Origin of the sequence: Streptomyces sp. NPDC096311 (assembly GCF_044763085.1) — a bacterium.
Classification (GTDB): Bacteria; Actinomycetota; Actinomycetes; order Streptomycetales; family Streptomycetaceae; genus Streptomyces.
Genome location: NZ_JBIWFN010000021.1, coordinates 115,344 through 173,014, shown reverse-complemented (window position 1 = coordinate 173,014; position 57,671 = coordinate 115,344). Strand labels below are relative to the sequence as shown.

At 70.3% G+C, this 57,671-nt stretch carries 48 protein-coding genes (2 of these 48 cut by a window edge); 27 read left to right on the top strand and 21 right to left on the bottom strand.

Going from position 1 to position 57,671, the window contains the following annotated elements; all coding sequences use genetic code 11:
• The 5 genes from ACIRA5_RS41120 to ACIRA5_RS41100 form a co-directional block, all read right to left on the bottom strand.
• On the bottom strand, positions 1–765 hold the start of the coding sequence (locus tag ACIRA5_RS41120; RefSeq protein ID WP_403699963.1) for an FAD-dependent monooxygenase. It extends 1,083 nt beyond the left edge of the window; only the first 765 of its 1,848 coding nucleotides appear in the window; its start codon is at positions 763–765; its stop codon lies off the left edge, out of view.
• Positions 766–941: 176 nt separating this feature from the next.
• Entirely contained in the window at positions 942–1,838 is an 897-nt protein-coding gene (locus ACIRA5_RS41115; RefSeq protein ID WP_403699960.1) for an amino acid ABC transporter permease, read from the bottom strand.
• Positions 1,835–2,500 carry an amino acid ABC transporter permease gene (locus tag ACIRA5_RS41110; RefSeq protein ID WP_403699957.1) on the bottom strand — a complete coding sequence of 222 codons (666 nt, stop codon included), beginning with the start codon at positions 2,498–2,500 and terminating at the stop codon, positions 1,835–1,837. The genes ACIRA5_RS41115 and ACIRA5_RS41110 overlap by 4 nt, the downstream gene beginning before the upstream one ends.
• A 73-nt stretch (positions 2,501–2,573) precedes the next feature.
• Entirely contained in the window at positions 2,574–3,410 is an 837-nt protein-coding gene (locus tag ACIRA5_RS41105) for a glutamate ABC transporter substrate-binding protein (protein WP_403699954.1), read from the bottom strand.
• A gap of 157 nt (positions 3,411–3,567) precedes the next feature.
• Positions 3,568–4,344, bottom strand: a complete 777-nt coding sequence (locus tag ACIRA5_RS41100) for an amino acid ABC transporter ATP-binding protein (protein WP_054229851.1) — start codon at positions 4,342–4,344, stop codon at positions 3,568–3,570.
• Positions 4,345–4,641: 297 nt separating this feature from the next.
• On the opposite strand from ACIRA5_RS41100, the gene ACIRA5_RS41095 reads away from it, so the two are divergent.
• Both ACIRA5_RS41095 and ACIRA5_RS41090 read left to right on the top strand, forming a co-directional pair.
• Entirely contained in the window at positions 4,642–5,328 is a 687-nt protein-coding gene (locus ACIRA5_RS41095) for a response regulator transcription factor (RefSeq protein WP_067375179.1), read from the top strand.
• Positions 5,329–5,337: 9 nt separating this feature from the next.
• A complete protein-coding gene (locus tag ACIRA5_RS41090) occupies positions 5,338–6,747 on the top strand; it encodes an ATP-binding protein (protein ID WP_403699950.1) in 1,410 nt (469 codons plus the stop codon).
• A 42-nt stretch (positions 6,748–6,789) separates the two neighbouring features.
• On the opposite strand, the gene ACIRA5_RS41085 is transcribed toward ACIRA5_RS41090, so the two are convergent.
• A complete protein-coding gene (locus ACIRA5_RS41085; protein WP_403699947.1) occupies positions 6,790–7,788 on the bottom strand; it encodes a TAXI family TRAP transporter solute-binding subunit in 999 nt (332 codons plus the stop codon).
• Positions 7,789–8,022: 234 nt separating this feature from the next.
• Between ACIRA5_RS41085 and ACIRA5_RS41080 the strand changes: the two genes are divergently transcribed.
• Positions 8,023–8,514 carry a MazG nucleotide pyrophosphohydrolase domain-containing protein gene (locus ACIRA5_RS41080; RefSeq protein ID WP_403699944.1) on the top strand — a complete coding sequence of 164 codons (492 nt, stop codon included), beginning with the start codon at positions 8,023–8,025 and terminating at the stop codon, positions 8,512–8,514.
• Between the two features lie 24 nt (positions 8,515–8,538).
• Here the strand turns inward: ACIRA5_RS41080 and ACIRA5_RS41075 are convergent, their stop codons facing one another.
• Both ACIRA5_RS41075 and ACIRA5_RS41070 read right to left on the bottom strand, forming a co-directional pair.
• Entirely contained in the window at positions 8,539–9,798 is a 1,260-nt protein-coding gene (locus tag ACIRA5_RS41075; RefSeq protein ID WP_403699941.1) for a cation:proton antiporter, read from the bottom strand.
• A gap of 4 nt (positions 9,799–9,802) precedes the next feature.
• Positions 9,803–10,288 (bottom strand): cation:proton antiporter regulatory subunit, encoded by a 486-nt coding sequence (locus ACIRA5_RS41070; RefSeq protein ID WP_168496318.1) that lies wholly within the window; start codon positions 10,286–10,288, stop codon positions 9,803–9,805.
• Between the two features lie 227 nt (positions 10,289–10,515).
• Between ACIRA5_RS41070 and ACIRA5_RS41065 the strand changes: the two genes are divergently transcribed.
• Positions 10,516–11,607 (top strand): HAMP domain-containing sensor histidine kinase, encoded by a 1,092-nt coding sequence (locus tag ACIRA5_RS41065; protein WP_403699938.1) that lies wholly within the window; start codon positions 10,516–10,518, stop codon positions 11,605–11,607.
• A gap of 32 nt (positions 11,608–11,639) precedes the next feature.
• Entirely contained in the window at positions 11,640–12,332 is a 693-nt protein-coding gene (locus tag ACIRA5_RS41060; protein ID WP_403700023.1) for a response regulator, read from the top strand.
• Between the two features lie 92 nt (positions 12,333–12,424).
• On the opposite strand, the gene ACIRA5_RS41055 is transcribed toward ACIRA5_RS41060, so the two are convergent.
• The 3 genes from ACIRA5_RS41055 to ACIRA5_RS41045 form a co-directional block, all read right to left on the bottom strand.
• Positions 12,425–12,925 carry a hypothetical protein gene (locus ACIRA5_RS41055; protein ID WP_403699935.1) on the bottom strand — a complete coding sequence of 167 codons (501 nt, stop codon included), beginning with the start codon at positions 12,923–12,925 and terminating at the stop codon, positions 12,425–12,427.
• 238 nt (positions 12,926–13,163) lie between these two features.
• Positions 13,164–14,183 (bottom strand): MBL fold metallo-hydrolase, encoded by a 1,020-nt coding sequence (locus ACIRA5_RS41050; RefSeq protein WP_403699932.1) that lies wholly within the window; start codon positions 14,181–14,183, stop codon positions 13,164–13,166.
• Positions 14,184–14,266: 83 nt separating this feature from the next.
• Positions 14,267–15,166: a serine hydrolase gene (locus tag ACIRA5_RS41045; protein WP_403699929.1), complete on the bottom strand. Its 900-nt coding sequence runs from the start codon at positions 15,164–15,166 to the stop codon at positions 14,267–14,269.
• A gap of 44 nt (positions 15,167–15,210) precedes the next feature.
• On the opposite strand from ACIRA5_RS41045, the gene ACIRA5_RS41040 reads away from it, so the two are divergent.
• A complete protein-coding gene (locus tag ACIRA5_RS41040) occupies positions 15,211–16,251 on the top strand; it encodes a LysR family transcriptional regulator (protein ID WP_403700020.1) in 1,041 nt (346 codons plus the stop codon).
• 149 nt (positions 16,252–16,400) lie between these two features.
• On the opposite strand, the gene ACIRA5_RS41035 is transcribed toward ACIRA5_RS41040, so the two are convergent.
• Both ACIRA5_RS41035 and ACIRA5_RS41030 read right to left on the bottom strand, forming a co-directional pair.
• On the bottom strand, positions 16,401–18,260 hold the full coding sequence (locus tag ACIRA5_RS41035; protein WP_403699926.1) for a M1 family aminopeptidase: 1,860 nt from the start codon (positions 18,258–18,260) through the stop codon (positions 16,401–16,403).
• Between the two features lie 318 nt (positions 18,261–18,578).
• The gene (locus ACIRA5_RS41030) at positions 18,579–19,184 is read right to left on the bottom strand and encodes a DUF6817 domain-containing protein (protein ID WP_403700017.1); all 606 of its coding nucleotides are present in this window, start codon (positions 19,182–19,184) and stop codon (positions 18,579–18,581) included.
• 67 nt (positions 19,185–19,251) lie between these two features.
• Here ACIRA5_RS41030 and ACIRA5_RS41025 point away from each other — a divergent pair, with 67 nt between their 5' ends.
• Positions 19,252–19,752: a GNAT family N-acetyltransferase gene (locus ACIRA5_RS41025; protein WP_403699923.1), complete on the top strand. Its 501-nt coding sequence runs from the start codon at positions 19,252–19,254 to the stop codon at positions 19,750–19,752.
• Positions 19,753–19,819: 67 nt separating this feature from the next.
• Here the strand turns inward: ACIRA5_RS41025 and ACIRA5_RS41020 are convergent, their stop codons facing one another.
• A complete protein-coding gene (locus tag ACIRA5_RS41020) occupies positions 19,820–21,757 on the bottom strand; it encodes a protein kinase (RefSeq protein WP_403699920.1) in 1,938 nt (645 codons plus the stop codon).
• Between the two features lie 156 nt (positions 21,758–21,913).
• On the opposite strand from ACIRA5_RS41020, the gene miaB reads away from it, so the two are divergent.
• Together miaB and ACIRA5_RS41010 are read left to right on the top strand one after the other, a co-directional pair.
• Positions 21,914–23,443, top strand: a complete 1,530-nt coding sequence (gene miaB / locus ACIRA5_RS41015; RefSeq protein ID WP_403699916.1) for a tRNA (N6-isopentenyl adenosine(37)-C2)-methylthiotransferase MiaB — start codon at positions 21,914–21,916, stop codon at positions 23,441–23,443.
• Between the two features lie 72 nt (positions 23,444–23,515).
• A complete protein-coding gene (locus ACIRA5_RS41010) occupies positions 23,516–24,235 on the top strand; it encodes a class III extradiol dioxygenase subunit B-like domain-containing protein (RefSeq protein ID WP_403699913.1) in 720 nt (239 codons plus the stop codon).
• Positions 24,236–24,471: 236 nt separating this feature from the next.
• On the opposite strand, the gene ACIRA5_RS41005 is transcribed toward ACIRA5_RS41010, so the two are convergent.
• The gene (locus ACIRA5_RS41005) at positions 24,472–24,735 is read right to left on the bottom strand and encodes an antitoxin (protein ID WP_355309410.1); all 264 of its coding nucleotides are present in this window, start codon (positions 24,733–24,735) and stop codon (positions 24,472–24,474) included.
• 24 nt (positions 24,736–24,759) lie between these two features.
• Positions 24,760–24,990, bottom strand: a complete 231-nt coding sequence (locus ACIRA5_RS41000) for a gliding motility protein (protein ID WP_403699910.1) — start codon at positions 24,988–24,990, stop codon at positions 24,760–24,762.
• Between the two features lie 246 nt (positions 24,991–25,236).
• Here ACIRA5_RS41000 and miaA point away from each other — a divergent pair, with 246 nt between their 5' ends.
• The 6 genes from miaA (at position 25,237) to hflX (ending at position 33,627) form a co-directional block, all read left to right on the top strand.
• Positions 25,237–26,175, top strand: a complete 939-nt coding sequence (gene miaA / locus ACIRA5_RS40995) for a tRNA (adenosine(37)-N6)-dimethylallyltransferase MiaA (RefSeq protein WP_403699907.1) — start codon at positions 25,237–25,239, stop codon at positions 26,173–26,175.
• A gap of 108 nt (positions 26,176–26,283) precedes the next feature.
• Positions 26,284–26,877 (top strand): hypothetical protein, encoded by a 594-nt coding sequence (locus ACIRA5_RS40990; protein WP_403700014.1) that lies wholly within the window; start codon positions 26,284–26,286, stop codon positions 26,875–26,877.
• Positions 26,878–26,942: 65 nt separating this feature from the next.
• Positions 26,943–27,812, top strand: a complete 870-nt coding sequence (gene dapF / locus ACIRA5_RS40985) for a diaminopimelate epimerase (protein ID WP_352051049.1) — start codon at positions 26,943–26,945, stop codon at positions 27,810–27,812.
• A 251-nt stretch (positions 27,813–28,063) separates the two neighbouring features.
• Positions 28,064–30,367 carry a RelA/SpoT family protein gene (locus ACIRA5_RS40980; RefSeq protein WP_403699903.1) on the top strand — a complete coding sequence of 768 codons (2,304 nt, stop codon included), beginning with the start codon at positions 28,064–28,066 and terminating at the stop codon, positions 30,365–30,367.
• A gap of 67 nt (positions 30,368–30,434) precedes the next feature.
• Positions 30,435–31,916: a M1 family metallopeptidase gene (locus ACIRA5_RS40975; protein ID WP_403699899.1), complete on the top strand. Its 1,482-nt coding sequence runs from the start codon at positions 30,435–30,437 to the stop codon at positions 31,914–31,916.
• A 214-nt stretch (positions 31,917–32,130) separates the two neighbouring features.
• Positions 32,131–33,627 (top strand): GTPase HflX, encoded by a 1,497-nt coding sequence (gene hflX, locus ACIRA5_RS40970; protein WP_403699896.1) that lies wholly within the window; start codon positions 32,131–32,133, stop codon positions 33,625–33,627.
• 86 nt (positions 33,628–33,713) lie between these two features.
• On the opposite strand, the gene ACIRA5_RS40965 is transcribed toward hflX, so the two are convergent.
• The gene (locus ACIRA5_RS40965) at positions 33,714–34,892 is read right to left on the bottom strand and encodes a trypsin-like serine peptidase (RefSeq protein WP_403699893.1); all 1,179 of its coding nucleotides are present in this window, start codon (positions 34,890–34,892) and stop codon (positions 33,714–33,716) included.
• Between the two features lie 240 nt (positions 34,893–35,132).
• The gene (locus ACIRA5_RS40960; RefSeq protein WP_403699890.1) at positions 35,133–36,362 is read right to left on the bottom strand and encodes a trypsin-like serine peptidase; all 1,230 of its coding nucleotides are present in this window, start codon (positions 36,360–36,362) and stop codon (positions 35,133–35,135) included.
• Between the two features lie 284 nt (positions 36,363–36,646).
• Here ACIRA5_RS40960 and ACIRA5_RS40955 point away from each other — a divergent pair, with 284 nt between their 5' ends.
• The 5 genes from ACIRA5_RS40955 (at position 36,647) to ACIRA5_RS40935 (ending at position 45,402) form a co-directional block, all read left to right on the top strand.
• Positions 36,647–38,107 carry a diaminobutyrate--2-oxoglutarate transaminase family protein gene (locus tag ACIRA5_RS40955; RefSeq protein ID WP_403699887.1) on the top strand — a complete coding sequence of 487 codons (1,461 nt, stop codon included), beginning with the start codon at positions 36,647–36,649 and terminating at the stop codon, positions 38,105–38,107.
• Between the two features lie 281 nt (positions 38,108–38,388).
• Positions 38,389–40,353, top strand: coding sequence for an IucA/IucC family protein (locus ACIRA5_RS40950; protein WP_403699884.1), 1,965 nt, complete (start codon positions 38,389–38,391; stop codon positions 40,351–40,353).
• A gap of 144 nt (positions 40,354–40,497) precedes the next feature.
• Positions 40,498–41,235 carry a GNAT family N-acetyltransferase gene (locus tag ACIRA5_RS40945; RefSeq protein ID WP_351312230.1) on the top strand — a complete coding sequence of 246 codons (738 nt, stop codon included), beginning with the start codon at positions 40,498–40,500 and terminating at the stop codon, positions 41,233–41,235.
• 56 nt (positions 41,236–41,291) lie between these two features.
• Positions 41,292–43,358, top strand: a complete 2,067-nt coding sequence (locus tag ACIRA5_RS40940) for an IucA/IucC family protein (RefSeq protein WP_403699880.1) — start codon at positions 41,292–41,294, stop codon at positions 43,356–43,358.
• 40 nt (positions 43,359–43,398) lie between these two features.
• Positions 43,399–45,402, top strand: a complete 2,004-nt coding sequence (locus tag ACIRA5_RS40935; protein ID WP_403699877.1) for an ATP-dependent DNA helicase — start codon at positions 43,399–43,401, stop codon at positions 45,400–45,402.
• Positions 45,403–46,283: 881 nt separating this feature from the next.
• Here ACIRA5_RS40935 and lexA read toward each other — a convergent pair.
• A complete protein-coding gene (gene lexA / locus ACIRA5_RS40930; protein ID WP_054229877.1) occupies positions 46,284–47,060 on the bottom strand; it encodes a transcriptional repressor LexA in 777 nt (258 codons plus the stop codon).
• 517 nt (positions 47,061–47,577) lie between these two features.
• On the opposite strand from lexA, the gene nrdR reads away from it, so the two are divergent.
• Both nrdR and ACIRA5_RS40920 read left to right on the top strand, forming a co-directional pair.
• Positions 47,578–48,162 carry a transcriptional regulator NrdR gene (gene nrdR / locus ACIRA5_RS40925; protein WP_403699874.1) on the top strand — a complete coding sequence of 195 codons (585 nt, stop codon included), beginning with the start codon at positions 47,578–47,580 and terminating at the stop codon, positions 48,160–48,162.
• A gap of 151 nt (positions 48,163–48,313) precedes the next feature.
• Positions 48,314–51,211 carry a vitamin B12-dependent ribonucleotide reductase gene (locus tag ACIRA5_RS40920; protein ID WP_403699871.1) on the top strand — a complete coding sequence of 966 codons (2,898 nt, stop codon included), beginning with the start codon at positions 48,314–48,316 and terminating at the stop codon, positions 51,209–51,211.
• A 106-nt stretch (positions 51,212–51,317) separates the two neighbouring features.
• On the opposite strand, the gene ACIRA5_RS40915 is transcribed toward ACIRA5_RS40920, so the two are convergent.
• Positions 51,318–51,851 (bottom strand): TerD family protein, encoded by a 534-nt coding sequence (locus ACIRA5_RS40915; RefSeq protein WP_099920298.1) that lies wholly within the window; start codon positions 51,849–51,851, stop codon positions 51,318–51,320.
• Between the two features lie 156 nt (positions 51,852–52,007).
• Here ACIRA5_RS40915 and ACIRA5_RS40910 point away from each other — a divergent pair, with 156 nt between their 5' ends.
• The 3 genes from ACIRA5_RS40910 (at position 52,008) to ACIRA5_RS40900 (ending at position 54,298) form a co-directional block, all read left to right on the top strand.
• Positions 52,008–52,613, top strand: a complete 606-nt coding sequence (locus tag ACIRA5_RS40910; protein WP_099920297.1) for a YdbC family protein — start codon at positions 52,008–52,010, stop codon at positions 52,611–52,613.
• Between the two features lie 106 nt (positions 52,614–52,719).
• Positions 52,720–53,403, top strand: a complete 684-nt coding sequence (locus tag ACIRA5_RS40905; RefSeq protein WP_099943680.1) for a histidine phosphatase family protein — start codon at positions 52,720–52,722, stop codon at positions 53,401–53,403.
• Complete coding sequence (locus ACIRA5_RS40900) at positions 53,393–54,298, top strand: ADP-ribosylglycohydrolase family protein (protein WP_403699866.1); 906 nt, start codon at positions 53,393–53,395, stop codon at positions 54,296–54,298. Before ACIRA5_RS40905 ends, ACIRA5_RS40900 begins: the two co-directional genes overlap by 11 nt.
• A 304-nt stretch (positions 54,299–54,602) precedes the next feature.
• Here the strand turns inward: ACIRA5_RS40900 and ACIRA5_RS40895 are convergent, their stop codons facing one another.
• Positions 54,603–56,135, bottom strand: a complete 1,533-nt coding sequence (locus tag ACIRA5_RS40895; RefSeq protein ID WP_403699862.1) for an MFS transporter — start codon at positions 56,133–56,135, stop codon at positions 54,603–54,605.
• Positions 56,136–56,331: 196 nt separating this feature from the next.
• On the opposite strand from ACIRA5_RS40895, the gene ACIRA5_RS40890 reads away from it, so the two are divergent.
• Both ACIRA5_RS40890 and ACIRA5_RS40885 read left to right on the top strand, forming a co-directional pair.
• On the top strand, positions 56,332–56,976 hold the full coding sequence (locus tag ACIRA5_RS40890) for a TetR/AcrR family transcriptional regulator (protein ID WP_403699859.1): 645 nt from the start codon (positions 56,332–56,334) through the stop codon (positions 56,974–56,976).
• Positions 56,977–57,210: 234 nt separating this feature from the next.
• Positions 57,211–57,671, top strand: partial view of a ribonuclease HII gene (locus tag ACIRA5_RS40885; RefSeq protein WP_352051106.1) — the 5' portion only. 241 nt of this gene lie beyond the right edge of the window; the window shows 461 of its 702 coding nt (coding positions 1–461); it begins with the start codon at positions 57,211–57,213; the stop codon falls past the right edge of the window.

Genomic DNA, 57,671 nt, shown 5'->3' with positions numbered 1-57,671 from the left:
GGCGTATCGTTCGACGGCTGTACGTCCGGGGAAGCGGATGTCCTGGAGCTTGCGCACGGTCGAGCGCGGTCCGTCGCAGCCGACCAGGTAACTGCCGCGCCACCATGTGCCGTTGGGACCGCGGGTGTGCGCCGTGACGCCCGAGGACTCCTGCTCGATCGAGTCGAGGCGGCTGCCCACGGCGACCTTGATCAGCCGCTCGTGGATGATGGCCTCGCGCAGGGCGCCGGTCAGCGCGTGCTGGGCGAGGTGCAGCGGGGCGGGCACGTCGGCGCCCTCGGAGTCCTGCGCGTCCGCGGTCGGGCCGAGCCCAGCGCTTTTCAGGCTCTGCGCGCTCCCCTTCGGGTCCCGTGCGCTCCCCCCGGAGCGCTGAGCGCCACTCCTCGAGCCGTGCGCGCCGCCCCCAAAGGCCTGCGTGCCGCTTACCGCGCCGTGCGCCTCGCCCCCGGGGCCGTGCGCATCGGCTTCGAAGTCCGGCGAGTCCGTGTCGGACGCCCGGGCAGCGAAGTCGATCTCGCGCATCACCTGCTTGCGCCGCATCGACCGCCATCCGGCCCAACGGAAGCCGGCATCGGTGAGGGGCAGGCCCGTCAGGCGCTCGACGAGCGCGGCCGTGTCCTCGCGCAGCACCACCGTCCGCGCGAGCCGTTGTTCGTCCTTGTCCGGCCCCTCGTCGAGGACCACGCAGGGGACCTCCTGGCGGGCCAGCGCAAGGGCCAGCGTGAGGCCCACGGGCCCCGCGCCGACGATGATCACCGGGTCCACGGCGCGCGGCCCCCTGCCCGGAGCGGTGTCCTGAGGAACGGTCGGGAACAGGCAGTTGGAACGGGGTGCACGATCACAGAACGTATGCAACCCATTGCCGGTGCTTGCGTCAAGTGACGGGGGCAGTGGCGATCATGCCACTGCCCCCGTTGACACCGATGAAGGGTGAGGATCCGTCAGATGCTGCCGCCCGCGCCGCCCGCGCCGGTCGACTCCGTGCCCCCGACCGCGGCCGGCGCAAGCACCACGCCCGTCGACTTCTTGCCGCGCCGCAGTCGTCCCTCGAGCCAGCTCGCGATGCTCGTGAGGCTGAAGTTGAGCGCGATGTAGATCAGGGCCACGACGGTGAAGCTGGCGATGGTGTTCGCGCCGTAGTACGCGCTCATCGGGCCGACGGAGGCGAGTAGCTCGGGGAAGGTGAGGATCGCGCCGCCGATCGCGGTGTCCTTCACGATCACGACGAGCTGGCTGACGATCGCCGGGAGCATCGCGGTGACCGCCTGCGGCAGCAGGATGAACCGCATGACCTGGTTCTTGCGCAGACCGACGGCCATGGCCGCCTCGGACTGCCCCTTGGGCAGCGACAGGATGCCCGCGCGGACGATCTCCGCGAGGACCGAGGAGTTGTAGAGCACCAGTCCCGTGAAAACCGCGTAGAACGGACGGTCGTCCGAGCTGATGTTCGTGTACTCGGAGTACGCGGCGACGGCGAAGATCATCAGGACCAGCACCGGGATGGCGCGGAAGAACTCCACGACCGCGGCCGCGGGTATCCGTATCCAGGCGTGGTCGGAGAGCCGGGCGATGCCGAAGACGGCGCCGAGCGGCAGGGAGATGACCATGGCGAGGGCCGCGGCCTTCAGGGTGTTCAGCAGTCCAGGCCAGAGGTACGTGCTCCAGGCCTCCCCATGGACGAAGGGCTTCCACTTCTCCCAGGCGAGCTGTTCCTTGTCGTTGAGGCTGGTGATCACCCACCACAACAGGGCCGCGAAGGCGACCAGGAACAGCGCCGAGTAGAGGATGTTGCGCCGCTTGGCGCGGGGGCCCTGGGCGTCGTACAGGACGGACGTCATCGCTTCACCGCCACCTTCTTGCCCACCCAGCCGAGGAGGAGGCCGGTCGGCAGCGTCAGACACATGAACCCGAAGGCGAAGACGGCGGAGATCGCGATGAGTTGGGCCTCGTTCTCGATCATGGACTTCATCAGGGTGGCCGCTTCGGCGACACCGATCGCGGCCGCCACCGTGGTGTTCTTCGTCAGGGCGATCAGCACGTTCGTCAGCGGACCGACGACCGAACGGAACGCCTGGGGAAGCACGATCAGGGTGAGGACCTGGGTGAAGTTCAGACCGATGGCGCGGGCCGCCTCCGCCTGCCCGACGGGCACGGTGTTGATGCCGGAGCGCAGCGCCTCGCAGACGAAGGCCGAGGTGTAGGCGATCAGACCGAGCACGGCCAGCCGGAAGTTGATCGTCTCGAACTTGTCCGCGCCGAGACTCACCCCCAGGGTCTGGTTCAGGCCCAGCGAGGTGAACAGGATGATCACGGTGAGCGGGATGTTCCGCACGATGTTCACGTAGGCGGTGCCGAAACCGCGCATGAGAGGCACTGGACCGACCCGCATGCCGGCCAGCAGGGTTCCCCATATCAGGGAGCCGACGGCTGAGAGGACGGTGAGCTTCACCGTCACCCAGAACGCTCCCAGCAGGTCGTAACCTTGAAGAAAGTCGAACACGATTTCCCGCGCTTCCGCGTGTGGTGATGCCCGGGTGCGCCCCCCCGAGGGCGGCGCACCGGCGGGCCCTACATCAGCTGACGATGTTGCCGATCTTCGGAGCGGGCTCGTTCTTGTAGTTCGCCGGACCGAAGTTCTTGTCCACGGCCTTCTTCCAGGAACCGTCGGAGACCATCGCCTCGAGAGCCGTGTTGATCTTGGCCTTGAGGTCGCTGCCCTTCTTGACGCCGATGCCGTAGTTCTCGTTGGTCATCTTGAAGCCGCCGAGCTTGAACTTGCCCTTGAAGGCGGCCTGCGAGGCGTAGCCGGCGAGGATCGAGTCGTCCGTCGTCAGGGCGTCGATCGCCTTGTTCTGCAGACCCGTCAGGCAGGCCGAGTACGTCGGGTACTGCTGGAGCTGGGCCTTGGGCGCCAGCTTGTCGTGCACGTTCTGCGCCGAGGTCGAACCGGTCACGGAACACAGCTTCTTGCTGTTGAGGTCCGACGGCGACTTGATGGCGGTGTCGTCGCTGCGGATCAGCACGTCCTGGTGGGCGAGCAGGTAGGGGCCGGCGAAGTCGACCTTCGTCTGGCGCTCGGGGGTGATCGAGTAGGAGGCGGCGATGAAGTCGACGTCACCGCGCGAGAGCGCGTTCTCGCGGTCGGCGCTCTTCGTCTCCTTCCACTGGATCTGGTCGGGCTTGTAGCCGAGCTTTCCGGCGACGTACGTGGCGACGTCGACGTCGAAGCCCGCGTAGCCCTGCGGGGTCTTCTGGCCGATGCCCGGCTGGTCGAACTTGATGCCGACGGTGATCTTCTTGTTGCCGCCGGAGGAGTCGCTGTCCTTCTTGTCGTCCGAACCGCACGCCGTGGCGGTCACGGCGAGCGCGAGCACGACGGCCGAGGCGGCGGTGACCTTGCGGAGCTTCATGGTGAACATCCTTTGGGTGGTGAGGAGATGCAGGTCTTCAGGCATGGGCTTCAGCGATGAACGCAAGCGATGAACGCAAGCAATGAACGCAAGCGATGAACGTCAGCGATGAACGTCGGTTCAGGGACGAACCTCAGTGATGAAGAAGCGCAGGCTGTCAGTGGTGAAGGATCTTCGACAGGAAGTCCTTGGCGCGGTCGCTGCGGGGATTGCTGAAGAACTGGTCCGGCACGGCCTCTTCGACGATGCGACCGTCGGCCATGAAGACCACCCGGTTGGCGGCCGAACGGGCGAAGCCCATCTCATGGGTGACGACGATCATCGTCATGCCGTCGCTCGCGAGCTGCTGCATGACCTCCAGGACCTCGTTGATCATCTCGGGGTCGAGTGCCGAGGTCGGCTCGTCGAAGAGCATGACCTTGGGGTCCATCGCCAGCGCCCGCGCGATCGCGACCCGCTGCTGCTGACCGCCCGACAACTGCGCGGGGTACTTGTCCGCCTGGGTGCCCACACCCACCCGGTCCAGCAGTCCGCGGGCCTTCTCCTCGGCCGCCTTCTTGTCGGCCTTGCGGACCTTGATCTGACCCAGCATCACGTTTTCGAGCACCGTCTTGTGCGCGAAGAGGTTGAAGGACTGGAAGACCATGCCCACGTCGGCCCGCAGCCGGGCCAGTGCCTTGCCCTCGTCGGGCAGCGGCTTGCCGTCGATGGTGATGTCGCCCGAATCGATCGTCTCCAGGCGGTTGATGGTGCGGCACAGGGTGGACTTCCCGGACCCGGAGGGCCCGATGACCACGACGACCTCGCCGCGCGCGATCGTCAGGTCGATGTCCTGGAGCACGTGCAACGCGCCGAAGTGCTTGTTGACGCTCTTCAGGACGACCAGGTCCTCGGTCGCGGCCACGGCATCCTTGGCCACCGATACTTCGGTCATCGCTCTGGGGCTCCGTCCTCCTCGGTTTCGGTGGACAGTAGTGACCCCGTGCGACCAGCGTCATTACATCTGAGGGGAACTTGAGCATCACGATCCGGTAGCAATCGGACACGTGTCGTAGCAGCTGTTGCGCGGCCGCGCGTCGGCCGCGTACCGGCTGGGTAACGGAAGCCCTCCGCGACCCGAACCCTCTTGACGCGGTCGTGATCCATCGGCGTGACTTCCTTGGTGCACACGCGTGTGCGCCGTGATCCAACAGGATCGGACCGTACGACCGATGAACCGGAGGGGGCCGGAATGAGACTGCTGCTCGTCGAGGACGACAACCACGTCGCGGCGGCCCTGTCCGCGGTGCTGGCGCGACACGGCTTCGACGTCACGCACGCCCGCAGCGGCGAGGAGGCCCTGCAGGCACTGGTTCCGGAGAGCGACGGCTTCGGTGTGGTCCTGCTCGACCTGGGCCTGCCCGACCAGGACGGCTACGAGGTCTGCGGCAAGATCCGCAAACGCACCAGCACTCCGGTGATCATGGTCACCGCCCGCTCCGACGTACGGTCCCGGATCCACGGCCTCAACCTCGGCGCCGACGACTACGTGGTGAAGCCCTACGACACCGGGGAACTGCTCGCCCGTATCCACGCCGTCAGCAGGCGCAGCGTCCCCGACGACGCCGCCGGCTCCGGGGACACCGCGCTGCGGCTCGGGCCGGTCCGTATCGAACTGCCCACCCGCCAGGTCAGCGTCGACGGTTCGGTGGTCCAACTGACCCGCAAGGAGTTCGACCTGCTCGCGCTGCTCGCCCAGCGGCCCGGGGTGGTCTTCCGCCGGGAACAGATCATCAGCGAGGTGTGGCGCACCAGTTGGGAGGGGACCGGGCGCACCCTGGAGGTGCATGTCGCGTCCCTGCGTTCCAAGCTGCGCATGCCGGCGCTGATCGAGACCGTGCGCGGCGTGGGGTACCGGCTCGTCGCTCCCACGGCGTAGCGTGCACCGGTGCGCACCCGCCTCCTTCCGCTGCTCATCGTCCTGATGGCAGCCGTGCTGCTCGCGCTCGGCATCCCGCTCGCCGTGAGTGTCGCGGCCGCCGAGCAACAGCGTGTGGTCGTCGACCGCATCGACGACACGGCACGCTTCGCCGCCCTCGCGCAGTTCGTCACCGACGAGCCGGCCGGCGGCTCCCGGGTGGGCACGACGGACGAGCGCGGGGAGACCCTGCGCAAGGAACTCGTCGCGTACTACGAGGTGTACGGCATCCGTGTCGGCGTCTTCTACCGCGACCTCGCGCCCATGGCCAACGCGCCCGAGAACTGGTACCTGGCCGCGAAGGGCGAGGGGCGCGAGGCCTTCAACGAGGCGCTCCTGGGCCGCCGCAGCCACGACCCGAAGCAGGTCTGGCCGTGGCAGCGCGACCGGCTCGTCGTCGCGTCCCCGGTCATCCGGGACGGTGACGTCATCGCGGTCGTGGTCACCGACTCGCCCACCGGACAGATGCGTTCGAAGATCCTGCACGGCTGGGTGATCATCGGTGCGGGCGAGGTCGCCGCGATGCTCCTCGCCCTCGGCGCGGCGCTGCGGCTGACCGGCTGGGTGCTCAGGCCCGTACGCGTCCTCGACGCCACCACCCACGACATCGCGACCGGGCGGCTGAAGTCGCGGGTCGCGGTCGCGGGTGGTCCGCCGGAACTCAGGCGCCTGGCCCGGTCGTTCAACGAGATGGCGGACAACGTCGAAGACGTCCTGGAACAGCAGCGCGCCTTCGTCGCCGACGCCTCGCACCAGTTGCGCAACCCGCTCTCGGCGCTGCTGCTGCGCATCGAACTGCTCGCGCTCGAACTGCCGGAGGACAACGAGGAGATCGCGTCGGTCCGCACCGAGGGCAAGCGCCTCGCCGAGGTCCTGGACGACCTGCTCGACCTGGCGCTCGCCGAGCACGCCGAGGCGGACCTGCGGCTGACCGACATCGGTGAGCTGGCGGCCGAGCGCGTCGCGTCCTGGTCACCACTGGCCGACAGCAGGGGAGTACGCCTGACCGGCACGTGCCCGGCCACCACCGCCTGGGCCGATCCGGTCACCCTGTCCAGCGCTCTGGACGCGGTGATCGACAACGCGCTGAAGTTCACGCCCGAGGGCGAGGACGTCGAGGTGGCGGTCGCGTCGAACGGCGAGGTCTCGACCGTGGTCGTCACCGACCGCGGTCCGGGCCTCAGCGACGAGGAACTGGCCCGCATCGGCGACCGTTTCTGGCGCAGCGCGGGGCACCAGAACATCAAGGGCTCGGGCCTCGGCCTGTCCATCTCGCGGGTGCTGCTCTCGGCGGGCGGCGGCTCCATCGCGTACGCCCGTCACGAGCCGCACGGCCTCAAGGTGACGGTGACGGTGCCGAGGTCGCGGCCCGAGTCGTGAGCGGGGCGGCCAGGGCCCCCAGGGCGGACGTGGTGGTCGGCGCTACGGCTTGACCGAGCGGTAGTAGCGCCGGGCGCCCTCGTGCAGGGGCAGCGGGTCGGTGTAGATGGCCGTGCGCAGGTCCACCAACTGGGCCGCGTGCACCTGACGGCCGATGCCGTCGCGACTGTTGATCACCGTACGAGTGAGTTCCTCGGTGAGCCGGGCGTCCGAGTCCTCCCGGGTGATCAGGAAGTTCGCCACCGCCAGCGTCTGCACGGACGAGCCCTGCTGGGCCTCGGGGTAGGCGTCGGCGGGCATCACCGCGGACCGGTAGTAGCGGGCCGCGCCGCCCTGCTCGTGCAGCTTCGCGACGAGGTCGCCGGTGATCGGCACCAGCCTGACCGCGAAGTGCTTCGAGAGCTGCTGCACCGCGCTCGTCGGCAGGCCGCCCGACCAGAAGAAGGCGTCGATCCTGTGCTGTTCGAGCAGGTCCGGCATGGTGCCGATGCCGTCCGGAAACGGCTTGATGTCCTTCGCGGAGTCGAGCCCGGCCGCCTGGAGAACATGCTCCGCTATCAGCCGTACCCCGGAACCGTCCGGTCCCACGGCGACCCTCTTGCCCCGCAGGTCCGCCACCGACTGCACGGACGAGGAGCGCGGGACGACCAGGTGCACATAGTCGTCGTACAGCCGGGCGCAGCCGCGCAGTTGGCCCGACCCCGGCTTGTTCTCCAGGATGTACGTCTCCACCGCGTCGGCCGCCGCGATGGTGAAGTCGGCCTGGCCCGTGGCCACCCGGCGGACGTTCTCCTGCGAGCCGTCGCTGTTCTTCAGCCGGACGTCCAGGCGCGGCATGTCCTTGGCGATCGCGGTCTGCAGGAGTGTGCCGTACTTCTGGTACACCCCGGTCGGGGTGCCCGTGCTGAACGTGATCCGGCCGCCCGGCGACTCCTCGCCCAGCGGCAGCAGCCACCACAACAGCAGCCCGAACACCACGAGCGCGGCGGCAGAGCCGAACAGCGCGCGGCGCCGGTCGATACGGGGGAGTGGCAGGAACATGCGCGCGATCCTGCCAGTCGGGGGGCCGTCCTGACCAGGGCGGGGCGGAGAGAGGGCGAGAGAGGCCGTGAGGGGGGCGGGGGAGGTGCGACAACGGGTCGGCGGGGGCGGGGAACTGAGCTCGGCATGGTCGGAGGGGGGCGGGAAACCGGGCTCGGAAGAGTCGGCGGCGGCGGGAAACCGGGCTCGGAAGGGTCGGCGGGGGCGGGGAATCGGGCTCGGTATGGTCGGCGGATGCAGACCTCGCCCGACTCCCCGGTCACTTCTCCCGGGTCTCCCGATCTCTCCCCCGCAACTCCTTCCCCCGCAGCTCCTTCCCCCGCATCTCCTTCCCCCGCTTCCCTGGTCCGTGAGTTCCACCTCGCCTTCGGGCTCGACGCGCGCAGCACGCCGACGGAGGTCTCCCCGGCGCTCGCCGCCCACCGTGGTGAACTGCTCGCCGAGGAGGCCGCCGAAGTCGCCGAGGTCTCGGTCTCGGGCCCGCTGGACCGGCTGGCGCACGAGCTGGCCGACGTCGTGTACGTGGCGTACGGCACCGCGCTCGTCCACGGCATCGACCTCGACGCGGTGATCGCCGAGGTCCACCGCTCCAACATGACGAAGCTGGGCCCCGACGGCCGCGTCGCCCGCCGGGCCGACGGCAAGGTCCTCAAGGGGGAGCACTACCGGGCGCCGGACGTGTCGCAGGTGCTGCGGGGGCAGGGGTGGACAGGCGCGGACGCGTAGGCCCCTCTGCTCGATCGGCCTGGCTCAGTCCCCGACGGCGGTCTGCTGGCGTGCCTCACCCTCCGCCTCGGGCTGTTCCGTTTCCGCCCCCTCGGGCTGTGCCGCGGGGCCCCGGCGCTCGGGGAGACCGAACCGGGCCGTGAGCCGTGCGGCCAGCGGCTGGGTGTAGCGGGCGGTGAGCGGGCCGAGTACGACCAGGATCAGCACGTACGCCGTGGCCAGCGGGCCGAGCGAGGGTTCGATGCCGGCCGTGACCGCGAGCCCGGCGATGACGATGGAGAACTCGCCGCGCGCGACCAGCGCGCCGCCCGCTCGCCACCGGCCACCCACGGAGATACCGGCCCGGCGCGCCGCCCAGTACCCGGTGGCGATCTTCGTCAGAGCCGTGACGACGGCCAGCGCGAGCGCGGGCAGCAGCACCGGCGGGATGCTCGCCGGGTCGGTGTGCAGCCCGAAGAAGACGAAGAAGATCGCCGCGAAGAGGTCCCGCAACGGGCTGAGCAGCGTGTGCGCGCCCTCCGCGACCTCCCCGGACAGGGCGATGCCGACCAGGAACGCCCCGACGGCCGCGGAGACCTGGAGCTGCTGTGCGATGCCCGCGACGAGGATCGTCAGGCCCAGCACGACGAGCAGCAGCTTCTCGGGGTCGTCGCTGGAGACGAAGCGGGAGATGACACGGCCGTAGCGGACGGCCACGAACAGGACGAGTCCGGCGGCTCCCAGGGCGATCGCGAGCGTCACACTGCCCGCGGCCAGCCCGACCCCGGCCACCAGCGCGGTGACGATGGGCAGGTAGACCGCCATCGCCAGGTCCTCCAGGACGAGGATGCTGAGGATCACCGGTGTCTCCCGGTTGCCCACCCGCCCCAGGTCGCCCAGCACCTTGGCGATGACGCCGGACGAGGAGATCCAGGTGACGCCCGCCAGGACCACGGCGGCCACCGGACCCCAGCCGAGCAGCAGCGCGGCGGCCGCGCCGGGCAGGGCGTTGAGGGCGCAGTCGACCAGGCCCGAGGGGTAGTGGGCCTTGAGGTTGGAGACCAGATCGCTGGCCGTGTACTCCAGGCCGAGCATCAGCAGGAGCAGGATGACGCCGATCTCGGCGCCGGTGGCGACGAACTCCTCGCTCGCGCCGAGCGGGAGCAGGCCTCCCTCGCCGAAGGCGAGACCGGCCAGCAGATACAGCGGGATGGGGGAGAACCGCAGCCGGGCGGCGGCCCGCCCCAGCAGCCCGAGACACAGGATGATGGCGCCGAACTCGATCAGCAGAACAGCAGAGTGCACGCGCTCACTCCCGTCCGAGTATCGCCGCGGCGCCGTCGACGCCTTCGCGGGTGCCGACGACGATCAGAGTGTCGCCGCCCGCCAGCCGGAAGTCCGGGGTCGGCGAGGGGATGGCCTCGGCGCGGCGCAGCACCGCCACCACCGACGCGCCGGTCTCGGTCCGCATCCGGGTCTCGCCCAGCACCCGGCCGTTCCAGTGGGAGGTCGCGGCGATCTCGATGCGCTCGGCGATCAGCCCGAGGTCGGTGGTGTAGAGCAGGCTCGGGCTGTGGTGGGAGGGCTTCAGCGCGTCGATCAGCGAGGCAGCCTCGCCGCTCGTCAGCCGCAGCGACTGGGCGCAGGAGTCGGGGTCGTCGGCGCGGTACACGCTCACGGTGCGGGCGCCGTCGCGGTGCGCCACCACCGACAGGTGGCGCTGTTCGCGCGTCATGAGGTCGTACTGGACCCCGATGCCCGGAAGTGGCGTCGCCCGAAGGCGTGGCGTGGACATGATCTCCCCTTGTTCATCGAGTCGGTTGCTCATCGCGTCGTGTCGCTCGTCGGGTCGCGGTCCTGCGTTCCCGTGCAAAACGGTCATGCTGCCATCCCCCGTACGGTGGCGACATGGGTGTTGGCACGGATGGACACGACCGCTCGACAGACGCGAAGCTGACCGGGACAGCGGCGTCGCCGAAGCTCGGAAGGGCCGGAGGGACAGGAAGGGACGGACAGAAGGACGTGTCGCTGTTCCGGCGGATCTTCCTGCTCAATGCCGCAGGCCTGACCGTGGCCACCGCGCTGCTGCTGGGTCCGGTCACCGTGTCGACGCCGATACTGCCGGGCGAGGTGCTGGTCGTCGTCGCGGGACTCGCGGTGCTGCTCGTCGTCAACGCGTTCGTGCTGCGGATAGGACTGGCCCCGCTGCAACGGCTCGGCCGGGCCATGGCCACCGCCGACCTGCTGCATCCCGGGGCCCGGGCACCCGTCACCGGCCCCCCGGAGGTCGCCGGGCTGATCACCACGTACAACACCATGCTCGACCGGCTGGAGACCGAGCGCGCCACCAGCTCGGCCCGCGCGCTCTTTGCGCAGGAGGGCGAGCGCCGGCGTATCTCCCAGGAGCTCCACGACGAGGTGGGCCAGACCCTGACCGCCGTGCTGCTGCAGCTCAAGCGGGTCGCCGACCAGGTGCCCGGGGAGCTGCGGGAGGAGGTGCGGCAGGCGCAGGAGGCGACCCGCGGCAGCCTGGACGAGATCCGGCGCATCGCCCGCCGGCTGCGCCCCGGGGTCCTGGAGGAACTCGGTCTGCACAGCGCGCTGCGGTCGCTGGCGGGCGAGTTCACCACGCACGGCCTGTCCGTACGTCACGACCTCGACGGAGATCTGCCGCCGCTGACCGAGGAGACGGAACTCGTGGTCTACCGGGTGGCTCAGGAAGGGCTCACCAACACAGCCCGGCACGCGGGCGCCGATCACGCCGAACTGCGGTTGCGGCGGGTCGTCGGCGAGGACGGTGGTGACGGCGGTGGTGACCGCGGCTACGGCGTCGAGCTCCTCGTGCGGGACAACGGCAAGGGCCCCGGCCGGCTGCGGGAGGGGGCGGGGATCAGCGGTATGCGGGAGCGCGCCCTGCTGATCGGCGCCACGCTCTCGGTCGGGGTCGGGCCGGGGGCGGGCACCGACGTACGGCTGCGCATCCCGACGAAGACAGGGGCGAAGACAGGCCCGCAGACCGACGCATCGACGACAGGCGCATCGAAGACAGGCGCATCGAAGACCGGCGTACCGCCGCAGCTCCGCGCCGCGACCGCTTTCGAGGGAGACCGATGACGTCCGTGCCGCCCAGGTCGTCCGTGCCGTCCATGCCGTCCAGGTCGTCCGTGCCCGACCGGCAGCCCGGCGGGGACCGGCCCACCCGGGTTCTGCTCGCCGACGACCACACGCTCGTACGCCGTGGCGTACGGCTCATCCTGGACGGCGAACCGGACCTGAGCGTCGTGGCCGAGGCCGGGGACGGTGCCGAAGCGGTCGCGCGGGCCCGCGACACGGACGTGGACCTCGCCGTCCTCGACATCGCGATGCCCCGGATGACCGGCCTCCAGGCGGCCCGCGAACTCTCCCGCCGCCTTCCCGACCTGCGCATCCTCATCCTGACGATGTACGACAACGAGCAGTACTTCTTCGAGGCGCTCAAGGCGGGGGCCTGCGGTTACGTACTGAAGTCGGTCGCCGACCGCGATCTGGTCGAGGCTTGTCGGGCGGCGATGCGCGACGAGCCGTTCATCTATCCCGGCGCCGAGACCGCGCTCGTACGCACCTATCTGGAGCGGATGCGGCGCGGCGAGGCACTGCCTGTGCGGACCGTCACCGACCGCGAGGAGGAGGTGCTCAAGCTGGTCGCCGAGGGCCATACGACGAAGGAGATCGCCGAGCTGCTCTACATCAGTGCCAAGACCGTGGAGAGCCACCGGGCGAACCTGCTGCAGAAGCTAGGCCTGCGCGACCGCCTCGAACTCACCCGGTACGCGATCCGGGCCGGGCTCATCGAGCCGTGACCTGGGCCGGACAGGGAGAGGGCCGACCTGGGCCGGAAAGCGAGAGGGCCGACCCGTGCACGGGTCGGCCCTCTCTTGGCGGTGCCGCCGGATCACTTCACCGTCACGAAGACGGTAGGCGAGACGACCTTGCCCGCCATGACCCGAAGCTGCTCCTTGCCCTTGTTGTTGAACTTGGTGACCAGGGAGTAGCTGCTGCCGTTCTTGAGCGCGGTGCTGGACTTCACCGCGGTCCACTTACCGTTGTGCATGCGCATCAGCACCACCTTGGTACCGACCTTCACTCCCTTGGCGCGTCCGGTGAACGTCACCGCCTGGCCGACCTTCACCTGGTCCTTGCTCGCCCTGGCAGTGATCGAGCCGTTGGCCATCGGCATGCCGGTCCTGGTCGGCTTCGCGGTGCTGGTCCTGGTGGGCTTGGCGGTTCCGGTCATGGTCGGCATGGCGCTGCTGGTCATGATCGGCTTCGGTCGCGGTGAGGCCGCGCCCGGGGACGCGGCGAAGGCTCCCGCCGTCCCGGCCGACAGTAGAGTGACGGAGAGCGCGCCGGCGCCGATCGCCTTGGCACAGCGGTTGCGGAGTGTGGAATTCACGTGTGACTCCTGACGTGACGGATCCCCCCACAAACGGATCACGCCCATATGGGCGAAATGTTCGCTTTTGAGGTTATCCACGTCAGGGCCGAGCCTGCGACCGGACGAGGGTTCGAACCCTGTGCGAAAAGCATCAAAAAACCCTCACTATCGGACAAAAACGCCTGGTCGGTGGCGTTTGCGGAGGGTTGCCAACATATTACCCAGTGTCCATGGCCGGCCGATGAGTCCGCGGTGGTCAGGAGCGAGGGCGCATATCCGCGCCGTACACCGTGCGGTAGTCCGGGACGACGATCCGGCTCGCCGGGGACTCCCGGTGCACCTGGGCGAGGAAGCCGTCCAGGTCCATCGACGGGTCGCGGCGCGGTGGCTCGCTCAGTGGCTCCTCGAAGTTGTCCCAGTGGACGGGGACGACGACACCGGGGCTGCCCAGGGCGCGCAGCAGTCGGGGTACGTAGTGGTGGGTGGCGGTGCTGGAGGGGACGGCGACCATGGCGAGATCGGGGCGGAGTCCCTGGACCGCGCGCTCGGAGAAGTCGCTGGCCCCCATGAGGAACGCCGAGGGCCCACCGCTGCCGGCCGTCACCTGGAAGGCGAGCGTGTCGCCCTCCGGCAGCTCCGCGATGGTCCTCGCAGGCGCCGCGGGCGGGGTGTCGAGCGTGCCGGGGGCGAAGTAGGTGTACTTCTTGTTGCGGCTGTGGAGGCCGGCGGCGACCTCGACGGTGATGCCGTCGAAGTCCAGCACCTCGCCTCCCTTCACCACGGAGATCTGGCCCGGGTCGACACCGAACGCGACCAGCAGGTGGTAGGTGGTCTCCGTACCGACGACGCGGGCGCCGGTGGACTTGGCGATGTACGGCACGTCGGCGAGGTGGTCCCAGTGGGAGTGGCTGACCAGGACGAGTTCGGGGGCTCCGATGTGTTCCCGAACCACCTCGGGGTCGGTGCTCAGCTCCGTGTCCGCGCGGAAGGCGCCGTCGAACAGGCCGGTCTTGAACCGGGTGAGGTACGGGTCGAAGAGCACGGTCCGGCCGTCGACGTCGATGCGCCAGCCGGAGGTGCCCAGCCAGCGTAAGGACGCCGCCGCGGACGCCGCTGCCGCGGACGGTGACGCCGACGATATCGACGTCGACGCGGTGGCAGGGGCTGTGGCGGTGCCGGCGGGAAGGAGTGGGACAGCGGCGCCGAGCGCGGCACCTCGCAGCAGGCTGCGCCGGCCGAGCATCGAGTCTCTCTGCGTGTCTGCGGTGTCGCTCATGGCGTCAGCAGATCAGGGATCGACCTCCCGCGTCCAAGATCGAAACGGTGTCCTCGCGATACGCGAGCGCATATGAGACCTGGTCAGACGCCCTCGCTCCGCAGGAAGTCGACGGCGATTCCGGCCGCGGCGCCGATCGCGGCGTCCACCCTCGGCCGGGAGGCGGTCAGCTCACGGGTACGGGCGAAGACCGACACCGCGTAGCACCCGCCGTCGGGATACCGGACGACTCCCGTCTCCATGTGCAGCCCCGGCAGGGTCCCGGTCTTGGCCGCGATCGTCACATCGTCCGGGAACCCCGACACCAGCCGGTGCCGAAAGACCTGACGACTCATCAAGTCCCGTATGTGGGAGCAGGCTTCGGGAGCACCCGCTTCGTCGCGCCAGATCAGACGCAGCAGTTCGCTGGTCTCGCGGGGCGTGCTCGCGTTGGTGCGCAGGGGATCCAGTACGGCCAGCCGTCTCTTGCGGTCGTCCGGCAGGGCGGGGTACCGGACGGCGAACTCCCGCTCGTCGCCCGCCCCGACCTCCGAGAGCATCGAATCGAGCACGTCACGCGGACCGCCCACGATCCTGGTCCGGTCGAGCCCGAGCTCCTTGGCGAGCAGCCGTACGGTGTCCAGCCCGACCCGGTCCAGCAGCAGATCCGCCGCCGCGTTGTCACTGACCGACATCGCGAAGAAGGCCAGATCGCGCAGCGACAGCTCGACGTCGTCCGCGCAGCCCGCCGTGCCCCAGCCACCGAGCCGGTCGGCCGCCGTCACCCGTACCCGTTCCCGCGGGTCGAGCTGCCCGGCCGCCACCTGCCGGGCGAACTCCAGGACCAGCAGCACCTTGAAGATCGACGCGATCACGACGGGCTCGTCCGCGCCGACGGCCACCTCCCGCGCCTCCCCCGGTGGCCAGGTGCCGACGGGGACCGCGTGCAGGAGACCCTCGGCGCCCGCTCTCGCGAAAACCTCGCGGATCCGCTCCTCGACCACTCGTTCGCCCGCCCCCTCGCGTAAGGTCCCTCACCGTGGATCTCTTGCGCCACCTGCGTCTTTTCGTCACCGTAGCCGAGGAGCTGCACTTCAGCCGGGCCGCCGACCGGCTGGGCATGGCCCAGCCGCCGCTCAGCCAGGCCGTACGGAGGCTGGAGAAGGAGCTCGGTGCCGAGCTGTTCGACCGGGCGCACCGCCGGATCCGGCTGACTGCCGCCGGGGCGGTGCTCCTGGACGAGGCCCGTGAACTCCTCGCCCGTGAGGAGCGGTTGCGGGTGCTGGCCCGGCGTGCCGGGGACGGCGCCCTGGGGACCCTGCGCGCGGGCGTGCCGCCCGACACCACGGCCGCCGTGCTGTCCGCGCTGCTCGCTGCCTGTGCGGAGCGCTCTCCGGGGCTGTCCGTCGACCTGCAGGAGGTCACCACGGAGGAGCAGGTGCGGCTGCTGGCCTCCGGCGGACTCGACGTCGGGCTCGTCCATCAGCCCGTGGACGCCACCGAACTGCGACTCGGTCCCGAGGTCCCGGTGGATCTCGGAGTCGTCCTGCCCCGCACCTCACCGCTGGCCGGGCTGCCCGAGGTGGCGCTCGGCGAGCTGGCCGGCCACGATCTCGTGCTCTTTCCGCGGGCCCACGCCCCTGGTTGGTACGACCGGATTCTCGACGTCTGCCGCGGCGCGGGCTTCGTGCCCGGTCGGTTGCGGCACGCGTCGAACTCCGAGTTCCTGCTGGCCCTGGTGACGGCGGGGCACGGAATCGCCTTCGACCAGGGGCCGGTGGCCCGCAAGGAGCCCCGTGTCGCCTGGCGCCCCCTGGCGGGCCGTCCCCTCACCCAGCGGCTGAGCGGCGCGTGGCCCGCCGGCCGCGCCGTCCACCCTGCTGCGCGCTCCTTCGCGGAACTCGCGGCCGACGTACTGACCCGCGACCGCACCGCGACCCTGGGCCGAGACGACCGGGCGCGCCCCGTGACCCCGGGCCGAGACGACCGGGCGCGCCTCGCGGCACCGGGGAGTGCGGACGGGGCCCGCCCGGTGGACGGACCGACCCGCCCGTGGTCGGTCGTGTACGGCGAGGGCTTCGGCTGGTAGGCGTGGGTCGAGGTCACGCCTTTGATCCGGGGGTCGATTTCGCGACGCCGATCCGGGGGCCGATGTCACGACCCTGATCACGCGCGCCCGGTCGTCGGTTCGCCGCGGATGACATCCCAAGGGGTCGACCGCGGCGAACCGACGCCGAATCAGCCGTCGATGCGGTGCTGGGTCCAGAACGAGGTCAGGTCCGTGGTCGTGGCGGCCTGGGCGGCCGCCTTGAACTCGGCCGTGGTCGAGACGCCGTACCAGTGCGAAGTGGCGTAGTCCTTCAGCACCTTCGCCATGGTGGTGTCGCCGAGGACGCGCCGCAGATCGTGCAGGGCGCACTTGCCGTAGCCGTAGACGACGGTGGAGTACCGGGAGGAGTGTGCGTCCCAGTAGGCCATCGAGTTGGTGATCTTCTCCGCCGTCGAGGCCCAGGAGACGCTGTTCCAGCAGTTCGTGCCGGTACTGCCCAGCGCCAGGTCGGTGGCGTAGTCGGTGAACGCCTCGTCCAGCCACGGGCTGTTGTACTCGTCGTCGCCGACGATCCCGTAGAACCACTGGTGCCCGATCTCATGGGTGAGCGCCGTGGTGGAGACCAGGTCGAGGACGAACCCCGGGTACTCCATGCCGCCGAACCAGAAGTTGTTGTCGATGACGGCGTCCAACTCGCCGTACGGGTAGGCGCCGAAGCGTCCCGCGTGGGCGTCCACCGCGGTCTTCGCGGTGGTGAGCATGGACTGTGCGCTGGACGAACTGATCCCCGAGACCGAGTAGATGTTGATCGGGGTGCCCGCCGTCGACGTCCCCGAGATCTTGGTGAACGGGCCCGCCGCCCAGGCGAAGTCACGGACCTTGGAGGCGGTGGCCGTGGTGACCGTGCGTCCGCTGGATCCGGGGGTGTCCACCGAGGTGCCCGTGGCCGGGACCAGCAGGGTGGTCGGGTGGTCGAGGGTCACCTTGAAGTCGGCGGCCAGGGAGTAGAACGACTCGCCGTTGTTGGTGTACGGGTCCAGGTGCCAGCCCGAGCCGTCCTTGATGGCGAGAACCGGCAGCGCGTTGCCGATCATGCTGAACGCGCCGTCGTGGCCGAAGCGGTCGGCACCGCTGGGGACGGTGATCCCCAGGTCGAAGCCGATCGTGGTCGACTGGCCCTGCGCCAACGGGGTCGGGAGGGCGATCTGGAGGGCCGTGCAACCGACCGACAGCGCACCCGCGGTGCCCCCGGTGACGTTGCTGACCGCGATCGGCATCGCGGAGCAGGTGCCGTGGTAGTTGTCCCACAGCCTCAGGTACACCTCGCTGAGCGCGGTGGAGGAGGCGTTGGTGAACGTCGCGCTCTCGTGGCCCGTCCAGACCGTGCCGCTCGTGTTGCTGCTCAGGCTGACGGTGTACGAGGGGGCGGCCGGCGTGCGCGTGGAGTCCGCCGGCGGGGTCGTGCCGCCGGAGGTGTCGAGGGCGATGTCGTCGAGGACGAAACTGGTCTGGAGGCTGGAGTCCTCGGTCCCGGTGAAGGCGAGGCTCACGGTCTGGCCCGCGAACGCCGACACGTCGAACGACTTCTGTACGTAGCCGGTGGCCTTGTTGAGGTTCGAGTACGTCGCCAGTGTCGTACTGCCGATCTTCGCCGTCAGCTTGTCGTACGCGGTCGACGAGGTCGTCTCGGCGGTGTCGATGTGCAGCCAGAAGGTGAGCGTGGCGCTGCTGCACCCGGACGGGATCGTGACGCTCTGCGAGAGGGTGTCGGTGTGGGTACTGCCCACACCGTTCAGCCAGGCGAAGCTGGTGCCGCCATGGGCGCTCTGACCGGAACGGCTGGTGATCACGGTCGACGACGACTGGGTCCAGGGCGAAGTCCCGCTCTCGAAACCACCGTTGGTGACCACCTGGGCCGGAGTGCAGTCGGCGGCCAGTGGTGCCGTGGGCGGCGCGGCTGCCGCCGGGGTGACAGGGAGCAGGGCGGCGGCCAACGCGGCGATGCCCAGTGCGCTCACGGCGAGGGCCTTGTGGGGGGTCGGTCTCACACGAAACTCCTTTGAGGCGGCCGGGATTCCGGCCTGCTCGGTGGCCGCCCTGACGGCCTGGGTGCGCCGGGGGCAGCCGGGGGCTGCGCGCATCGCTTGCGCGATCGCTGGGGTGAGATTTCCGTTGCGTCTCCCCGTGGTCAGGGCGACGGCTGCGGGAAGCCTGGCAGATTTGACCGGGGCATGCCATCAGTGACGGGTAAAAGTGTTCGCTGACCTGAAGTGTTCGGGCTCCGCCCGCGGCCGAGGGCGGTACGAGTCCGTCGAACTCGGTGATCGGTGATGGGTGATGGGTGCAGAGTGATCAGTGATCAGTGATCAGTGATCGCGGCGTGCGGCGTGCGGGCCGAGCTGCCGGGTGCAGGCGTCCCGCGCCGGGGCGGACAGCAGGTCGCCCGCCCCGGTGAACAGCCGGTACAGGGACGGGCCGTACCGCTCGGCCAGTTCCGCGTTGTGGGCCAGTACGTCGAGCTCGTTGGCGGCGGTGATCTCCAAGAACGCTCGCAGGTCGTCGTCCGCGGGGACGTGCTCGCGGCCGGTGAAGCGATCACGGAAGACCACGGGCCGATCGCCCCCGATCCGGGGAAGGACGGCGCCGCGGTCGCAACTCGCGTAGAGGTACACCAGCGCCTCGGCCCGGTCGCCGATCAGCTCCGCCAGGGTCGCCCGCTCGGCGACCGGTAGCAGGTACGGATCGAAACCGTCGGTCCCGTACGCGGCATGGCACAGCCCCGCCGCCTGGACCACGGGGTCACCGCCCCAGTCGGCCAGGATCCGCCGGACCCGGCCGAGATGCTCCAGCAGCGTGCCGCCCGGATGCGGCATCTCGGCGGTGCCCCGCGCACGCAGGAAGGCTTCGGCACGCGACCACCGGGACGCGTCACCGTTGCCGGTCTCTTCGGGAACCTCGCGCACTTCGGGCATTTCGGTCACTTCGGCCCCTTCGGGATGACGTTTCAACGTCTCGGCAGGCCACTGAGAGACTCCCACCATGGAGACGAGTGCGGGGGCGGACCGGACAAGGCCGGGCCGTTCCATGGAATGGGCGCTGCGCTCTGCGGAGCACGCGGATGTCGAGGTGATCGCCGAGCTGCGGGCGACGGTGATGCGCCCCGACCTGGAGCGGTTGGGCCGGTTCGACGAGAGTCGGGTCCGTCGGCGGCTGCGGGAGTCCTTCTCCCCGGAACACACGTCGGTCGTCATCGCCGACGGCGACTTCGCGGGCTGCGTCACGCTGAGGCCGGCCGAGGACGGGCTGTGGCTGGAGCACTTCTATCTCGTCCCGGACTTGCAGAGCCGGGGGCTCGGTTCGGCGGTCCTGCGCACCCTGCTGGACCGCACCGACGCCGACGGCCTGCCCGTCCGTCTGAATGTCCTGCAGGGCAGCGCCGCCCGGCGACTGTACGAGCGCCACGGGTTCACCGTGGAGGTTCAGGACCCGATCGACGTCTTCATGGTGCGACGACCGGGCGCGGGCATCCCCGCCCCGTGAGGGGAGAGGCCCATGAGGGGAGAGGCCCATGAGCGGAGAGGCCCATGAGGGATGAAGGGGTCTGTTCCTAGGCCGCGTTGCGCCAGACCTTCACGTCCAAGGTGGCGTACGTCGTCCCGGACGAACCCCGATACGTCACGAGCCCCACGTGCCCCGTCCCGCTGACCACGCACATCTGCTGGCCGGCGGTGAGGTCCTTGACCCAGAGGTAGCTCTTGTAGCCGGTCGCCGCCTTGCACGCGTCCAGGCTTCCCTGCCGCCCCACGGGCAGCAGGGCGAGGGAGCTGCCGGAGTCGGTGCCGGGGGCGAGGACCGCCCCCGAGGAGTAGACGGCGTACGTCAGATCCTCGTCGGAGGTCCCGGTGTCCGCCTTGGACCGCACCGGGGTGTCCGCGAGATACAGGTCGTGGCTCGCGGTCATCCGGATCCCGGAGTACGCCACCGGAACGGGGACCGTCGGGGCCGCGGGCTTGCTGGACGCGACGGTCGGGGGAGCCGAGGTAGCGGTCCGCGTGGGCGTCGGGGGCCCCGAAGGGCTGGGCGGCAGAGCGGACTTGGCCGTCTTGGGCTTCTTCGAGGCCCGGGGTGACGGGGAGCCGGACGCCGACGGCGAAGCCTCGGCGGGCGTGGCCGACTGCGACGCGGCCACGTCCTGTGCCCGGTTGTCGTTCTTGTCGCCGTCCCCCGGGACGAGCAGCAGCGCGGCGGCCGCCCCACCGGCGACGAGTACGACCGCGGCTGCCGCCAACACCCAGCCCCGGGCCTTGCGGCCCTTGCCGCCCGTGCCGACCGAGGAGGTCTGTGCGGCGTCCGGCTCCTGCGGCTGCTGCCAGGGATGCGGAGCGTACGGACCCGGCGTGGCCCCTGGCCCCATCACGAAGGGTCCGGGCAGCGCGGCATGGGACGGCGCGGTGGGGGAGTAGGCCATCGGAGGCCCGAAAGCGCCAGGACCGCCAGGACCGGCGGGACCGAAGGCGCCGGATCCAGCGGGTCCGAAAGCCCCCGAAGCCCCCGAAGCCCCGGAGGTCCCCGAAGCCCCCGAAACGTGGGCGTCCGCAACCGCCTCCGCCCGGGCCCGATCGGCGCCTTCGGCCCGAGCCGCGATACCCGCCGCCAGCTCACCCGACAGCCACGCCCCGGACGCGGAGCGCGCTTCGGCACCGAGATCCGCCTGGATCGTCTGGACGGAGCGTATGGCCTCCTCGACGGAAGGCCGCTCGGCGGCGGGCTTGCGCAGACACCGTGCCACCAGCTCCCGTATCTCCACCGGCACGCGGCTGAGATCCGGCTCCTCGTGCACCACCCGGTAGAGCACCGCATGCGGATCCCCGTCCCCGAAGGCGGCGCGGCCCGTCGCCGCGAACACCGCGGTCTGCCCCAGCGCGAACACGTCGGCCGACGGCATGGCATCCCCGCCGAGCACCTGCTCAGGCGCCATGTAGGCGACGGTTCCCAGGGCCGTGCCGCTCATCGTCACCGACGTGGCGTCCGCGGCCCGCGCGACACCGAAGTCGATGACCCGCGGGCCGTCGGCGGCGAGCAGCACGTTCGACGGCTTGAGGTCCCGGTGCACGATGCCCTCGCGGTGCACCGCCTGCAGGGCCTCCGCGACACCGGCGATCAGCCGCAGCACGGTGTCGAGGGGCAGCGGCCCGTGATCGCGTACCGCGTCGGCGAGGGAAGGCCCCGGCACATAGGCGGTCGCGCACCACGGCATCGCACCCCCGGTGTCGCTGTCGACGACCGGAGCCGTGTAGAGCCCGTGCACCCGGCTCGCGGCGGCGACCTCGGCCTGGAACCGCTTCCGGAACTCGGCGTTCTCGGCCAGCTCCGGCCGGATCACCTTGACCGCGACGGCCCGCCCGCCCGGCGTGTGCGAGAGATAGACCCGTCCCATGCCCCCGGACCCGAGCCGGGCCACCAGCCGGTAGCCGCCGACAACCCGAGGATCGCCGTCCTCCAGAGGCTGGAAACTCTCCACATCGGCCCCACCGTCGCTCAACACGCCCCACTCCACCCCGAGATCCCGTTCTGTGGTGCCCCATTGCATCACGGGCCCCCTCGGCCCCGTGGGGACGGCCGCCGACCTCGTGGCCGGGCCCGGCCCGCTCCTCGAAACCCTCGGACGGGGGCTCTCCCGAAACCCCCTACCCTTGGAGGCATGACCAGCAGCAGCGACCGGAGTCAGGCAGTGGACGTTCAGGAACCCAAGACCTATGAGGTGCGCACCTACGGGTGCCAGATGAACGTCCACGACTCCGAACGGCTCTCCGGGCTCCTCGAAGGCGCCGGTTACGTGCGCGCGCCCGAAGGGTCCGACGGTGACGCGGACGTCGTCGTCTTCAACACCTGCGCCGTCCGGGAGAACGCCGACAACAGGCTGTACGGCAACCTCGGCCGCCTCGCGCCGATGAAGACGAAGCGCCCCGGGATGCAGATCGCCGTCGGCGGCTGCCTGGCCCAGAAGGACCGCGACACCATCGTGACGAAGGCGCCCTGGGTGGACGTCGTCTTCGGTACGCACAACATCGGCAAGCTGCCGGTCCTCCTGGAGCGCGCCCGCGTGCAGGAAGAGGCACAGGTCGAGATCGCCGAGTCGCTGGAGGCGTTTCCGTCCACGCTGCCGACCCGCCGCGAGAGCGCGTACGCGGCCTGGGTCTCCATCTCCGTGGGCTGCAACAACACCTGCACCTTCTGCATCGTCCCGGCGCTGCGCGGCAAGGAGAAGGACCGCAGGACCGGCGACATCCTCGCCGAGATCGAGGCACTGGTCGGCGAGGGCGTCTCCGAGATCACGCTGCTCGGGCAGAACGTCAACGCGTACGGCAGCGACATCGGCGACCGCGAGGCGTTCAGCAAGCTGCTGCGGGCCTGCGGGCAGATCGAGGGCCTGGAGCGGGTCCGGTTCACCTCCCCGCACCCCCGTGACTTCACCGACGACGTCATCGCCGCCATGGCCGAGACTCCGAACGTGATGCCGCAGCTGCACATGCCGCTGCAGTCCGGTTCGGACCCGGTCCTGAAGGCGATGCGCCGGTCCTACCGGCAGGACCGCTACCTCGGGATCATCGAGAAGGTGCGCGCCGCCATTCCGCACGCCGCCATCACCACCGACATCATCGTGGGCTTCCCCGGCGAGACCGAGGAGGACTTCGAGCAGACCATGCATGTGGCGCGGGAGGCCCGCTTCTCGGCGGCGTTCACGTTCCAGTACTCCAAGCGCCCCGGTACCCCGGCCGCCACCATGGAGAACCAGATCCCCAAGGAGGTCGTCCAGGCGCGCTACGAGCGTCTCGTCGCCCTCCAGGAGCAGATTTCCTGGGACGAGAACAAGAAGCAGGTCGGCCGCACCCTGGAGCTGATGGTCGCCGAGGGCGAGGGCCGCAAGGACGGCGCCACCCACCGCCTCTCCGGCCGTGCCCCCGACAACCGCCTGGTCCACTTCACCAAGCCCGACCAGGAAGTACGCCCCGGTGACGTGGTCACCGTCGAGGTCACCTACGCCGCCCCGCACCACCTGCTCGCCGAGGGCGCCGTCCTGGACGTGCGCCGCACGCGCGCGGGGGACGCCTGGGAGAAGCGCAACGCGGCCGAGGCGCCGAAGCCCGCCGGTGTGATGCTGGGGCTGCCGAAGATCGGTGCCCCGGAGCCGCTGCCGGTCGCCACCGGCAGCGGGTGCGGCTGCGACTGACCCCGGGACGGCTGTGACTGACCCCGGGGCGGGGGGCTCCCGGACCGGCCGCGCGGGGTTACGCTGCCGATCATGCTCGTAGCCGCCGCAGTCTGCCCCTGTCCGCCGCTGCTCGTCCCCGAGGTCGCCGCCGGTGCGGCACCGGAACTGGCCGCCGCGCGCGCGGCCTGCACGGACGCTCTGGGGGTACTGGCCGCCTCGCGCCCCGACCTGCTGGTGGTCGTCGGGCCCGCCGGGCAGAGCGGGCGCGGGCCGTACCCGCAGGGGGCGCCGGGCTCGTTCCGCGGGTTCGGTGTGGACCTCGACGTACGTCTCGGAGGTTGGGCGTCGCGTGTCGGGGCGCCGGAGCGTCCGCTTCCGCCCTCGCTCGCCGTCGCCGCCTGGCTGCTGGAGCGCACAGGCTGGTCCGACGCCCCCGTCGAAGGCCTTGGGGTGGGAGAACCTCTCGAGGCCGAGCGCTGCGTCCAGACGGGGGCGGGGATCGTCGCGCGCGCCGACCGGGTGGCCCTGCTGGTGATGGGTGACGCCAGCGCGTGCCGGACGCTCAAGGCACCCGGCTATCTCGACGAACGCGCGGCGGGCTTCGACGCGGAGGTCGCGCGGGCGCTGGGTACGGCAGACGTGGCGGCCCTGAAGGCGCTGGACGCCGAGCTGGCGTACGAACTGAAGGTCTCCGGGCGGGCCCCCTGGCAGGTCCTCGCGGGCGCGGCCGAGGGTGCGGACCTGGGCGGCGCCCTGCTGTACGAGGACGCGCCTTACGGGGTGGGGTACATGGTGGCGGCCTGGTCCTAGGGAGCGTCGAGTTCCTAGGGGTCCTCTGGGGCGTAGCGGTCCTGGGGCTCCGTCCGAGAAGGCCGTCGGCCGACAGAGCCGAGCCTCGCTACGGCTGGCTGGACATGGCGGCGCGGACACGGTGGCCCGGACACGGCGGCGCGGACACCGTGGCCCGGACACGGCGGACGGCCGGGAGCCCGGTGCGCTCCGCGGCCGTCCGCCGATGTGTGCCGATATGTACCGATATATGCCCGTCAGGGCGTCGGAGGCGGTGGGGGCACGTCCGGCGGCGGCGTGACGCCGTCGGTTTCCTTGTGCGCGAGTCGGTCCATGGCGCCCTTGGCCTTGCCGGTGCCCGTCTGGATCTTGTCGCTGTACTTGCCCTTGGTCTTTTCGTCGACCACCTTCGCGGCCTTGTCGAGACCGTGCGTGACCTTGTCCCCGTGCTGTTGCGCGAGGTCCGAGACCTTGTCCTTGGCGGGTGCCAGTTTGGCTTTCAAATTGTCCAGGAGACTCATGGTCCACCTTCCCTCGCGGGACAGTTACGTGCGGGCGCTTTCGCCGGCCTCGTTGTCCGCGGCCTTTTCGGCGGTCTGCTGCTGGGGGATCTCGACGTCATCCTTGGCGGTGGTCTCCGCGGGCTCGGTCGCCGCGACCCCGCCTTCGTTCCCGGAGCCTCCCGGGCTCTCGGAGCCTTCGGACTTCTCGGATGAACCCTTCGCCTCCTCCGTCACCTCCGCCTCGGGATCGGCCGTTTGTGTGTCGGCCTGCACCGCGGCGGTTGACGCCTCCTCCGTAGCCTTCGACCTTCCAAGAAGTCGTGCAAAAACGCCCATATCCACTCCATACGTTACTCGTGAGGGCGAAATTCCGCGTCACCCGGTGCGTCCCATTGCGTCGCACGGGTCACCGGCTCTCGAAAACCGGCGGCTGGAACCTCGCAACAGGCAACGACCCCGGGCCCGTGGCGTCACGTAGCTCGTTCGAGAAGAGGCCCCGAGGTTTGCGAGACTGGGGCGGTGAGTAGCGCACCCCCCGCCCCCCGTGTCATCGCCGTCGTAGGACCGACCGCCGCAGGAAAGTCCGATCTGGGCGTGTACCTCGCCCAACGGCTCGGCGGCGAGGTCGTCAACTCCGACTCCATGCAGTTGTACCGAGGGATGGACATCGGTACCGCCAAACTGACGCCGCAGGAGCGCGGCGGGATCCCGCACCACCTTCTGGACATCTGGGACGTGACCGTCACGGCCAGCGTCGCCGAGTACCAGCGGCTCGCCCGCGCCCGCATCGACGCGCTGCTCGCCGATGGCCGCTGGCCGATCCTGGTGGGCGGCTCCGGGCTGTACGTCCGTGGGGCCGTCGACCATCTGGAGTTCCCCGGCACCGACCCCGAGGTGCGGGCCCGGCTGGAGGAGGAGCTCACGCTGCGTGGCTCCGGAGCGCTGCACGCGCGTCTGGCCACCGCCGATCCGGAGGCCGCGCGCGCGATCCTGCCCAGCAACGGCCGCCGTATCGTCCGCGCCCTCGAGGTCATCGAGATCACCGGAAAGCCCTTCACTGCCAACCTCCCCGGGCACGACTCCGTGTACGACACCCTGCAGATCGGCGTCGACGTCACGCGCCCCGAGCTCGACGACCGCATCGCGCGCCGTGTCGATCGCATGTGGGAGGCGGGGCTCGTCGACGAGGTGCGTGCGCTGGAGGCGCACGGACTGCGTGAGGGGCGTACGGCCTCGCGTGCGCTCGGGTACCAGCAGGTGCTCGCGGCGCTCGCCGGGGAGTGCACCGACGCCGAGGCGCGCGCCGAGACCGTACGCGCCACCAAACGCTTCGCGCGGCGTCAGGACTCCTGGTTCCGGCGCGATCCCCGGGTGCACTGGCTGAGCGGCGCTGCGGCGGATCTCACAGAACTCCCGGAGCTCGCCCTGGCGTTGGTCGAACGACCGGTCACAGCCTGATCACGTCATGGCATCGGGACGCTCCGGCCGCCGTCCGGGCCTTCGGCGCCGTGCCATCATCGAGCTTCGATCGACCAAGTGGAGTCCGAGTTGGGAGGGCGCGTGGCGATGGAGGCCGGCCCTCGCGACACCGCACAGGACGCGGAGCACGACACCGCGCAGGAGCAGCAGAAACCGCAGGAACGGCTGGAGCCGCTGGAACGTCAGGATTTCGCCGGAGACCGACCGGGCCCGGACGGGGACCTGCTGGGCGGCGCCGGTGAGCGGCTCGGTGGCGGCGGTGCTCCGCTGAGCTCCGACGGACCCGACGAGCCTTCCGGCGGTGTGAGCGCCGACGGGCCGGCACCGGACGAGATGGTGCCGGCCGAGGTCGAGGTCGAGCTGCGCCCGCAGCGGCGACTGCGGATCTGGCAGCTCGCCCCGATCGTGATGCTGGCCGCGACGGGCTCCTTGATGTTCGCCTTCCCGCTCGCCTTCGAGTTCGGTGACGGCGGTGCGGTGGTCGCCATGCTCGGCCTGCTGATCTGCTCGTGCGCCGCGGGCTGGGGCATGATGGCCGCCCGCCGGGTCGGCTACGTCTGGCCGGGCCTGCCGCCGCGGGGCACCGGCCGCCGGCTGGACTGGCGTGTCGTGCTCGCGTACGTCGTGGTGGTCGTGGCGGTGGCGGTACTCGCCGTCTGGCGCGTCGCCCGCCTCCGCTGAGGTCCGCCTTCACCTGGGTCTCCTGCCGGGACCGTGGTGTCGGACCGACCCCGTAGGATCGAGGAATGAGCACGCGGATCGCCTTCCTCAAGGGGCACGGGACCGAGAACGACTTCGTGATCGTCCCGGACCCGGAGAACGCCATCGACCTGCCCCCGACCGCCGTGGCCGCCCTGTGCGACCGCCGCGCGGGCATCGGCGGCGACGGTCTGCTGCATGTCGTTCGGTCCGCCGCGCACCCCGAGGCCAAGGAGATGGCGGCCGAGGCGGAGTGGTTCATGGACTACCGCAACGGCGACGGCTCGGTCGCGGAGATGTGCGGCAACGGAGTGCGGGTGTTCGCGCGCTACCTCCAGCGTGCCGGACACGTGGCCGAGGGAGACATCGCGGTTGCCACGCGCGGGGGCGTGAAGCGCGTGCACCTCGCCAAGGACGGCGCCGTCACCGTCGGCATGGGCAAGGCGGCCCTGCCCGAAGGGGACGTCACCGTGAGTGTCGGCGAGCGCAGCTGGCCCGCGCGCAACGTCAATATGGGCAACCCGCACGCCGTCGCCTTCGTGGACGACCTCGCGCACGCCGGCAACCTGTTCACGCCGCCGCCGTTCGCTCCGGCCGCGGCCTACCCGGACGGGGTGAACGTCGAATTCGTGGTCGACCGGGGGCCGCGGCACGTCGCCCTGCGCGTCCACGAGCGCGGCTCAGGGGAGACCCGGTCGTGCGGTACGGGCGCGTGCGCCGTGGCCGTCGCGGCGGCCCGCCGTGACGGAGCCGACCCGGCCGTGACGGGGACTCCGTCGACGTACACCGTCGACGTGCCCGGTGGCCGCCTGGTGATCACCGAGCGCCCGGACGGCGAGATCGAGATGACCGGCCCCGCGGTGATCGTCGCCGAAGGCGAGTTCGACGCGGAGTGGCTGGACACCGTGCAGTTCTGAACGGACGTCTTCTGAACGGACGTCCCGGGCGATGGCGTAACCCTCGTTCCTTCCAAAACCTCGCGTCCGTAAACCCCCTGAACCTTCGCTCGAATGGGTGATCCGTTTCACGCTCGGCGAGAGGCGGTCAGCCGGGCGTGGTGGGCTCGGTAGCATCAAGCACCGGCCCGGACGGGGGAATCGGGACCAACCCCTGAGCCGTGTACGCCATGGGGCACCCCGTCCGCCGGTCTACGCAGCCGGAGGTGCCCATGAGTGCGGAGGCGACGAACCCCGCGACGCCAGCCCCTGCAACGCCCTCCCCCGGGCTCTCGGCCTCACCCCCACTCTCGACTTCGCTCGAGCGGGGGGACCCCCATGAGCAGGGGGTACCCCCATCGCACCGCAGGAAGAGCCGTCCTCGGATCGATCTGCGCCGCCTCGGCCGCGCCGCGCTGCTCGGCACGACGTCCCGCGACCGGCTGCCCGACGCGATCGGTCACGTGGCCGAGGCGCATCGCGCGCACCACCCCGACGCGAACATGGAACCGCTGCGCCGGGCCTACGTACTGGCGGAGTCCTCGCACCGCGGCCAGATGCGCAAGAGCGGTGAGCCGTACATCACCCACCCGCTCGCGGTCACCCTGATCCTCGCCGAACTCGGCGCGGAGACCACGACGTTGACCGCCTCCCTGCTCCACGACACCGTCGAGGACACGGAAGTGACGCTGGATCAGGTGCGCGAGGAGTTCGGCGACGAGGTCTGCTATCTCGTCGACGGCGTCACCAAGCTGGAAAAGGTGGACTACGGGGCGGCCGCCGAGCCCGAGACGTTCCGCAAGATGCTCGTCGCCACCGGCAACGACGTCCGCGTGATGTCGATCAAACTCGCCGACCGGCTGCACAACATGCGCACGCTCGGCGTCATGCGCCCCGAGAAACAGGCGCGCATCGCCAAGGTCACCAGGGACGTGCTGATCCCGCTCGCCGAACGGCTCGGCGTCCAGGCGCTCAAGACCGAGCTGGAGGACCTCGTCTTCGCGATCCTGCATCCCGAGGAGTACGAGCACACCAGGGAACTGATCGTCGACAACGCCTCGCGTGCGAGCGACCCGCTCGCCGAGATCGCCGAGGAGGTGCGCACGGTCCTGCGCGAGGCCGGTATCCCGGCCGAAGTCCTCATCAGGCCACGGCACTTCGTCTCCGTGCATCGCGTGTCACGCAAACGCGGGCCCATGCGCGGCGCCGACTTCGGACGTCTCCTGGTGCTCGTGAACGAGGACGCGGACTGCTACGGGGTCCTCGGTGAACTGCACACCTGTCTCACCCCGGTCGTCTCGGAGTTCAAGGACTTCATCGCGGTCCCCAAGTTCAACCTGTACCAGTCGCTGCACACGGCCGTCGCGAGCGGCGACGGTGAGATCGCCGAAGTCCTCATCCGCACCCACCAGATGCACAAGGTCGCCGAGGCCGGGGTCATCGCGCTCGGCAATCCCTACGCTCCTCCTTCGGAGGAGCAGTCGGACGAGCAGTCCGAGGGCCGGCCGGGCGTCGGCGGACGCCCTGTGGACGGCGAGCGGGTGGACCCCACCCGCCCTGGCTGGCTCTCCCGGCTCCTCGACTGGCAGGAGGGCGCCCCGGACCCGGACACATTCTGGTCCACGCTGCGCGAAGACCTCGCCCAGGACCGCGAGATCACCGTCTTCCGCGCCGACGGCGGCTCGTTGGGCCTTCCGGAGGGCGCCAGTTGTGTGGACGCCGCCTACGCGCAGTACGGCGAGGACGCGCACGCCTGCATCGGCGCCCGCGTCAACGGCCGCCTGGCGACGCTCAGTACGGTCCTGAAGGACGGCGACACCGTGCAGCTCCTCATGGGCCAGGACCCCGCCTCGGAGCCCTCCAGAGAGTGGCTGGAGCACGCGCACACGCCCGCCGCGCGGATCGCCATCCAGCGCTGGCTGGCCGCACACCCCTCACCCGTCACCACGGAGGACCCGGCGACCCGGGAAGCCCCGGAAACCACCGAGACCCCGGCCGCGGCCGGCAGACCGTCCGTCGAGACACCCACGGCCCGCCCCACGGACGGGTCCGCCGCCCGCACCGACGCCCCCCGTCCCGCCGCCGCGAACGCCGTCGTCGACCTGCCCGGCGCCTCCGTACGCCTCGCGGGCTGCTGTACGCCCGTACCGCCCGACGAGGTGACCGGCTTCGCCGTACGCGGGGGAGTGGTGACGGTCCACCGCGTGGAGTGCGCCGGAGTGGCGCGCATGAAGAGCTCGGGGCGCGCGGAGGTGGCAGTGCGCTGGGGCGACACCACCGAGTGCCGGGTCACCCTGGTCGCCGAGTCCTTCGGACGCCCGCATCTGCTCGCCGACCTCACCGAAGCCATCGCCCTGGAGGGCGTCGCGATCGTCTCGGCGACCGTCGAACCTCCCAGCCAGCAGCGCGTACGCCACACATACACACTGCAACTCCCGGACGCGGCCCACCTTCCCGGGTTGATGCGCGCGATGCGCAACGTGCCGGGCGTGTACGACGTGAGCCGGGCGCAGCACGCGGCGGCTGCCACGCAGTAGCACCCGATCGAGTGGGCCCGGCGCGAGTCGTCGCCGCGGGGCCGGTGCGCGCTGGTAGCCGTGGTCCATGCTGCTCACCCCCCGCACCAGGAACCGTCGTATCCAGGGGGCGCTCCTCGCCTCCGCCGTCTCGGTCTGTCTCGTCGCCGCGAGCGCCCCGTCCCCGGCCACGCCCCTCGGCATCGGTGACCACCTCTTCCCGAACCTGGGCAATCCCGGGTACGACGTCAAGTCGTACGACCTCTCCTTCACCTACCCCGGCGTCAACGACAAACCGCTGGCGGCCGTCACCACGATCGACGCCGTGACGTCCGAGCGGCTCGAGCGCGTCAATCTGGACTACACGCATGGCACGGTGGAATCGGTCGAGGTCAACGGCGCGCCGGCGACGTTCACGAGCGCCGGGGAGGACCTGGTGGTGACGCCCGAGCAGCCGGTGCCCGCGGGCGGCTGGATGCGGATCACCGTGCGGCACTCGAGCGATCCGGTCACCACCGGGAACGGGGACGGCGGGTGGGTGCGGACGAAGGACGGCCTCGCCATGGCCAACCAGGCCGACGCCGGGCACATGGTCTTCCCGTGCAACGACCACCCCTCGGACAAGGCGATGTTCACCATCCACGTCACCGCGCCCGACGGGTACACCGCCGTGGCCAACGGCCTGCCCACCGGGGTCGACCGGGCCGGCAAGTCCACCACGTGGACGTACCGCACCGCGCACCCCATGGCCACGGAACTCACTCAGGTGTCCATCGGCCGCTCCAGCGTGCTGCACCGGGAGGGCCCGCACGGCCTGCCGGTCCGTGATGTCGTGCCCACCAAGGACCGCGAGCTGCTCGAACCGTGGCTCAAGAAGACGCCCGACCAGATCGCCTGGATGGAGAGCAAGGTCGGCCCGTACCCCTTCGAGACCTACGGGCTGCTGATGGCCCAGGCGCAGACCGGCTTCGAACTGGAGACGCAGACACTCTCTCTCTTCGAGAAAGAGCTCTTCGCGGAGCCCGCGCTGCCCAAGTGGTACGTCGAGTCGATCATGGTGCACGAGCTGTCGCACCAGTGGTTCGGCGACAGCGTCAGCCCCCGCGTCTGGTCCGACCTGTGGCTCAACGAGGGCCACGCGACCTGGTACGAGGCCCTGTACGCCGAGGAGAAGGCGGACAAGCCCATGGAGACCCGCATGAAGGCGGCCTACCGCGCCTCCGACTCCTGGCGGGCCGCCGGGGGGCCGCCCGCGGCGCCCAAGGAGCCCGCCCCGGGACAGAAGATCAGCATCTTCCGGCCGATCGTCTACGACGGGGCCGCGCTCGCCCTGTACGCGCTGCGCCAGGAGATCGGACACTCCACCTTCGAGCGCCTGGAGCGCACCTGGGTCGCCCTTCACCGGGACGGCACGGCCACGACCGCCGACTTCGAGCGGCTCGCTTCCGACCTCGCGAACCGCGACCTGAGCGGGTTCTTCCGGGCCTGGCTCTACGGCACGAAGACGCCGCCGATGCCTGGGCACCCGGACTGGAAGAGTGACGCCCCGAAGGCACGCAAGGGCGCCTGAGAACTCGGATGACGAGACGGGACGTGCCGTGCGACCATCGTCGGGTCGGCGGCGCGGCCCCGGGAAGGGTTGGCCCGACGGAATCCGGGAATCTCCCGGTGGTCCCGGACGTTCTTCCTTGTGACGGGCGGTGTCCGTCGCCGAACAGGCTTCACCAGTGACGCCATCGATACCACCAGTGACGTATCGGTGTCCCCATCGACGTAAGGATCCAATGACCTCCTCTTCTTCCCCTTCCCAGGACGCGCAGAGCCTCGCGCAGAACTACCCCGAAGGTCTTCGGGCCGATGCCCTGATGGAAGAGGACGTCGCCTGGAGCCACGAGATCGACGGAGAGCGGGACGGCGAACAGTTCGATCGCTCCGAGCGCGCGGCGCTGCGCCGTGTGGCGGGCCTGTCCACCGAGCTCGAGGACGTCACCGAGGTCGAGTACCGACAGCTCCGTCTGGAGCGCGTCGTCCTCGTCGGTGTGTGGACCACGGGAACCATTCAGGACGCGGACAACTCGCTCGCCGAGCTGGCAGCCCTCGCGGAGACCGCGGGCGCGCTCGTGCTCGACGGCGTCGTCCAGCGGCGTGACAAGCCCGACGCGGCCACGTACATCGGATCCGGCAAGGCCAACGAGCTGCGGGACATCGTCCTGGAGACCGGCGCCGACACCGTGATCTGCGACGGTGAGCTGAGCCCCGGCCAGCTGATCCACCTCGAGGACGTCGTCAAGGTCAAGGTCATCGACCGTACGGCCCTGATCCTCGACATCTTCGCCCAGCACGCCAAGTCCCGAGAGGGCAAGGCGCAGGTCGCGCTCGCGCAGATGCAGTACATGCTGCCGAGGCTGCGCGGCTGGGGTCAGTCGCTGTCCCGTCAGATGGGCGGCGGCAAGGGCGGCGGCCTCGCCACCCGTGGTCCCGGTGAGACCAAGATCGAGACGGACCGGCGTCGTATCCGCGAGAAGATGGCGAAGATGCGCCGGGAGATCGCGGACATGAAGACCGGCCGCGAGATCAAGCGCCAGGAGCGCCGCAGGAACAAGGTGCCCTCGGTCGCCATCGCCGGCTACACCAACGCGGGCAAGTCCTCCCTGCTCAACCGCCTCACGGGCGCGGGCGTGCTCGTCGAGAACGCGCTGTTCGCGACCCTCGACCCGACCGTGCGCCGGGCCGAGACCCCGAGCGGGCGGCTGTACACCCTGGCCGACACGGTCGGGTTCGTACGCCACCTGCCGCACCACCTCGTCGAGGCGTTCCGCTCCACGATGGAGGAGGTCGGCGCCTGTGACCTGATCCTGCACGTGGTGGACGGCTCGCACCCGGCGCCGGAGGAGCAGCTGGCCGCCGTGCGCGAGGTCATCCGCGACGTGGGCGCGACCGACGTGCCCGAGATCGTGGTGATCAACAAGGCGGACGCGGCCGACCCGCTGGTCCTTCAGCGGCTGATGCGGATCGAGAAGCGTTCCATCGCGGTCTCGGCCCGCACCGGGATGAACATCGACCAGCTGCTCGCGCTCATCGACAACGAGCTGCCCCGCCCCTCGGTCGAGATCGAGGCGCTCGTGCCGTACACGCACGGCAGGCTGGTCGCGCGCGCCCACTCCGAGGGCGAGGTGATCTCCGAGGAGCACACCCCGGAGGGCACCCTGCTCAAGGTGCGGGTGCACGAGGAACTGGCGGCCGACCTCGCGCCGTACGTTCCGGCGCCCGTCGCGCTCTAGACGCCCGCTTCCGCAGGGACGACGTACGAAGGCCCGCACCCTCTCGCAGGGTGCGGGCCTTCGCCGTGGCCGGGTGGGCGCGGCGCCTACTGTCCGCCGTACCGCTTGCTCATGTTCTCGTAGAGCGCCTGCGCGCCCTTGCCGAGCTGCGGCCCCGCGAGCCAGGTGTTGTCGGCCGGGCCGATCGAGGTGTTCGAGACCAGCTCGGTCCTGCCGCCGACGACCCGGAACCAGCCGCCGCCGGAGGAACCGCCGGTCATCGTGCAGCCGATGCGATACATCGTCGGCAGGCTCGGGCTCAGCGACAGCCGCCCCGGCCGGTCCACGCACTTGAACATCTTCAGACCGCTGTACGGCGGCGCGGCCGGGTAACCCCACGCGCCCATGGTGCTGACGTCCCGGGCGGAGGGCGCCGAGAAGTCCACGTCCAGCGCGTTGCCGACCGTCTCCTCCAGGGACTTCGAGCCCTGCGCCGGCTTCACGTGCAGGAGCGCGTAGTCGTACGGGGCGCCCGTGCCGCCCGTCTCGTCGCCGCCCGCGATCCACTCGTTCGAGGTGGAGGCCCAGTCGGCCCACCACTCGCCGTACGGGGCGATCTGCGCGGCGGAGGCGTTCCTCAGCTCGGACTCCGACCTGCCCTGGTCGTTGTACGCGGGCACGAAGGCGATGTTGCGGTACCAGCCGCCCTTGCCCCCGGCGTGCACGCAGTGGCCCGCCGTCCACACCAGGTTGGACTTGCCCGGGTGGTTGACGTCCTTGACGACGGTCCCGGAGCAGACCATCGAGCCCTTGGGGGAGTCGAAGAAGACCTTCCCGACCGGGGCGGCGTGGTCGTGGTACGGGGTCTTCTCCGCCGTGGCCTCGACCGGCGCCGGATCCGGGTCGCTGACGCCCTGGTCGGCCGCCGCGTCCTTCGCCGAGATCGTCTTGTCCGGGTCCTTGGCGGACTTCATGCGCTCGGGCTTCCAGAGCCCCGCGATCACCGGGTTGACGAAGTCCTTGGCCTCACTGAGCCACTTGTCCTTGTCCCAGTTCTTCCAGCCGCCGTTCTTCCACTGGTCGACGTCGATGCCGTGCTCTTTGAGCTTGCTCTTGATGTCGTCCGGGATCCTGATCTTGTCGTCGCCGTTGTGCGACGAGGAGGCGCTGGACCCGCTCGCCTTGTCGTCGCCCGAGTTGCAGGCGGTGGCGGTGAGCGCCAGGGCGGCGGCGAGGCCGGTGGCGATGAGAACGCGGCGCCGGCCGCGCCCACGTACGGAACGCATGCTGGTGCAACCCCCGTTGAAGTGCTGACACCTCACTATGCCCGGGCAATTGGGGGCGAACGGCGGTGGAGTGGTGAAGGTTTCTGTGCGCCACCCCACCGCCGCCCGTGCGGTCCGTGTGCGATTCCTGTCGGGCCTGTCGGGCCTGTCGGGTCACTGGCCCGCGCATCGTCGTCTCACGGGCCCGTTGTCCCACTGGCGCCTTGTCTCACCGGCCCTCTGTCTCACTGGCCCTTTGTCTCACTGGCTCGCGAACTTCTTGCTCACCGAGTCGTACACACCCTTGGCGACCGCACCCAGGTGGGGACCCGCCAGCCAGCCCGCGCTGACCGGGCCGATCGAGGTGTTGGACACCAGGGCGGGCTTGCCGTCCGACCCGGTCGCCACCCAGCCGCCGCCGGACGAACCACCGGTCATGGTGCATCCGATGCGGTACATCGTCGGGTCCGCCTTGGCGATCGACAGACGGCCGGGCCTGTCGGTGCACTGGTACAGCTTCTGCCCGTCGAACGGCGCCGCCGCCGGGTAACCGGTCGCCGTGATGCTCGCGACCTTGGGAACGGCCGGAGCGTTGAAGTTCACCGGGAGCGCCGAACCTACTGTCTCCTCGAGGGACTTGCCGTTGCTGCCCTTCTCCGGCGTCACATGCAGGACCGCGTAGTCGTACGACGCGCCCTGGCCGCCGGTGGAGCCGCCCTGGGCGATCCACTGGTCCGAGGTCTGCGCCCAGTCGCTCCACCAGACACCGTACGGAGCGACCTCCGTCCGCGCGGCGTTCTGCAGCTGGGCGGACGTCCTGCCGGCGTTGTTGTACGAGGGCACGAAGGCGATGTTGCGGTACCAGCCGCCCTTCTTGCCGGCGTGCACACAGTGGCCCGCGGTCCACACGAGGTTCGACTTGCCCGGGTGCGCGGGGTCCTCGACCACGGTCGCCGAGCAGACCATCGTGCCCTCGGGAGAGTCGAAGAACACCTTGCCCGCCTCGGGCACGCTGTCGTGGTAGGCGGCGCTCACGGCCTTCGCCGCCACGGGCGCCGGAGTGGCGTCGGTGACGCCCTGGTCACCGGAGAGGTCGTTCTCGTCGACGCCCTTGTTCTTGTCCGGGTCGTCGGCGCCGCGCATCCGGTCCGGGTCCCACAGCCCCTTGATGATGGGGTTGACGAAGTCGTTGGCCTCGCGCAGCCAGTCGTCCTTGTTCCAGTTCTTCCAGGCGCCGTTCTTCCACTTGTCGATGTCGATGCCGTGCTCTTTGAGCTTGTTCTTGATGTCGTCCGGGATCTTGATCTTGTCGTCGCCGCTCTGGGACGCCGACGCGCCGGCCTGGCCGCTCGCGTTGCTGTCGCCCGAGTCGCAGCCGGTGGCGGTCAGCGCCAGTACCGCCGTCAGGCCGACGGCGGCCAGTACGGGGGAGGTTCCGCGGCGCGCGCTCCTCCCTCGACGAGCGGCGAAGGGCGGGCGTATGGATCGCATGGTGTAACTCCCCCTGGACGTAAGAGAACCTGTCAGGATCCGCCGATCCGGAGTCCCTCGGTACGGGACACAGGTGCATCGTTCGGTGTCGCTGAACGGCACCACACACTATGCGCTCGCTGTGGGGGACATCCCACGGAACGGCAACGGTTCCGTCACGGCAAGGATCTTCGACTCACCCGCTTCCCCGAGCCGGTCGCGTCGTTGGTATGTACGGGGGACCTGCCGCCTGCGCTCAGAGCCCCCTGCCAACTCGCCTCTGGACAGCGGGAGGACCTGAAGTCGTGGCCGTGACCGAGTCTGCGGTGGTACCGGTGGGGCGCGAGCCCGAGGAGTCGCGGGAGAGGGTGCCCGGAGTGTCCGAGGGGGCGCGCGCGGCGCATGAGGGGATTCTGCGGCGTCAGTCGGCGCGCGAGTCGGCGGCCCGCACCTACGCGCGCGCCCTGCCGATCGTCCCCGTGCGGGCGCGGGGGCTGACCATCGAGGGCGCGGACGGGCGCCGTTACCTCGACTGTCTCTCCGGCGCCGGCACCCTGGCCCTGGGACACAACCACCCGGTGGTCCTGGAAGCGATCAGAAAAGTCCTCGACTCCGGGGCGCCACTGCACGTCCTCGACCTGGCCACACCCGTCAAGGACGCCTTCACCACCGAGCTGTTCCGCACGCTGCCCCCGGAGTTCGCCGCCCGCGCGCGGGTGCAGTTCTGCGGACCCGCCGGGACGGACGCCGTCGAGGCCGCGTTCAAACTGGTGCGCGCGGCGACCGGACGCACCGGAATGCTCGCGTTCACCGGTGCCTATCACGGGATGACCGCGGGGGCGCTCGAAGCATCCGGGGGCGCGACCGAGGTCCGGGTCGCGCGCCTGCCCTACCCCCAGGACTACCGCTGCCCGTTCGGCATCGGCGGTGAGCGGGGTGCCGAACTCGCCGCGCGCTGGACCGAGTCCCTGCTCGACGACACCAAGTCCGGCGTGCCACGTCCCGCCGGGATGATCCTCGAACCCGTCCAGGGCGAGGGCGGGGTGATTCCCGCGCCCGACGACTGGATGCGCCGGATGCGCGAGATCACCGCGGCGCGCTCCATTCCCCTGATCGCGGACGAGGTCCAGACCGGCGTCGGGCGCACCGGAGCCTTCTGGGCCGTGGAACACAGCGGGATCACCCCGGACGTGATGGTCCTGTCCAAGGCCATCGGAGGGAGTCTGCCGCTGGCCGTCGTCGTCTACCGCGACGACCTCGACGTCTGGCAACCGGGCGCCCACGCGGGCACGTTCCGCGGCAACCAGCTGGCCATGGCCGCGGGCACGGCGACCCTCGCGTACGTCCGCGAGAACGGACTGGCCGAGCGCGCGGCGACCCTGGGCTCCCGCATGCTCACTCAACTCCGTGGACTCGCCCACGAGTTCCCCTGCATCGGTGACGTACGGGGCCGCGGGCTGATGATCGGCGTCGAGCTGGTGGATCCCGAGACAGCCCCGGACACCACCACCGACGGCCCCCGGCCCGCCGCCCCCGAACTTGCCGCCGCCGTGCAGCGCGAGTGCCTGCGCCGCGGTCTGATCGTGGAACTGGGCGGGCGCCGCGCCAGTGTGGTGCGACTCCTCCCGCCCTTGACGATCAGCGACGAACAGGCGACCGCGGTGCTCGACCGACTGGCGGACGCGGTGGCGACGGCGGCGCGCGCGGGACTGGGCGGGTCGGCCGGACACGGTCGGGGTTCCGCATCAGGTGAGCACGCCGGATAGGACCTGCAACCGCCGCGGGCGGCCCGTACGGCGGTCCCCTCGACGGGCCCCCACGCCGGGTCGGGACGCAGACCTCACTCGGACCACCTCACTCGGACCACCTCACTCGGACCACCCCACTCGGACCACCCCACTCGGATCCCTCACTCGAACCCCTTTCGCCCCGGACCCCCGTCCGCCCACCCGGACCGACCAGGAACGCCCCACGCTCCACGCCCCGAGCACGCCAGTACCGCCCCGGTTCGTCGCCGCACGAGCCTGAACGACCCCGAGGAACTCTCTTGAACGCCACCCCCGCACCCGACGGCCGTCCCGACACCCCCGAGCGAGCGGCCTGTGGCACGCAGACCCCGCCGGCCCTGGGAGCCGACGCGGTCCCCCGGCAGACGGGAGGGGCCCGGGAGACCGAGCGGCTGCGCGGCGCCACCGCCGACCTGCTGGAGCACCCCGCCGCCCACACCGCGGCCCAGGCGGCGGCGGTCGAGAACCTGTTGCGCTGCTGGGTGCGGGAGAACAACCTGCCCGCCCCCACCGACGGCACCCTCCGCATCCCCCTCCCGGCCAGCGGCACCTCTCTCCTGACGCCGGTCCACCACTGGTCCCCGACCGGCTGGCACCGCTTCGGCCTCCCGCACCTCGCCGACGCTCCCGAGGGAGCACCGCCCGCCGACGCCGTCACCGTGGCGGCCCTGCTCGCGCGCCAGGCGGCGACGGGCGACGCGACGACGAGCGCGGCCGAGGTGACGTCGAAGCCCGTATCCGAACCCGGTCTCGCCGGGGACGGTGCCGACCTGGTCGGCCGGGTCGCCGACTCGGTGCGGCGGACCGTCGTGTTCATCAACGACCGCAGGGAACGGCCCGCCGACACCCCCGACTTCTTCCTCGCCGCCGAACAAGCACTGGTGCTGGGGCACCCGTGGCACCCCACCCCGAAGAGCCGGGAAGGGCTCTCCGAGGCCGAAGCGCGGCTGTACTCACCCGAGTTGCGCGGCTCCTTCCCGCTGCACTGGATGGCGGTCGCCCCCGCGGTCCTGGCGGCCGACTCGGCGTGGACGGAGCGCGGCCGGCCCGTCCCCGCGCAGCAGCTCACCGCGCGGCTGGCCGGAGCCGGGCTGTCCCTGCCCGACGGGTACGCCGCCCTGCCGCTGCACCCCTGGCAGCTGGCCGACGTCCGGCACCGGCCCGAGACCGCGGCCCTGCTTGACGCCGGACTGCTCCGGGACCTCGGCCCGCACGGCTCCGCCTGGCACCCGACCTCCTCCGTCCGCACCCTCTACCGCTGCGGCGCCCCCGCGATGCTCAAGCTGTCGCTGGGCCTGCGCATCACCAACTCCCGCCGTGAGAACCTCCGCAAGGAGCTCCACCGCGGCGTGGAGGTCCACCGTCTGCTGCGCGGCGGCCTGTCCAAGCAGTGGCAGTCCGCCCACCCCGGCTTCGACATCGTCCGCGACCCGGCCTGGCTCGCCGTCAACGCCCCGGACGGCACCCCGCTGGCCGGGCTCGACGTGATGATCCGCCACAACCCGTTCGGGCCGACCGACGACGCCGGCTGTGTCGCGGGGCTCGTCTCTCCCCGGCCCCACGCGCGACCCGGCGCACGCAGCGGATCCGAGGACCGGCCCGTGATGCGATCCCGGCTCGCCGAGATCGTCACCCGCCTCGCCGGACGCACCAGCAGGCCCCGTGGCGCCGTCGCCGCCGAGTGGTTCCTGCGCTACCTGGAGCACGTCGTACGCCCCGTGCTCTGGCTCGACAGCGAGGCGGGGATCGCGCTGGAAGCACACCAGCAGAACACCCTGCTCCTGCTGGACCCCGACGGCTGGCCCACGGGCGGCCGCTACCGCGACAACCAGGGCTACTACTTCCGCGCGTCCCGGCGCGCCGAGCTGGACGCCCGGCTGCCCGGCATCGGCGAACACAGCGACACCTTCGTCTCCGACGAGGTCACCGACGAACGCTTCGCCTACTACCTGGCGATCAACAACGTGCTCGGCCTCATCGGCGCGTTCGGCTCCCAGCACCTCGCCGACGAACAACTGCTGCTCGCCGCCTTCCGCCGCTTCCTCACCGACGTGGCCTGCGGCCCGGCCCGACTGCGTACACCCCTGCCCGCCCACCTCCTCGACTCGCCCGTCCTGCGCTGCAAGGCCAACCTGCTGACCCGGCTGCACGGCCTCGACGAACTCGTCGGCCCGGTCGACACCCAGTCCGTCTACGTCACCCTCGCCAACCCGCTCCATTCCTGACGAAGCCGCCCTCGCCGGCCCGCTGTCAGCCCTGACGAAGCCGCCCTCGCCGACCCCCTGCCAGTCCTGACGAAGTCATCCTCGCCAACTCCCTGCCAATCCTGAGGAACATGTCCCACCCCGTCTCCTGAGAGGAGCGTCGCCGTGCCTCCCACCGATGCGAGCACCGACGCCGGTACCGCGCCCGTCACCGACCTCGGCGCCGACCCGGGCCCCGGACCGGGCACGGACAACGAGGACACCCTCGACCTGCGCCTGCCCGACGAGCTTCTCGCGCTCCTCGGCTCCGAGGTCGAGTCGGCCGGGGGAGACGACCTGCTCGACCGCATCGGTGGCTGGGGCCCGATCGCCACTCCCGTGGGCGCCTTCCACCTGGTCCCCGTCCGTGTGGAGCGTGATCTCCCGCTCGTCTCCCGCTGGATGAACGACCCCGCCGTCGCGGAGTTCTGGGAGCTGGCAGGACCAGAGTCGGTCGCAGAAGAACATCTGTGCCGCCAGCTCGACGGCGACGGCCGCAGTGTGCCCTGCCTCGGCGTGCTGGACGGCACCCCGATGAGCTACTGGGAGATCTACCGCGCGGACCTCGACCTCCTGGCCCGCCACTATCCCGCCCGCCCGCACGACACCGGCCTGCACCTCCTCATCGGCGGTGTCGCCAACCGCGGACGAGGCCTCGGCTCCGCCCTGCTCCGCGCCGTCGCCGACCTCGTACTGGACAAGCGCCCGGCCTGCGCCCGCGTCGTCGCGGAACCCGACCTCCGTAACACCCCCTCCGTCTCCGCCTTCCTGAGCGCGGGCTTCCGGTTCTCCGCCGAGGTCGACCTGCCCGGCAAACGGGCAGCCCTCATGGTCCGGGACCGGAGCCTGCGCGATCTGTTGTAGCGCCCTGCCCCCACCGCACCGCTCGTTCCGATCCGGTTCCCTGTCAAGGAGTCCCCGTGCCGCATCCATCCGCCACCCCGGCATCCGGAGAGCTGCCCGCCTTGTACGACCCGCCCGAGCTGCGCAAAGACCGATGGGACCAGGTCGGCCGCCGACTGCTCGCGAAAATGATCGGTGAGTTCGCCCACGAGGAGATCGTCAGACCGGAACCGGAGTCCGATCTGGATCCGGGGTCGAAGCCAGGTTCGAGGTCGGAGCCGGGTTCGGGTACGGAGCCGGGGCCGGAGGCTCGGCGGGGCGCGGAGGGGAAAGTGGCCCCCCTCCGTGGTGAACACCATCCGGCGACCGGCCTCGATTCCTCCGCCGGAGCGGCCTCCTCGCGACCCTCACCACGCCCCGCCTCCACCCACCACGACACCCCGCACGAGAACAGCGGGCACGAGAACACCGGGCACACCGACACGCTCCGCCCCTATGCGCTGCGCCTCGACGCCGGCGGCAGCCTCTCGTTCCGTGCCCGCCGGGCCTCGTACGACAGCTGGCGCGTCGACCCCGCCTCGCTCACCCTCACCGAGGAGGGGGCGGAGCCGTGCCCCTTCGCCGACCCGCTCGGCTTCCTCACCCGGGCTCGCGGCACGCTGGAGATCGACGGCGCGACGCTCGGCCACGTGGTCCGTGAACTGAGCACGACGCTCGCCGCGGACGCCCGCCTCCACCGCGACGCCCGTACGGCGTCCGAACTGGCCGACCTCGGCTACGCCGAACTGGAGGGCCACCAGACCGGCCACCCCTGGATCGTGCTGAACAAGGGCCGCCTCGGCTTCTCCGCGACGGACGCCGCCGACTGGGCGCCGGAGGCCCGCAGAGCGACGCCGATCCCCTGGATCGCGGTGCACACGACGCTCGCCACCTACCGAGGCGTCACGAGCCTTCACTCCGCCGAACAGCTCTACGCGCGCGAACTCGCCCCCGCCACGCGGGAGTCCTTCGAGGGGGTACTACGCGCGCGCGGGCTCACTCCGGAGTCGTACCTCTATCTGCCCGTGCACCCCTGGCAGTGGGACGACGTCGTGCTGCCACTGTTCGCGCCCTCCGTAGCCGCGGGAACGATCGTGCCACTGCCCTCCGACGGCGACCTGCGGCTCCCGCAGCAGTCGATCCGTACGTTCCTCAATGTCTCGCGCCCGGACCGGCACACGGTGAAACTGCCGCTGTCCGTGCTCAACACCCTGGTCTGGCGCGGCCTGCCGACGGAACGCACGCTCGCGGCGCCCGCCGTCACCGCCTGGATGCATGCCCTGAGAGACGCCGACCCCTTTTTGCGGGACACCTGCGGGGTGATCCTGCTCGGCGAGGTCGCCTCGGTGACGGTGAACCACCCCGTGTACGACGCCCTCCCCGAAGTTCCCTATCAGTACAAGGAGTTGCTCGGCGCCATCTGGCGCGAGCCGGTCTCCCGCCATCTGGCGCCCGGTGAACGCGCGCGCACCCTGGCCGCGCTCCTGCACACCGACCCGGACGGCCGCGCCTTCACCGCGGAGCTCGTCGCACGCTCGGGCCTCGCCCCCAACGTCTGGCTGCGCCGCCTCTTCGCCGCGCTCCTGCCGCCGCTGCTGCACTTCCTCTATCGGTACGGCACGGTGTTCAGCCCCCACGGAGAGAACGCGATCGTCGTCTTCGACGACCACGACGTCCCCGTCCGCCTCGCGGTGAAGGACTTCGTGGACGACGTCAACGTGAGCGCGGACCCCCTGCCCGAGCACGCGACCATGCCGGACGACGTACGGAACGTGCTGCTGACCGAGCCGCCGGCATTCCTGACCCAGTTCATCCACTCCGGGCTCTTCGTGGGGGTCTTCCGCTATCTCGCACCGCTCTGCGAGGAACAACTCGGCGTTCCGGAGGCCGAGTTCTGGGCGCTCGTCCGGGCGGAGATCGTCCGCCACCAGACGCGCTTTCCCGAGCTCAAGGAGCGCTACGAGATGTTCGATCTGCTCACTCCGCGTATCGAGCGCCTGTGCCTCAACCGCAACCGACTGCACCTGGACGGCTACCGCGACCGTCCCGAACGCCCGCACGCCGCGGTGCACGGCACGGTCCCGAACCCCCTCCACCGGCCTTGATCGCCCGATTGTCAGTGGCGCCCCGTAGGCTGGCAACGCTATGACAGAGCCCTCACTCCCCGAACTCCTGCATGCTGCCGTCACTGCTGTCGGCGGCACGGAGCGCCCTGGCCAGGTGACCATGGCCGAAGCCGTCGCGGGTGCCATCGACGACAGCTCCCACCTGCTGATCCAGGCGGGCACCGGCACCGGAAAGTCGCTCGGCTACCTCGTGCCCGCGCTCGCCCACGGGGAGCGGGTGGTCGTGGCGACCGCCACCCTGGCGCTCCAGCGGCAGCTCGTGGAGCGCGATCTTCCGCGGACCGTCGACGCGCTGCACCCGCTGCTGCGCCGCCGCCCGGACTTCGCGATGCTCAAGGGCCGGTCGAACTACCTGTGTCTGCACCGGCTGCACGAGGGCGTGCCGCAGGACGAGGAGGACGGCCTCTTCGACCAGTTCGAGGCGGCCGCGCCCACCAGCAAGCTGGGCCAGGACCTGCTGCGGCTGCGGGACTGGTCGGACGAGACCGAGACCGGCGACCGCGACGACCTCACGCCCGGCGTCTCCGACCGCGCGTGGGCTCAGGTGTCCGTTTCATCCCGTGAGTGCCTGGGCGCCACCAAATGCGCCTACGGAGCGGAGTGCTTCGCCGAGATGGCCCGCGAGCGAGCCAAGCTCGCCGAGGTCGTCGTCACCAATCACGCGCTGCTCGCGATCGACGCCATCGAGGGCGCGCCGGTCCTCCCGCAGCACGAGGTGCTGATCGTCGACGAGGCCCATGAGCTGGTCTCCCGGGTCACCGGTGTCGCGACCGGTGAGCTCACGCCCGGCCAGGTCAACCGCGCGGTGCGTCGCGCCGCGAAGCTCGTCAACGAGAAGGCGGCCGATCAGCTCCAGACTGCCGCCGAGGGCTTCGAGCGGCTGATGGAGCTCGCGCTTCCGGGCCGCCTGGAGGAGATCCCGGAGGATCTCGGATACGCGCTGATGGCACTGCGCGACGCCGCTCGTACGGTGATCTCGGCGATCGGCTCCACCCGCGACAAGTCCGTCCAGGACGAGGACTCCGTCCGCAAGCAGGCTCTCGCCTCGGTGGAGTCGGTGCACGACGTGGCGGAGCGGATCAGCAACGGCTCCGAATGGGACGTCGTCTGGTACGAGCGTCATGACCGTTTCGGAGCCTCGCTCCGCGTCGCTCCCATGTCCGTCTCCGGCCTCCTCAGGGAGAAGCTCTTCGCGGACCGTTCCGTCGTCCTGACGTCCGCCACCCTGAAGCTCGGCGGCGACTTCAACGGAGTGGGGGCGTCGCTGGGACTCGCCCCGGAGGGCACCGAGGGCGATGACCTCCCGCAGTGGAAGGGCGTCGACGTCGGCTCGCCCTTCGACTACCCCAAGCAGGGCATTCTGTACGTGGCCAAGCACCTGTCCCGCCCCGCGCGTGACGGCGACCGTGGGGACATGCTGGACGAGCTCACCGAGCTGATCCAGGCCGCGGGGGGTCGCACGCTGGGGTTGTTCTCCTCGATGCGGGCCGCCCAGCTCGCGGCGGAGGAGCTGCGCTCGCGCATCCCCGAGTACCCCATCCTGCTGCAGGGAGAGGAGACGCTCGGCGAGCTGATCAAGAACTTCGCGGCCGACCCCAAGACCTGCCTCTTCGGCACGCTCTCGCTCTGGCAGGGCGTCGACGTCCCCGGGGCCAGCTGCCAGCTCGTCGTCATGGACAAGATCCCCTTTCCGCGCCCCGACGACCCGCTGATGAGCGCCCGCCAGAAGGCCGTCGAGGAGAACGGCGGCAACGGCTTCATGGCCGTCGCCGCGACTCACGCGGCGCTGCTGATGGCCCAGGGCGCCGGCCGCCTCGTACGGGCCACGGGTGACCGGGGTGTGGTGGCCGTACTGGACCAGCGCCTCGCGACGGCGCGCTACGGCAGTTACCTCAAGGCGTCCCTCCCTGACTTCTGGTACACCACGGACGGTAACCAGGTACGCAGGTCGCTCACCGCGATCGACGCGGCGGCCCGGAAGGCGGAGGATACGGTGGGGGCGGGGGAGACGGAGGAGGCATAGGCCTTCCCGGCCGCAGGCCGACGAACCCCGCGCACTTGGTCCGAGGCGGGCCTGCCCGGGTGCCCCTTCGGGCGGAGTTGCTCCGCCTCGGATGCCCCGCCGGCCAGACAACACCACCCACACGGCCACACCCGCACCCCGCGAACCACCGGCCCTGTGGGCACCCCCAGGTCCAGCTCGTGCCCTCAGTCTCGGGATCGTCATCCCGGGCCCACCCCTGACCCTCCCGACACCCGCGCACGCGGAACGATTCCCGCGCATGCCGCGCGACGCATCGAGCATGCCCGTGTGCGACGGCATCGCGCATGCCGTGCGACCATCGAGCATGCCGTGCGACTCCCGCGCATGGCGTGCGATCCCCGCACATGCCGCTGGGCCCCGCATATCGCTAGGCGCCCGAGCATGTCGTCCGGCGCCTCTGCATGTCGTTGGGCGCCCGTGCACGTCGTCCGGCGCCAGCGCCTGTCGCTGGGCGCCTGCGCATATCGCCCGGCAACGCGCACGCCGTCCGGCGCTCGGCATGTCGCCCGATGCCCGACGTCCGCACGTGTCGCCCGGGGCCTGCGCATATCGCCCGGCAACGCGCACGCCGTCCGGCGCTCGGCGTGTCGCCCGATGTCCGACGTCCGCACGTGTCGCCCGGGGCCCGCACATATCGCTCCGCGCCTACGCATTTCCCTCGGAGCCTGCGGATGATCCTCCCGCCCCGCGAGCAAAGGCCCCTGGGGGGCTTGTCGGGGCGGGCCACCTCTGGACGTCGCACACACCCCCAACTTCCCCGCCTGACCCCCGGAGGGCAACGCACAGGGCCCCGGAACCGGCGCAGGTGGTCCCGGGGCCCGGTCAAGGGCGGGGCGGGGTGTCCCGCCCGGCAGGTGCCGTCACACGCGCCGCAGCACCGCCACCACCTTGCCCAGGATGGTCGCCTCGTCGCCGGGAATCGGCTGGTACGCGGCGTTGTGCGGGAGGAGCCACACATGGCCGTCCTCACGCTTGAACCGCTTCACCGTGGCCTCGCCGTCCAGCATCGCGGCCACGATGTCACCGTTCTCCGCGACAGGCTGGCGCCGGACCGTCACCCAGTCCCCGTCGCAGATGGCGGCCTCGATCATCGAGTCACCGACGACCTTCAGGACGAACAGCTCGCCGTCACCGACCAGCTGCCGGGGGAGGGGGAAGACGTCCTCCACCGACTCCTCGGCCAGGATCGGGCCACCGGCGGCGATACGGCCGACGAGCGGCACATACGACGCGGCCGGCTTGCCCGCCGTGTCCGTGGGCTGAGCCGAGGACTGGTCGGAGCCCCGGACCTCGTACGCTCGCGGCCGGTGCGGATCGCGGCGCAGGAAGCCCTTGCGCTCCAGTGCCATCAGCTGGTGGGCGACCGACGAGGTGCTGGAAAGGCCGACCGCCTGTCCGATCTCCCGCATCGACGGCGGGTAGCCGCGCCGCTGCACGGAGTCCCGGATGACCTCGATCACCCGGCGCTGCCTGTCTGTGAGTCCCGAGCTGTCGGCGCGGATGCCTGGAGGTCGCCCTGGCAGGGAGCGCTTGGGCCCCTCATGATTCGTGGCTTCGTTCATCGCATGCACCGGCTCGAGTCGGCCCTGGGAGCGGTCCTGGGCAGTGATGGTGGCACTGTCTGCGGTGGTGGTCACGTCGGCCCCTCTCGATGGTCTCCCTGCTGGACAACGGTAGTTGCTTTCGAAAGGTTGCGCCAAACACACGTTCGAGTGAAAAATCGCGTATTGCCTGTCGTGGTCATGTGTCTGGGTGTATAGCCAACGATGTATCCGGCGGACAAAAGGGCTCATTGCTGTACTCTTCACCGCCGGGGCGATGACCGTGCCGACAGATGTGGGCCGCGGCCCAGTCTGCCATCCGGCACCCCGTAAGTCGGGTACCGGCCCCCTTCCGCGCGCTGACCACGGTATCTCCGTGTGTCCGGGATCGGTATGGCCGCGCGGCACATGCCATTACGTGCGCGACACGCGTGTCCTGGGTGAATTTACGGTTCGATCCCCACATCTAGTGGTTGGATTGCTGTAGCAGCCCAGAAGTTGTGGTCCCCCGGGTCTTCGAGCCTCCCGTCATCGCCTATGCTTGGGGCTGCTTCGAGGGGCCCGAGAGGTCCCGCGAGGTCTATGAGTCGTGCTGTGAAGGAGGGTTGGAGCCATGCACTGCCCCTTCTGCAGGCACCCCGACAGTCGTGTCGTCGACAGCCGTACGACCGATGACGGCACGTCGATCCGCAGGCGCCGCCAGTGCCCCGACTGCTCCCGTCGTTTCACGACGGTGGAGACGTGCTCGCTGATGGTGGTCAAGCGGTCCGGCGTCACCGAACCCTTCAGTCGTACCAAGGTCATCAATGGCGTGCGCAAGGCGTGCCAGGGGCGGCCGGTCACCGAGGACGCGCTCGCCCAGCTCGGCCAGCGGGTCGAGGAGGCGGTGCGGGCCACCGGGAGCGCCGAGCTGACCACCCACGACGTGGGTCTGGCCATACTCGGCCCGTTGCAGGAACTCGACCTCGTCGCCTATCTGCGCTTCGCGTCCGTGTACCGGGCGTTCGACTCGCTCGAGGACTTCGAGGCCGCCATCGTGGAACTCAGGGAAGAGACGAAGCAGCGCCCCGCCGCGGACGAGGAAGACGCGGGCGAGGCGGATGCGGGCGTGGCAGCCGCGGACGCGGAGCGCCCGGAAAGCGACCGCGGGTCCGGAGGGGCCGTCCAGGTCCCCGTACCCGCCAACGCCGCCGACTGACGGAAGGGCCGACTCGGATCGGCCCCCAGCGGTGGCGACCAAAGACCTGTTGCGGGCGGCCGCGTAGCGGCGCCCGCAGCACCAGACACACACCATGCCATGGGAAGAACGTGGCACTTCAGGGCGTTTTAGCCCGATACAGGGAGGCGGCATGACAGAGACGGCGAGCGGTCCGGCACGAGGTTCCCGCGCCAAGGGCACCAAGGCCAGCAAGGGACTGCGCATCGAGCGCATCCACACCACCCCCGGCGTGCACCCGTACGACGAGGTGGAATGGGAGCGCCGTGACGTCGTCATGACCAACTGGCGCGACGGCTCGATCAATTTCGAGCAGCGTGGCGTCGAGTTCCCCGGCTTCTGGTCGGTGAACGCGGTCAACATCGTCACCAGCAAGTACTTCCGTGGTGCCGTGGGCACCCCGCAGCGCGAGGTGAGCCTCAGGCAGCTCATCGACCGCATCGTGAAGACGTACCGGAAGGCCGGCGAGGACTACAAGTACTTCGCCTCGCCCGCCGACGCCGAGATCTTCGAGCACGAGCTGGCGTACGCCCTCCTGCACCAGATCTTCAGCTTCAACAGCCCGGTCTGGTTCAACGTCGGAACGCCTCAGCCCCAGCAGGTCTCGGCCTGCTTCATCCTGTCCGTCGACGACTCCATGGAGTCGATCCTCGACTGGTACAAGGAAGAGGGCATGATCTTCAAGGGCGGCTCCGGCGCCGGCCTGAACCTCTCCCGTATCCGCTCCTCCAAGGAGCTCCTCTCCTCGGGCGGCAACGCCTCGGGTCCCGTCTCCTTCATGCGCGGTGCCGACGCCTCCGCAGGAACGATCAAGTCGGGTGGCGCCACGCGCCGCGCGGCCAAGATGGTCATCCTCGACGTCGACCACCCCGACATCGAGGACTTCATCGAGACCAAGGTCAAGGAGGAGGAGAAGATCCGCGCCCTGCGTGACGCGGGCTTCGACATGGACCTGGGCGGCGACGACATCACGTCCGTCCAGTACCAGAACGCCAACAACTCGGTCCGTGTGAACGACACGTTCATGAAGGCGGTCGAGGAGGGCGGCAAGTTCGGTCTCACCTCCCGTATGACCGGCGAGGTCATCGAGGAGGTCGACGCCAAGACGCTCTTCCGCAAGATGGCCGAGGCCGCCTGGGCCTGCGCCGACCCGGGCATCCAGTACGACGACACGATCAACCACTGGCACACGTGCCCGGAGTCCGGTCGTATCAACGGCTCGAACCCGTGCAGCGAGTACATGCACCTGGACAACACGTCCTGCAACCTCGCCTCGCTGAACCTGATGAAGTTCCTCAAGGACGACGGCAAGGGCCATCAGTCCTTCGAGGTCGAGCGCTTCGCCAAGGTCGTCGAGCTGGTCATCACCGCGATGGACATCTCGATCTGCTTCGCGGACTTCCCGACTCAGAAGATCGGCGAGAACACCCGCGCCTTCCGTCAGCTGGGCATCGGCTACGCCAACCTGGGCGCCCTCCTGATGGCGACCGGTCACGCGTACGACTCCGACGGCGGTCGCGCCCTCGCCGGTGCCATCACCTCGCTGATGACCGGCACCTCCTACCGGCGTTCCGCCGAGCTCGCCGCGGTCGTCGGCCCGTACGACGGCTACGCCCGCAACGCGCAGCCGCACCAGCGCGTCATGAAGCAGCATTCCGACGCCAACGCCGTGGCCGTTCGTATGGACGACCTGGACACGCCGATCTGGGCCGCCGCCACGGAGGCCTGGCAGGACGTGCTGCACCTCGGTGAGAAGAACGGATTCCGCAACGCGCAGGCCTCGGTCATCGCCCCGACCGGCACCATCGGTCTCGCGATGTCCTGCGACACCACCGGCCTCGAGCCCGACCTCGCGCTGGTCAAGTTCAAGAAGCTGGTCGGCGGCGGCTCGATGCAGATCGTCAACGGCACCGTCCCGCAGGCCCTGCGCCGCCTGGGCTACCAGGAGGAGCAGATCGAGGCGATCGTCGCCCACATCGCCGAGAACGGCAATGTCGTCGACGCCCCGAGCCTCAAGCACGAGCACTACGAGGTCTTCGACTGCGCCATGGGCGAGCGCTCCATCTCCGCGATGGGCCACGTCCGCATGATGGCCGCGATCCAGCCCTGGATCTCCGGCGCGCTCTCCAAGACGGTCAACCTGCCGGAGACGGCGACCGTCGAGGACGTCGAAGAGGTCTACTTCGAGGCGTGGAAGATGGGCGTCAAGGCGCTCGCGATCTACCGCGACAACTGCAAGGTCGGCCAGCCCCTCTCCGCCAAGACCAAGGAGAAGGAGAAGGCCGAGGTCACGGCGCAGGCCGAGGACACCATCCGCACCGCGGTCGAGAAGGTCGTCGAGTACCGCCCGGTCCGCAAGCGCCTCCCCAAGGGGCGTCCCGGCATCACCACCTCCTTCACGGTGGGTGGCGCCGAGGGCTACATGACCGCCAACTCCTACCCGGACGACGGTCTCGGCGAGGTCTTCCTGAAGATGTCGAAGCAGGGCTCCACCCTCGCGGGCATGATGGACGCCTTCTCGATCGCGGTCTCCGTGGGTCTGCAGTACGGCGTGCCCCTCGAGACGTACGTCTCGAAGTTCACGAACATGCGCTTCGAGCCGGCCGGCATGACGGACGACCCGGACGTGCGGATGGCGCAGTCGATCGTCGACTACATCTTCCGTCGCCTGGCGCTGGACTTCCTGCCCTTCGAGACGCGCTCCGCGCTCGGCATCCACTCCGCCGACGAGCGTCAGCGTCACCTGGAGACGGGCTCCTACGAGCCGTCCGACGATGTCGACATGGACGTCGAGGGCCTGGCCCAGTCCGCGCCCCGCGCGCAGGAGCTGAAGGCCGTGGCCACCCCGAAGGCCGAGGTCGAGGCGGCGAAGCCCGCCCCGAAGCAGGCCCACACCAGTGCCGAACTGGTGGAGATGCAGCTGGGCATCCAGGCGGACGCCCCCCTGTGCTTCTCCTGCGGTACGAAGATGCAGCGGGCCGGTTCCTGCTACATCTGCGAGGGCTGCGGCTCGACCAGCGGTTGCAGCTGACCCGAAGCCCTGAAGGGCGGCACGACCACCGGTCGTGCCGCCCTTCGGCGTTTTCTCGCTGCTACGGAGAAGGCTGTTTCAGGTGTCTCCTACGGAGAGGGCTGATTCAGGCGTCGTGGCGCGTGCCCATGATGCGCGGGAACTCGGCCGGGTCGGTGTCGTAGCCGTGGATCCCCGGATGGAAGGTCCACTCTCCCGAGGCGTCGCGTACGAACTCGCCGACGGTCGCGGCCGTGGCCCCCAGGACGCCGCCGAAGTTGTCCTCCGCCAGCACGGTGTAGCCCTCCCGCATACGCAGGCCCGGATTGAGGACGCCCACGAACGACTTGTGGCCGGAACGCTGCTGGATGAGTACGCCCACCACCACACGCGTGTAGCCGCTGTTGAGGCGGTCGAGTTCCAGCGTCATGACCTCGTCCCAGCCGAAGCCCTTGCCGTCCTTGCTGTCCCGGTTGAGGTAGATGGTGCCGTCCGGGGAGCGGCTGTCGAAGTGCACCACATAGGCGGGAATTCCGTATGGATCGGCGGCCACGTACGTCGCCGCGATGATGTCGAGGTCGGTCGCGGGCTCGCCGACGGGACTCGGGTCCCACTTCACCGCGAGCTCGACCTTGCGGATGCCCTTGTTGAGACCGGTCATTGGATCTCCCCCTCCCCGTTCCCCATCTTCTTCGGCCCTCAACTGCTCTGTTGTCAAGGCCGGTTGTCCATCGTGCCACGCGCGCGGGGGCGCTCGCGCGGGTGCACTCCGCCGGAGCGTGACCGACGCCACGCTCCGTGGCCTTACGATGGCGCGGTGCTGGTCAAGTGGATTCGCTGCACCGTGGTGGACCGCCGCGGTTTCGAGCGGGGGCAGCGAAAGTGGGCGGGGCTGCTGGGTGAGCCGGGATTCCGAGGGCAGGGCGGGGGCTGGAGCCGAGGGCGGCCCGGGGTGGCGCACATCTTCGCCTTCTGGGAGAGCCGTGCCTTCTACGACTCCTTCATGGCCCGTTCGCACGACCGGCTCGCGGCTGCCCAGTCGGGGACCTTCAAGGACTCGCAGGCCAAACTCTTCGATCACCGGTTCGATGTGAAGACCGGCTTCGAGCCGCGCTTCACGGACGCCGACCTGCTGCGGGTGGCCCACTGCCGCATCCACGAGGAACGGGCCGAACACTTCGCGCTGATGCAGGAGAAGGTCTGGAACCCCGCGATGGCGGGCTCGCCCGGCATGGTGCGGGGCCTGTTCGGTGAGGCGCCGGGCCATGAGTTCCTGATCCTGTCCATGTGGCAGTCGGCCGCCGAACATGGTAAATACCGGGCCGAGCGGGTGGAACGGCTCGCGCTGCGCGCCCAGACGGAGGCCGATGTCGCGGCCCTGACCGGCGACATAGTGGCGCTGGAGCCCTCCTGGACGGTCTGACCGGAGTGCCGTCCGCGAGTGTGATCTGCGCGGAGAACGTGTGACCTATGCCGTATGGAGCCCGTACGAGTGCTCGATCGGCCGTCAGCCGTTTTAGGGTCTTGGCATGGTTCGACCACGGCGTATCGTCCTTGTCCGGCACGGTGAGTCAGCGGGCAACGCCGATGACACCGTTTATGAACGCGAGCCAGACCACGCTCTGGCGCTCACCGAGAAGGGGTGGCAGCAGGCGGAGGAGACGGGGAAACGGTTGCGGGAGGTCTTCGGGCGAGAGCGCGTAAGCGTTTACGTGTCGCCGTACCGTCGTACGCACGAGACGCTCCGCGCCTTCCACCTCGACCCCGAGCTCATACGGGTGCGCGAGGAGCCGCGGCTGCGCGAGCAGGACTGGGGCAACTGGCAGGACCGCGACGACGTACGCCTCCAGAAGGCCTATCGGGACGCGTACGGGCATTTCTTCTACCGCTTCGCGCAGGGCGAGTCCGGCGCCGACGTCTACGACCGGGTCGGCGGCTTCCTGGAGAGCCTCTACCGGAGCTTCGAGGCCCCCGACCACCCGTCGAACGTGCTCCTGGTGACCCATGGTCTTGCCATGCGGCTGTTCTGCATGCGCTGGTTCCACTGGACGGTCGCGGAGTTCGAATCGCTGTCGAATCCGGGGAACGCCGAGATGCGGATGCTCGTCCTCGGTGACGACGGTAGGTACACGCTTGACCGCCCGTTCGAGCGCTGGTGTGTACCTGAGTCGTACGGGGACCCCGGGATAGAGTGGCAGGGCGATGACCTCTGATTCCTCTCCTGGCGGACGCCTGGACCGCGCCCTGGCCAGCCTGCGCGGACTCGCGGTGGGGGACGCGCTGGGCTCGCGGTTCTTCGTGCCCGTGAACTACCCGCTGCTCAAGCGACGCGAGCTGCCGTCCGGTCCCTGGCGGTGGACGGACGACACTGAAATGGCCTCCTCCGTAGTGGCCGTTTTGGCCCAGCACCGCCGCATCGACCAGGACGCGCTGGCCGGCTCCTTCGCCGAGCACCACGATGTCGACCGGGGCTACGGCCCCGCGGTCAACCGGCTGCTCGGGCAGATCCGGGAGGGGGGTGACTGGCGGGCGCTGGCGTCCGCCCTCTTCAAGGGACAGGGCTCGTGGGGCAACGGCGCCGCGATGCGGATCGCCCCTCTGGGGGCCTGGTACGCGGACGACCCGGAGCAGGCTGTCCACCAGGCGGAGATCTCGGCGTACACCACCCACCAGCACCGCGAGGCCGTCGTGGGCGCCATGGCCGTCGCCGCGGCCGCCGCCCTGGCCGCCGACCCGGCGAGCCCGCCGAGTGCCGAGGCACTGCTCGACGGCGTCGTCGCGCTCGTCCCGCGCAGCGCCGTGGGAGCCGGTCTGCGGCGCGCTCGCGACATGCTCGACTACGGGGACACCGCGACGGTCGCCGCCGTACTGGGCTGCGGGCGGCGTACGACGGCGCACGACACGGTGCCGTTCGCGCTCTGGTCCGCGGCCCGTGCCCTGGGCGACTACGAAGAGGGCTTCTGGTCGACCGCCCAGGTGGGCGGCGACATGGACACGACCTGCGCCATCGTCGGCGGTGTGATCGCCGCGGGCAAGGCGGGGGCGCCGCCGGGGGAGTGGGTGGAGCGGACGGAGAGCCTGCCGGGTTGGGTGCGGGCGGGGGCGTAGGCCGCGGGGACGGTTCGGTGACGCCGGGGAGTCCGCTCACCCTGGCGCTGTGGTGCCGCTCGCGGGGCCGTACAAGCTGCCGTGCCGCTGACTGCGAGGCCCGGACCCCCTGCCGTACCTCCGGCAGGGGCTGCCCTCGGTGCCGTAAGTCCTCGAAGGCCGCCCCCGGTGTCGTACAGCTGCTTGCAAGGCCAGGCCCGGGGGTGCCGTTTCGCTGCGGATGGCCGGACCGTGGTCCTCGTCGTCCGTATCCCGGACCGGGGACCGGCCTCCGCAGCCCCCGCCAGGCTTCGGCGGGTCCCCCTCAGCCCGCGGCGGGCCCCGCCGTGCCCGAGAGGGCCTCCAGGTCGCTCTTGCGGACCCGGATCACCAGCGCTGCGGTGGCCAGGGCCAGTACCGCCATCGCGACGGCCGGGACGAAGGCGGTCGAGATGCCGTGGGCGAGCACGTCGTGGCCCCACGGAGCGGGCAGCTGGTGGGTCTTGGCGAACTCCGCCTTCTGCTCGGGCGAGCCGTTCGCCAGGAACTTCGGCAACTGCTTCTCCGCCTCGTCCCGGCTGGCCGAGCCGAAGACCGTGGTCAGGATGGAAAGACCGAGCGAACCGCCCACCTGCTGGGTGACGTTGAGGAGTCCGGACGCGGCGCCCGCCTCGTGCTGGGCGACGCCGGAGACCGCTGTCAGGGTCAGTGTCACGAAGTTCAGGCCCATGCCGAAGGCGAAGAGCAGCATCGGGCCGAGCACCCCGCCGACGTACGTGCTGTCGGGGCTCATGAAGGTCAGCCAGCCGAGCCCGAGCGCGACGAGGGCGGAGCCGACGACCATGAACGGCTTGGGTCCGAGGACCGGCAGGAACCGCTGCGACAGCCCCGCTCCGATGCCGATCGCCGCCGTCACGGGCAGGAACGCCAGACCGGCCTGGATCGGGCTGTAACCCAGCACGTTCTGCACGAACAGGACGATGAAGAAGAACATCCCGAACATCGCCGCGGCCAGACTGAGCATGATCACGTACGTGCCGGAGCGGTTACGGTCGCCGAACATCTTCAGCGGAGTGATCGGTTCCTTCGCCCGGGTCTCGATGAACGCGAAGCCCAGCAACAGGACCAGCGCCGTGGCGAACGACCCGATCGTGAGGCTGTCGCGCCAGCCGTCCTCCGCGGCGCGGATGAATCCGTATACCAGAGAGGCCATACCGGCCGTCGAGGTGAGCGCGCCTGCGACGTCGAAGCGCCCCGGGTGGCGCTCGGACTCGTTGATGTACATCGGGGCGAGCACGGTGATCAGCACACCGATGGGCACGTTGACGAAGAGCACCCAGCGCCAGTCGAGCCACTCGGTGAGCATGCCGCCCGCCAGGAGCCCGATGGCGCCGCCGCCCGCGGAGACGGCGGCGAAGACGGCGAAGGCCCGGTTGCGTTCCGGGCCCTCGGGGAAGGTGGTGGTGATGAGTGCCAGCGCGGTGGGCGACGCTATCGCGCCACCCACGCCCTGGAGGGCCCGCGCGGCCAGCAACTGCCAGGGCTCCTGGGCGAGTCCACCGAGCAGCGAGGCGAGCGTGAACAGCATGATGCCGGTCATGAAGACCCGGCGCCGACCGAGGATGTCACCCGCGCGGCCGCCGAGAAGGAGCAGGCCACCGAAGGTGAGGGTGTACGCGCTGATCACCCAGGTCAGGTCGGTCGTGCTGAAATTGAGCGCGTCTTGAATGTGCGGGAGGGCGATGTTCACAATCGTCGAGTCGAGTACCACCATGAGTTGGCAGGCCGCGATGACGGCGAGTGCGATGCCGGGGTGCCCCTCCCGGCGGGCCGCTCCTGGCTTTGGGTCCTGGATCAACTGAGAGGTTTGAGAGGTTGTCACTATGGTTCCCCCACAAGTGCGTTAGTGAACGCTCGCGTTCACTGTTGCGGCAACGGTAGTGAGTCCCCGACAGTGAACGCAAGCGTTCACTGAAGTCGCTGCCGCGTGTCGTCACTTGACCGCTCGCTCTCCCCGAACTCCCCGCTCCCCCATGCACAACGGAGACACTCAGATGGTTACTTCGCGTTGGACGGCCGCTCCCGCTCAGGCGGCCTCCCTGCGCCGACGCGGTGCCGTGCTCGAACGTGCGATCCTCGACGCCGCGCTCGAGCAGCTCAGTACGGTCGGCTGGAACGGCCTCACGATGGAGGGTGTCGCCGCCCGGGCCCAGACCGGCAAGGCCGCGGTCTACCGTCGCTGGCCGTCCAAGGAGGACCTCGTCGCGGACGCGCTGAAGGCCGGGCTGCCGAGTCTGACGGAGGCCCCCGACCTCGGAAGCGTCCGGGACGACCTGCTGGAACTGTGCCGGCAGGTGCGCGAGGCGATGTACTCGCAGCCCGGATTCGCGCTGCGCTCAGTGCTTCACGAATGTGATGTGGCGCAGGCGGAACGGTTTCAGAGTCTGATCGCCGGAGGGGTCATCGAGCCGACCAAGCATCTGCTGCGAGAGATCGTTCACCGCGGAATCGAGCGGGAAGAGGTGCGACCGGACGCTGCGAACTCCTACGTCTTCGACGCCATTCCAGCGATGATGATGTATCGCTCGAAGGTGTGCGCGAGCGAATGGAGTGAACGGGATCTGGAGGAGATGATCGACCAGCTGATGGTCCCGCTGCTGCGACGGGCGGGGGCTGATCCGCGGCACGCCGGGGCCTGAATCCGTGGACCGTCGGGTCGCTGGTTCGTGGACCGTCGGGTCGTTGGTCCGCGGATGGCCGGGTGGATGGCCGGGCGGATGGTGGGGCCGATGCTGGGGCGGCTGGATCGGGGGTGGCCGGGGGTCTGATGTGTGGATCGTCGGGTGACTGGTTCGTGCTGGTGGCGGGGCCGTGGTCGCTCAGGGAAACCTGGGTGTCGCGAGGGGCTCGGGGCGGCGTAGGCTGAGGGCGACATGCCGTACGAACCACCGACTCACACCGTCGAGCGCTCCCTCCGCGCCACGACCGGAGCGAAGATCATTGCCGGTGTCGACGAGGTGGGCCGAGGTGCGTGGGCCGGCCCGGTCACCGTCTGCGCCGCCGTCACGGGACTACGCCGTCCGCCCGAGGGCCTCACCGACTCCAAACTCCTCACCGTCAAGCGCCGTACCGTGATGGCCGCGGAGTTGGAGAAATGGGTGACGTCGTACGCCCTGGGGCATGCCTCTCCTGAGGAGATCGACGACCTGGGGATGACGGCCGCGCTGCGCCTGGCCGCGGTGCGGGCCCTGGAGGCCTTGCCCGTCCGCCCCGACGCGGTCATCCTCGATGGGAAGCACGACTACCTCGGGTCGCCGTGGCGGGTTCGCACGGTGATCAAGGGTGACCAGTCCTGTGTGGCCGTTGCGGCGGCCTCGGTGATCGCCAAGGTTCA

What these genes read in the sequence shown, in the direction of transcription:
- nrdR (WP_403699874.1), top strand. Translation starts at nt 47,578, where the DNA reads ATGCACTGCCCCTTCTGCAGGCACCCCGACAGTCGTGTCGTCGACAGC.
- ACIRA5_RS41005 (WP_355309410.1), bottom strand. Translation starts at nt 24,735, where the DNA reads ATGAGTCTCCTGGACAATTTGAAAGCCAAACTGGCACCCGCCAAGGAC.
- ACIRA5_RS41080 (WP_403699944.1), top strand. Translation starts at nt 8,023, where the DNA reads ATGCAGACCTCGCCCGACTCCCCGGTCACTTCTCCCGGGTCTCCCGAT.
- ACIRA5_RS41115 (WP_403699960.1), bottom strand. Translation starts at nt 1,838, where the DNA reads ATGACGTCCGTCCTGTACGACGCCCAGGGCCCCCGCGCCAAGCGGCGC.
- ACIRA5_RS41030 (WP_403700017.1), bottom strand. Translation starts at nt 19,184, where the DNA reads ATGCCCGAAGTGCGCGAGGTTCCCGAAGAGACCGGCAACGGTGACGCG.
- ACIRA5_RS40935 (WP_403699877.1), top strand. Translation starts at nt 43,399, where the DNA reads ATGACAGAGCCCTCACTCCCCGAACTCCTGCATGCTGCCGTCACTGCT.
- ACIRA5_RS40990 (WP_403700014.1), top strand. Translation starts at nt 26,284, where the DNA reads ATGGAGGCCGGCCCTCGCGACACCGCACAGGACGCGGAGCACGACACC.
- ACIRA5_RS41100 (WP_054229851.1), bottom strand. Translation starts at nt 4,344, where the DNA reads ATGACCGAAGTATCGGTGGCCAAGGATGCCGTGGCCGCGACCGAGGAC.
- ACIRA5_RS40960 (WP_403699890.1), bottom strand. Translation starts at nt 36,362, where the DNA reads ATGCGATCCATACGCCCGCCCTTCGCCGCTCGTCGAGGGAGGAGCGCG.
- ACIRA5_RS41010 (WP_403699913.1), top strand. Translation starts at nt 23,516, where the DNA reads ATGCTCGTAGCCGCCGCAGTCTGCCCCTGTCCGCCGCTGCTCGTCCCC.
- ACIRA5_RS40965 (WP_403699893.1), bottom strand. Translation starts at nt 34,892, where the DNA reads ATGCGTTCCGTACGTGGGCGCGGCCGGCGCCGCGTTCTCATCGCCACC.
- hflX (WP_403699896.1), top strand. Translation starts at nt 32,131, where the DNA reads ATGACCTCCTCTTCTTCCCCTTCCCAGGACGCGCAGAGCCTCGCGCAG.
- ACIRA5_RS41095 (WP_067375179.1), top strand. Translation starts at nt 4,642, where the DNA reads ATGAGACTGCTGCTCGTCGAGGACGACAACCACGTCGCGGCGGCCCTG.
- ACIRA5_RS40905 (WP_099943680.1), top strand. Translation starts at nt 52,720, where the DNA reads ATGGTTCGACCACGGCGTATCGTCCTTGTCCGGCACGGTGAGTCAGCG.
- ACIRA5_RS40980 (WP_403699903.1), top strand. Translation starts at nt 28,064, where the DNA reads ATGAGTGCGGAGGCGACGAACCCCGCGACGCCAGCCCCTGCAACGCCC.
- ACIRA5_RS41085 (WP_403699947.1), bottom strand. Translation starts at nt 7,788, where the DNA reads ATGTTCCTGCCACTCCCCCGTATCGACCGGCGCCGCGCGCTGTTCGGC.
- ACIRA5_RS41050 (WP_403699932.1), bottom strand. Translation starts at nt 14,183, where the DNA reads ATGAGCGACACCGCAGACACGCAGAGAGACTCGATGCTCGGCCGGCGC.
- ACIRA5_RS41060 (WP_403700023.1), top strand. Translation starts at nt 11,640, where the DNA reads ATGCCGTCCAGGTCGTCCGTGCCCGACCGGCAGCCCGGCGGGGACCGG.
- ACIRA5_RS41105 (WP_403699954.1), bottom strand. Translation starts at nt 3,410, where the DNA reads ATGAAGCTCCGCAAGGTCACCGCCGCCTCGGCCGTCGTGCTCGCGCTC.
- miaB (WP_403699916.1), top strand. Translation starts at nt 21,914, where the DNA reads ATGACCAGCAGCAGCGACCGGAGTCAGGCAGTGGACGTTCAGGAACCC.
- ACIRA5_RS40975 (WP_403699899.1), top strand. Translation starts at nt 30,435, where the DNA reads ATGCTGCTCACCCCCCGCACCAGGAACCGTCGTATCCAGGGGGCGCTC.
- ACIRA5_RS41070 (WP_168496318.1), bottom strand. Translation starts at nt 10,288, where the DNA reads ATGTCCACGCCACGCCTTCGGGCGACGCCACTTCCGGGCATCGGGGTC.
- ACIRA5_RS40890 (WP_403699859.1), top strand. Translation starts at nt 56,332, where the DNA reads ATGGTTACTTCGCGTTGGACGGCCGCTCCCGCTCAGGCGGCCTCCCTG.
- ACIRA5_RS40915 (WP_099920298.1), bottom strand. Translation starts at nt 51,851, where the DNA reads ATGACCGGTCTCAACAAGGGCATCCGCAAGGTCGAGCTCGCGGTGAAG.
- dapF (WP_352051049.1), top strand. Translation starts at nt 26,943, where the DNA reads ATGAGCACGCGGATCGCCTTCCTCAAGGGGCACGGGACCGAGAACGAC.
- ACIRA5_RS41025 (WP_403699923.1), top strand. Translation starts at nt 19,252, where the DNA reads ATGGAGACGAGTGCGGGGGCGGACCGGACAAGGCCGGGCCGTTCCATG.
- ACIRA5_RS40900 (WP_403699866.1), top strand. Translation starts at nt 53,393, where the DNA reads ATGACCTCTGATTCCTCTCCTGGCGGACGCCTGGACCGCGCCCTGGCC.
- ACIRA5_RS40920 (WP_403699871.1), top strand. Translation starts at nt 48,314, where the DNA reads ATGACAGAGACGGCGAGCGGTCCGGCACGAGGTTCCCGCGCCAAGGGC.